Origin of the sequence: Acetitomaculum ruminis DSM 5522 (genome assembly GCF_900112085.1) — a bacterium.
GTDB lineage: Bacteria > Bacillota > Clostridia > Lachnospirales > Lachnospiraceae > Acetitomaculum > Acetitomaculum ruminis.
On sequence record NZ_FOJY01000008.1, the window covers coordinates 6,119 to 63,789 of the forward strand.

General features: G+C 35.2%; 42 protein-coding genes and 1 riboswitch (1 of these 43 cut by a window edge). Of the genes, 34 read left to right on the forward strand and 8 right to left on the reverse strand.

Annotation, left to right across the window (positions count from 1 at the left end; genetic code table 11):
* Positions 1–428: 428 nt before the first annotated feature.
* The 10 genes from rlmD to BM153_RS06535 all read left to right on the forward strand — a co-directional run bounded on the left by rlmD (position 429) and on the right by BM153_RS06535 (position 11,004).
* Entirely contained in the window at positions 429–1,793 is a 1,365-nt protein-coding gene (gene rlmD, locus BM153_RS06490; protein ID WP_092872131.1) for a 23S rRNA (uracil(1939)-C(5))-methyltransferase RlmD, read from the forward strand.
* 272 nt (positions 1,794–2,065) lie between these two features.
* Positions 2,066–3,004 (forward strand): nickel ABC transporter permease, encoded by a 939-nt coding sequence (nikB, locus tag BM153_RS06495; RefSeq protein WP_092871937.1) that lies wholly within the window; start codon positions 2,066–2,068, stop codon positions 3,002–3,004.
* A 66-nt stretch (positions 3,005–3,070) separates the two neighbouring features.
* Entirely contained in the window at positions 3,071–3,991 is a 921-nt protein-coding gene (gene nikC, locus BM153_RS06500) for a nickel transporter permease (protein WP_092871939.1), read from the forward strand.
* Positions 3,992–4,022: 31 nt separating this feature from the next.
* Positions 4,023–5,630, forward strand: a complete 1,608-nt coding sequence (locus tag BM153_RS06505) for an ABC transporter substrate-binding protein (protein WP_092871941.1) — start codon at positions 4,023–4,025, stop codon at positions 5,628–5,630.
* Positions 5,631–5,688: 58 nt separating this feature from the next.
* Positions 5,689–6,480, forward strand: coding sequence for an ABC transporter ATP-binding protein (locus BM153_RS06510; protein ID WP_092871943.1), 792 nt, complete (start codon positions 5,689–5,691; stop codon positions 6,478–6,480).
* Positions 6,481–6,569: 89 nt separating this feature from the next.
* Positions 6,570–7,316: an ABC transporter ATP-binding protein gene (locus BM153_RS06515; protein ID WP_092871945.1), complete on the forward strand. Its 747-nt coding sequence runs from the start codon at positions 6,570–6,572 to the stop codon at positions 7,314–7,316.
* Positions 7,317–7,356: 40 nt separating this feature from the next.
* The gene (locus BM153_RS06520; RefSeq protein ID WP_092871948.1) at positions 7,357–8,262 is read left to right on the forward strand and encodes a LysR family transcriptional regulator; all 906 of its coding nucleotides are present in this window, start codon (positions 7,357–7,359) and stop codon (positions 8,260–8,262) included.
* Positions 8,263–8,456: 194 nt separating this feature from the next.
* The gene (locus BM153_RS06525; RefSeq protein WP_092871950.1) at positions 8,457–9,383 is read left to right on the forward strand and encodes an ABC transporter ATP-binding protein; all 927 of its coding nucleotides are present in this window, start codon (positions 8,457–8,459) and stop codon (positions 9,381–9,383) included.
* Positions 9,380–10,294, forward strand: a complete 915-nt coding sequence (locus BM153_RS06530; RefSeq protein ID WP_092871952.1) for an ABC transporter permease — start codon at positions 9,380–9,382, stop codon at positions 10,292–10,294. The genes BM153_RS06525 and BM153_RS06530 overlap by 4 nt, the downstream gene beginning before the upstream one ends.
* Before the next feature lie 191 nt (positions 10,295–10,485).
* On the forward strand, positions 10,486–11,004 hold the full coding sequence (locus tag BM153_RS06535) for a hypothetical protein (RefSeq protein WP_092871954.1): 519 nt from the start codon (positions 10,486–10,488) through the stop codon (positions 11,002–11,004).
* An 80-nt stretch (positions 11,005–11,084) separates the two neighbouring features.
* On the opposite strand, the gene BM153_RS06540 is transcribed toward BM153_RS06535, so the two are convergent.
* Positions 11,085–16,790, reverse strand: coding sequence for an Ig-like domain-containing protein (locus tag BM153_RS06540; RefSeq protein WP_092871956.1), 5,706 nt, complete (start codon positions 16,788–16,790; stop codon positions 11,085–11,087).
* Positions 16,791–17,188: 398 nt separating this feature from the next.
* Between BM153_RS06540 and BM153_RS06545 the strand changes: the two genes are divergently transcribed.
* From BM153_RS06545 to BM153_RS06555, 3 genes are all read left to right on the forward strand, one after another.
* Positions 17,189–17,746: an SF0329 family protein gene (locus BM153_RS06545; RefSeq protein WP_092871958.1), complete on the forward strand. Its 558-nt coding sequence runs from the start codon at positions 17,189–17,191 to the stop codon at positions 17,744–17,746.
* Entirely contained in the window at positions 17,736–18,719 is a 984-nt protein-coding gene (locus BM153_RS06550) for a TolB family protein (protein ID WP_092871960.1), read from the forward strand. Before BM153_RS06545 ends, BM153_RS06550 begins: the two co-directional genes overlap by 11 nt.
* Positions 18,720–18,847: 128 nt before the next feature.
* Positions 18,848–19,387 (forward strand): hypothetical protein, encoded by a 540-nt coding sequence (locus BM153_RS06555; protein WP_092871962.1) that lies wholly within the window; start codon positions 18,848–18,850, stop codon positions 19,385–19,387.
* Positions 19,388–19,488: 101 nt separating this feature from the next.
* Here BM153_RS06555 and BM153_RS06560 read toward each other — a convergent pair whose 3' ends face one another.
* Together BM153_RS06560 and BM153_RS06565 are read right to left on the reverse strand one after the other, a co-directional pair.
* Positions 19,489–19,722 carry a 4Fe-4S dicluster domain-containing protein gene (locus tag BM153_RS06560; protein ID WP_092871964.1) on the reverse strand — a complete coding sequence of 78 codons (234 nt, stop codon included), beginning with the start codon at positions 19,720–19,722 and terminating at the stop codon, positions 19,489–19,491.
* 24 nt (positions 19,723–19,746) lie between these two features.
* Positions 19,747–22,563, reverse strand: coding sequence for a DMSO/selenate family reductase complex A subunit (locus tag BM153_RS06565; protein WP_092871966.1), 2,817 nt, complete (start codon positions 22,561–22,563; stop codon positions 19,747–19,749).
* Positions 22,564–23,043: 480 nt separating this feature from the next.
* On the opposite strand from BM153_RS06565, the gene BM153_RS06570 reads away from it, so the two are divergent.
* The 7 genes from BM153_RS06570 (at position 23,044) to ribH (ending at position 31,077) form a co-directional block, all read left to right on the forward strand.
* Complete coding sequence (locus tag BM153_RS06570) at positions 23,044–23,634, forward strand: TerD family protein (protein ID WP_092871968.1); 591 nt, start codon at positions 23,044–23,046, stop codon at positions 23,632–23,634.
* Between the two features lie 156 nt (positions 23,635–23,790).
* The gene (locus BM153_RS06575) at positions 23,791–26,346 is read left to right on the forward strand and encodes a leucine-rich repeat protein (protein WP_092871970.1); all 2,556 of its coding nucleotides are present in this window, start codon (positions 23,791–23,793) and stop codon (positions 26,344–26,346) included.
* Positions 26,347–26,571: 225 nt separating this feature from the next.
* Positions 26,572–27,159 (forward strand): biotin transporter BioY, encoded by a 588-nt coding sequence (locus BM153_RS06580; RefSeq protein WP_242949087.1) that lies wholly within the window; start codon positions 26,572–26,574, stop codon positions 27,157–27,159.
* Between the two features lie 134 nt (positions 27,160–27,293).
* Positions 27,294–27,419: riboswitch (FMN riboswitch) on the forward strand.
* Between the two features lie 131 nt (positions 27,420–27,550).
* On the forward strand, positions 27,551–28,642 hold the full coding sequence (gene ribD, locus BM153_RS06585; RefSeq protein WP_330392035.1) for a bifunctional diaminohydroxyphosphoribosylaminopyrimidine deaminase/5-amino-6-(5-phosphoribosylamino)uracil reductase RibD: 1,092 nt from the start codon (positions 27,551–27,553) through the stop codon (positions 28,640–28,642).
* A 2-nt stretch (positions 28,643–28,644) separates the two neighbouring features.
* Positions 28,645–29,301 (forward strand): riboflavin synthase, encoded by a 657-nt coding sequence (locus BM153_RS06590; protein ID WP_092871972.1) that lies wholly within the window; start codon positions 28,645–28,647, stop codon positions 29,299–29,301.
* A 47-nt stretch (positions 29,302–29,348) separates the two neighbouring features.
* Positions 29,349–30,551, forward strand: coding sequence for a bifunctional 3,4-dihydroxy-2-butanone-4-phosphate synthase/GTP cyclohydrolase II (locus tag BM153_RS06595; protein ID WP_092871974.1), 1,203 nt, complete (start codon positions 29,349–29,351; stop codon positions 30,549–30,551).
* Positions 30,552–30,612: 61 nt separating this feature from the next.
* Complete coding sequence (ribH, locus tag BM153_RS06600; RefSeq protein ID WP_092871976.1) at positions 30,613–31,077, forward strand: 6,7-dimethyl-8-ribityllumazine synthase; 465 nt, start codon at positions 30,613–30,615, stop codon at positions 31,075–31,077.
* A 100-nt stretch (positions 31,078–31,177) separates the two neighbouring features.
* Here the strand turns inward: ribH and BM153_RS06605 are convergent, their stop codons facing one another.
* The 3 genes from BM153_RS06605 to BM153_RS06615 form a co-directional block, all read right to left on the reverse strand.
* Complete coding sequence (locus tag BM153_RS06605; RefSeq protein ID WP_092871978.1) at positions 31,178–32,209, reverse strand: glycosyltransferase family 2 protein; 1,032 nt, start codon at positions 32,207–32,209, stop codon at positions 31,178–31,180.
* 286 nt (positions 32,210–32,495) lie between these two features.
* On the reverse strand, positions 32,496–33,164 hold the full coding sequence (locus BM153_RS06610) for a DUF4956 domain-containing protein (protein ID WP_092871980.1): 669 nt from the start codon (positions 33,162–33,164) through the stop codon (positions 32,496–32,498).
* Between the two features lie 119 nt (positions 33,165–33,283).
* A complete protein-coding gene (locus BM153_RS06615) occupies positions 33,284–34,021 on the reverse strand; it encodes a polyphosphate polymerase domain-containing protein (RefSeq protein WP_092871982.1) in 738 nt (245 codons plus the stop codon).
* A 466-nt stretch (positions 34,022–34,487) separates the two neighbouring features.
* Here BM153_RS06615 and BM153_RS06620 point away from each other — a divergent pair, with 466 nt between their 5' ends.
* The 4 genes from BM153_RS06620 (at position 34,488) to BM153_RS06635 (ending at position 38,618) form a co-directional block, all read left to right on the forward strand.
* A complete protein-coding gene (locus BM153_RS06620; protein WP_092871984.1) occupies positions 34,488–36,017 on the forward strand; it encodes a PucR family transcriptional regulator in 1,530 nt (509 codons plus the stop codon).
* A gap of 221 nt (positions 36,018–36,238) precedes the next feature.
* Positions 36,239–37,063 carry a transporter substrate-binding domain-containing protein gene (locus BM153_RS06625; protein ID WP_092871986.1) on the forward strand — a complete coding sequence of 275 codons (825 nt, stop codon included), beginning with the start codon at positions 36,239–36,241 and terminating at the stop codon, positions 37,061–37,063.
* Positions 37,064–37,228: 165 nt separating this feature from the next.
* Positions 37,229–37,885 (forward strand): amino acid ABC transporter permease, encoded by a 657-nt coding sequence (locus BM153_RS06630; RefSeq protein WP_092871988.1) that lies wholly within the window; start codon positions 37,229–37,231, stop codon positions 37,883–37,885.
* The gene (locus BM153_RS06635) at positions 37,875–38,618 is read left to right on the forward strand and encodes an amino acid ABC transporter ATP-binding protein (RefSeq protein ID WP_092871990.1); all 744 of its coding nucleotides are present in this window, start codon (positions 37,875–37,877) and stop codon (positions 38,616–38,618) included. Before BM153_RS06630 ends, BM153_RS06635 begins: the two co-directional genes overlap by 11 nt.
* 51 nt (positions 38,619–38,669) lie before the next feature.
* On the opposite strand, the gene BM153_RS06640 is transcribed toward BM153_RS06635, so the two are convergent.
* Entirely contained in the window at positions 38,670–40,280 is a 1,611-nt protein-coding gene (locus BM153_RS06640) for a CTP synthase (protein ID WP_092871992.1), read from the reverse strand.
* 315 nt (positions 40,281–40,595) lie between these two features.
* On the opposite strand from BM153_RS06640, the gene ftsH reads away from it, so the two are divergent.
* The 4 genes from ftsH (at position 40,596) to BM153_RS06660 (ending at position 46,736) form a co-directional block, all read left to right on the forward strand.
* Positions 40,596–42,689, forward strand: a complete 2,094-nt coding sequence (gene ftsH, locus BM153_RS06645) for an ATP-dependent zinc metalloprotease FtsH (RefSeq protein ID WP_092871994.1) — start codon at positions 40,596–40,598, stop codon at positions 42,687–42,689.
* 231 nt (positions 42,690–42,920) lie between these two features.
* Entirely contained in the window at positions 42,921–44,792 is a 1,872-nt protein-coding gene (gene uvrC / locus BM153_RS06650; RefSeq protein ID WP_092871996.1) for an excinuclease ABC subunit UvrC, read from the forward strand.
* A 55-nt stretch (positions 44,793–44,847) separates the two neighbouring features.
* On the forward strand, positions 44,848–45,774 hold the full coding sequence (hprK, locus tag BM153_RS06655) for an HPr(Ser) kinase/phosphatase (RefSeq protein ID WP_092871998.1): 927 nt from the start codon (positions 44,848–44,850) through the stop codon (positions 45,772–45,774).
* Between the two features lie 14 nt (positions 45,775–45,788).
* Complete coding sequence (locus BM153_RS06660; RefSeq protein ID WP_092872000.1) at positions 45,789–46,736, forward strand: ROK family glucokinase; 948 nt, start codon at positions 45,789–45,791, stop codon at positions 46,734–46,736.
* A gap of 127 nt (positions 46,737–46,863) precedes the next feature.
* Here the strand turns inward: BM153_RS06660 and BM153_RS06665 are convergent, their stop codons facing one another.
* Complete coding sequence (locus BM153_RS06665; RefSeq protein ID WP_092872003.1) at positions 46,864–47,403, reverse strand: DUF2115 family protein; 540 nt, start codon at positions 47,401–47,403, stop codon at positions 46,864–46,866.
* Positions 47,404–47,768: 365 nt separating this feature from the next.
* Here BM153_RS06665 and BM153_RS06670 point away from each other — a divergent pair, with 365 nt between their 5' ends.
* The 6 genes from BM153_RS06670 to BM153_RS06695 form a co-directional block, all read left to right on the forward strand.
* Positions 47,769–49,232, forward strand: a complete 1,464-nt coding sequence (locus BM153_RS06670; protein WP_092872005.1) for a sodium:proton antiporter — start codon at positions 47,769–47,771, stop codon at positions 49,230–49,232.
* Positions 49,233–49,403: 171 nt separating this feature from the next.
* Positions 49,404–52,679, forward strand: coding sequence for a hybrid sensor histidine kinase/response regulator (locus BM153_RS06675; RefSeq protein WP_177205600.1), 3,276 nt, complete (start codon positions 49,404–49,406; stop codon positions 52,677–52,679).
* 167 nt (positions 52,680–52,846) lie between these two features.
* Positions 52,847–54,292 (forward strand): efflux RND transporter periplasmic adaptor subunit, encoded by a 1,446-nt coding sequence (locus BM153_RS06680; RefSeq protein WP_092872009.1) that lies wholly within the window; start codon positions 52,847–52,849, stop codon positions 54,290–54,292.
* A 22-nt stretch (positions 54,293–54,314) separates the two neighbouring features.
* Positions 54,315–55,028: an ABC transporter ATP-binding protein gene (locus tag BM153_RS06685; protein ID WP_242949088.1), complete on the forward strand. Its 714-nt coding sequence runs from the start codon at positions 54,315–54,317 to the stop codon at positions 55,026–55,028.
* A complete protein-coding gene (locus tag BM153_RS06690) occupies positions 55,015–56,352 on the forward strand; it encodes an ABC transporter permease (protein WP_092872011.1) in 1,338 nt (445 codons plus the stop codon). The genes BM153_RS06685 and BM153_RS06690 overlap by 14 nt, the downstream gene beginning before the upstream one ends.
* 266 nt (positions 56,353–56,618) lie before the next feature.
* Positions 56,619–57,671 carry the 5' portion of a helix-turn-helix domain-containing protein gene (locus BM153_RS06695; RefSeq protein WP_092872013.1) on the forward strand. 663 nt of this gene lie beyond the right edge of the window, so the window shows 1,053 of its 1,716 coding nt (coding positions 1–1,053); it begins with the start codon at positions 56,619–56,621; its stop codon lies off the right edge, out of view.

Here is a 57,671-nt window from a genome sequence, read left to right on the forward strand (position 1 = left end):
TCCCCCGCTTCAAAAGCGTAAGCTTTAAGCGGGGGTATAAGCTTACTAGTGTCAGAAGGGGTTAAAGCCCCTTCTGACAGGTGGCACAAAGTGCCGCTGCGTTCATGAGGAAGTAGCGAAGCGGATTTAAGAATGTCCGCTTTACAAAACGTCTGGAAACTTAAATATCAAAACCACTTCCTTTAGGTGGTGGATAGTTTACAAAAGATGTATTAAGATAAATAGTTTATAGGAAATAATCTGTAAAGGTATAAAAAGAGATTTAAGGGGATTTATTGGAAAAATCTAAAAGACTTACAAAAATATTATTAATAATTACAGAGAAATAAAAGGTGAATGCATTGAATAATAAGGACAAGAAAAGAAATAAAAATTCAAAAAGAAGAAATTTTAAAGAAGAAGTAGTATATGTAGAGGATTTTGAGGATATGGATGATGAGTGGTATTTGGAAAGGGAGAAAAAGAAAAATAAAAGACCTTCAAATGCTACAAATTTAAAAAAACGTCCAAATTCAGGAATTGCATCTTTGGGATTTGGGAAAAAAACTTTAAAATCAAGGGATAAAGCTCCCAAATTTACAAAAGAAAAAAGCAATTTTCCAATGGAAATGCTTCTTGAGAGAAAAGATATATGTCCTGTTGCAAAAAAATGTGGATGTTGTAGTTTTATAAATTTAACTAATGAGGAACAGCTTAAATTTAAGCAAAAACAGTTGGAAAAACTGCTGTCTCCTTTTGGAAAGGTGCATATGATAAAGGGTATGAAAGAGCCTTATCATTACAGAAACAAAGTTCACGCGGTTTTTGACAGGGATGCCAAGGGAAGAATTATATCCGGAACCTATAAGAAGGGAAGTCATGATGTTGTGGCTGTAAAAAACTGCCTTATTGAAGATAAAGTAAGCAGTTTAATTATAAAAGATATTAAGGATATGCTAAAATCCTTTAAAATCAAGACTTATGACGAAGATACGGGATATGGGTTACTGCGTCATGTATTGGTTAGAAGAGGATTTGCCACGGGGGAAGTTATGGTGGTTTTGGTACTGGCAGACCCTATTATGCCTTCAAAAAATAATTTTGTAAAAGCATTACTAAAAAAACATCCGGAGATTACCACTATTGTTCTTAATGTAAACGGTGACAGAACCAGCATGATTCTGGGCGAAAAGGAGCATACCCTTTACGGAAAAGGCTATATTGAGGATGTTCTTTGTGGCATGAGATTTAAAATATCTCCAAAATCTTTTTATCAGGTAAATTCAGTTCAGGCAGAAATGTTATATAAAAAAGCCATTGATTTAGCCTGTATAGAGGGAGAAGAAACAGTTATTGATGCATATTGTGGCACAGGAACAATAGGAATAATCGCGGCACCATTTGCCAAAAGGGTAATCGGTGTGGAATTAAACAGGGATGCCTATAAAGATGCCATAAAAAATGCAAAGGTTAATGGCATAAAAAATATAGATTTTTATAATGAAGATGCCGGAGAGTTTATGCTCCAGGTGGCAGCCAGCAAAGACAGGGTTGATGTGGTAATTATGGATCCTCCTAGAAGTGGCAGCAGTGAATTGTTTATAGAACAGCTTTCTGTTCTTTCACCAAAGCGTGTAGTTTATATCTCCTGCAATCCTGAGACCTTAGCAAGGGACCTAAAACTCCTTAAGAAAAAGGGGTATAAGGCGAGGGAGTTCTGGCCTTATGACATGTTCCCGTTTACCGAGCATGTGGAGACCGCAGTTTTGCTGTCAAAGGTGAACCCACTTGAGAAGAAAATCGCAGATGAGTAAAGCGGACATTCGGAATCCGCTTTACTAAACGAATAAGGACGCGTAAACATATTAAATAAAAAAAGTATCATTTGCTATTCGAAATAGTAATCTAGATATTCTGAAAAGGAATGATAAAATATCCCCTGTGGGGGGTTACATGAAAAGTAATTAGTCTGTATGATGATTGTTGTGTAGAAGATGTGACTATAGTGGTGAAGTCATGTCTTTTTATTTTTGCAACCGGAGCGGATTTTTAATCCGCTTTAATTTAACTTGATGGATGGGAAAATATAATGAAATATGCGTTAAAAAGAATTCTACAATTAATCCCCATATTGTTTGCCATAACTTTTTTGTCTTTTGGCATGATGAGGCTGGCAGGCAGTGATGTGGTAGAACAAAAAATGTTAAACACAGGAGCGGCTGTCTCGCAGCAAGTCGTAGAAAATGCCAAAAAGGAACTGGGACTTGATAAACCCTTCCTTGTGCAGTATTTTACATGGCTTTCAAATCTCCTTAAAGGAGATATGGGAAACAGCTATCTGTCAGGAAAGAGTGTTTTTGACACTTTTATATCTAAACTTCCGGCCACTTTGTTATTGGCTTTGGTTTCAATTGTTTTGACAATTATTATTTCTATACCTTTGGGTATTGTATCTGCGGTATATCAAAATAAGGTAGTGGACTATATAATACGATTTTTTAGTTTCTTAGGAAACAGTATGCCAAACTTTTTCGTATCTCTGGTTTTGATATACATATTGGCAATAAAACTTAAACTTTTTCCGGTTTTATCAAATAGCATAAGTGTAAAAACTGTTGTCTTACCGGCTTTGACTTTGGCAATTGCCATGAGTGCCAAGTATTTAAGACAGGTAAGGGCTACGGTTTTGGATGAACTTAGCAAGGATTACATATTGGGAGCAAAGGCTAGAGGTGTTAAATATTCAACCACACTTTTTAAAAGTGTTTTAAGAGCCTGTATGGTGACGATTATTACACTTTTAGCTATTTCCATCGGAAGTCTTTTAGGTGGAACTGCCATTGTTGAGTCCATTTTTATATGGGACGGAGTTGGAAAATTGGCGGTAGATTCCATAAATATGAGGGACTATCCTATGATTCAGGCCTATGTAATGTGGATGGCTATTATATATGTTTTGGTGAATTTAATAGCGGATCTTTCCTACAGATTCTTAGATCCCCGTATCAGATTGGGAGTTAAATGATAAAGCAGACATGGGTAAACTTTGTAACAAATATAAAGAATTGGTTTAAATGAGAGGATAATAAATATGGATCTTAGTAACGAAAATACTGAAGAGTTATTGATTTCGTCTTCAGATATTAAAAAGAAGAAAAGAGAAATTTCCATTAGGATACAAAAGGTTAAGAAAAGTCATATAAAACTGCGTTTGGTCTTTTTTGCAAGCCTGGCAGTACTTTTAATAGTAATGACTGTTTTTGCTGCACAGATTTGTCCCCACGATCCATATAAACAGGATTTAAGTGTAGCTTTAAATGCACCAAGTGCAAGCCACCTTATGGGGACGGATACCTATGGAAGGGACATGCTTTCAAGGGTGATAATAGGGGCAAGAGCAAGTATATTATCCACCTTTGCTTTAGTAGCTATTATAACAGTATTTGGAACCGCTGTTGGTGTATTATGCGGTTACATTGGAGGAAAGTTTGATGGGATAGTAATGCGAATTTCCGACTTTTTCCTTGCTTTTCCGGGGCTGGTATTTGCTCTTGCGGTAGCAGCTTTATTAGGAGGAGGAATCTGGAATGCGGTTATTGCCCTGGCAGTTATAAGCTGGCCAAAATATTCCAGGGTGGCAAGAAGTCAGACCTTGTCAATTAGAAATTCAGAATTTATCAATGCTTCAATAATGGCAGGTGATAATGCATTACAGATTATCGTAAGACACATACTTCCTAACATTTTAGGTCCGATACTGGTTACTTCAGTATTGGATATAGGTACCATGATGATGGAATTAGCCGGTCTTTCATTTTTAGGACTGGGGGCTCAGCCACCTGTCGCTGAATGGGGAAGCATGATGAGTACTGGAAGAAGTATGCTTCAGACTTATCCATGGATTGTACTATCTCCGGGATTTGCTATTTTTATCTCGGTTGTAGTGTTTAACTTGCTTGGGGATACAGTAAGGGATTATCTGGACCCACGCAGGCAAAGTAAAACCATATAAATTAATTATTTTTTAGAAAGGGAACAATGATATGAGAAATTTTAAGAAAGGTCTAGCGGTTTTATTAACCCTATCAATCACAGCTATGACACTTATGACAGGCTGTGGTTCTAATGATTCTGGCAAGAAAGATGTCAGTACAAAAACCGAAACAAAGTCAGAAGATGATTCAACAGCAAGCACAGGCACAAAGGTTTTAACTTTTGGTGATACTACATTTAATTCAGAAAATGAAGAAGCTAACATTGACCCACATAATACTTATGCAGGATGGCCATGTGTTAGATATGGTGTTGGTGAAACTTTATTCAAGTTCAATGAAAGCATGGAACTTGAGCCATGGGTTGCATCAGAATATAAAAATGTAGATGAACTTACCTGGAAAATTACCATTAAAGACGGTGTAACTTTCTCTAACGGTAAAGCAGTAGATGCTGAGGCAGTTAAAGCATGTTTTGAAGACCTTGTAAAGGTTCATGAAAGAGCAGCAGGAGATCTTGCTATTGATACAATGGAGGCTGACGGACAGGTTCTTACCATTAAAACAACAGAGGCGAAACCTACTCTTATTAATTACCTTTGCGACCCTTATGGAGCAATCATTGATGTTTCAGAAGGAAATGCAGATGGAATAGTTGTTGGTACAGGTCCGTTTGTAGCAAAAGAACTTATTACAGATGATCATATTAATCTTGTTAAGAATGAAAATTACTGGGATGGCGATGTAAAACTTGATGAAGTAAAAGTTATTACAATTTCAGATGGTGATGCATTGGCTATGTCACTTCAAAATGGAGATATTGATGCTGCTTACGGTATGGCTTATGCAAGTTATCCATTATTTGAAAATGATGATTATACCTTCTCAAGTACAGCTACAAGCCGTGCATTCTACTGTCAGATGAATTACGAATCAAGCGTTATCAAAGATGATGCCGTAAGAAAAGCTATCGCTATGGGAATTGACAAAGAAAGCTTTGTAAATACACTTCTTTCCGGTTATGGATATACAGCAGTTGGAGCTTTCCCTGAAGGATTCAGCTTTGGTGGAGATAAAGTCAAAGCAGAAAAATTTGATGCTGAAGGCGCAAAGAAAGTTCTTGAGGAAGCAGGCTGGAAAGATTCAGATGGAGATGGAATCCGTGAAAAAGACGGAGAAAAATTAACAATTAAATGGCTTAGTTATCCAAGCCGTCAGGAATTACCATTACTTGCAGAGTCTGTTCAGGCTTCACTCAAAGAAATCGGTATTGATGTACAGCTTAATGTAACAGCTGACCACGGAACAGTTCTTGAAGATAAAACTGCATGGGATGTATATGCAGCAGCATTTGTTACCTGTGGTATCGGTGACCCAATGTACTTCTTCTCAACACATTGCTTACCAAGCTCAAGCAAAAACAGAGGAGCTTATAATAATGATGAATTAAATAAACTGGCTGAAAAGATGAATCAGACCTTTGATATTGATGAAAGAAGTGCAATTGCAGTAGACATGCAGCAAAAGATTTTAGATGACAATGCATTCGTATTTTGTTCATTCCTTAAAATGAGCATTATCAGCAAGTCTAATGTAAAAGGTCTTGAAGCTCATGCAAGTGATTACTATGAATTTACAGCAGATGTAGATATAGAGTAATAATTATAAAAAATCGAAAATTAGTAATTTAAAATTAAGAAATTTTAGAGGAAAAATCATGGAATTTAATGAAGCTATTTTAAGTTACGATTCGGTTGATATTTCATACAATGGGCAAAAAGTAGTTAAAGATGTTAGTTTTCAACTACATAAAGGAGAAATCCTTGGTCTTGTAGGAGAATCCGGTAGTGGAAAGAGTACTTTGATAAAAGCCTGCATGGGTATATTGGGAGATGGCGGAATGGTTACCAGAGGTGATATACATTTTGGCCAGAAGAATCTCATAGATTTACCTGAAAAAGAGCTTCGTCAAATAAGAGGCGCAGACATAGGTATGATTTTCCAGGATGCCGGAGCATCCCTTAGCCCAATCAGAACAGTTGGAGATCAAATTATAGAAAGCCAGATGGCTCACGGAAAAATCAGTAGAGAAAAGGCAAAAGAAAATGCCTTTTCTCTTTTTGAAAAACTGAACTTCAGAGAAGTGGATAGAGTCTGGAACAGTTATCCTTTTGAACTTTCAGGAGGAATGAACCAGAGAGTGGGAATTGCAATAGCACTTTTAATGAATCCACCTATACTGTTAGCTGATGAGCCTACCAGTGCACTTGATGTGTCGGTTCAAAGGCAGGTAGTTGAAGAAATGATCCGTTGTAGAGAATTGTTTGGAACATCAATCATTATTGTAACACATGATATAGGCGTGGTGTCAGCCATGGCTGATACAGTTTTGGTACTTAAAAACGGTGAAATGATGGAATACGGAAAAGCCAGCGAGGTTTTAAATAATCCTCAGAATGATTATACAAAACTTTTATTGTCCGCAGTTCCAAAATTAGTAAGAAAATAAAGATAGTAGAGACATTGGTTTAATTAATAAATCAAAAAAGACTATTGGATAGCAATATAAATTCAAGCTGACAGGTAAGAGGAGTGAATATGGATACTATCTTAAAAGCAGAACATGTTGTTAAAATATTTGATACTCAAAAAAAGAGTAGCACAAAAGCGGTAGATGATGTAAGCTTTGAATTAAGGAAAGGCGAAGTATTAGGAATTGTAGGTGAGTCCGGAAGTGGAAAAAGTACAATTGCCAGAATGATTACAGGGCTTATACCTATAACTTCCGGGGAAATAAGCGTTAAAGACGTTCAAAAAAAGAATAAGCGACAGTTATACGATAAAGTACAAATGGTTTTTCAAAATCCTGTAGGTTCTTTTAATCCAAGAAAAACTTTGGGTTATGGTATAGGAGAAAGCCTTAAGAACAAGGGTATAAATAAAGATGTTATTGACAAGCGTGTAGGTGAGTTGCTTAATCTTTGTGGACTTGAAAAGGAATACGCAAAAAAATACCCCCATGAAGTAAGTGGCGGACAATGTCAAAGAGCTGCCATAGCAAGAGCACTTGCAATAGAACCGGAAATCCTCATTTGTGATGAGGCTACCAGTGCTTTAGATGTTACTGTGCAAAAGCAGATTATGGAATTATTGATTAAATTAAAAAAAGAAAAAGAACTATCGGTAATTTTTATTTGTCATAATCTTGCTCTGGTACAAATGTTTTGTGACAGGGTAATAGTAATGTGTAATGGAAAAATGGTAGAAAGCGGAACTGCGGATGAAGTAATAAATAATCCTAAGGATGATTACACTAAGAATCTGATAGATTCCGTTTATTGCTAATACTTGTCCCCAAAAAATAAATAAGAAAAGGATAGGAACAATGTTAGAAACAAAACAACTGAAATACTTTGTGGTTTCTGCTGATTGTGAATCATTTAGTGAAGCTTCAAAGGTCTTGTATACAACTCAGTCTAATGTAAGTAAGGTTATAGCAGGTCTTGAAAAGCAGCTTGGTTATCAGCTGTTTCAAAGGGAAAAAAATGGAATAACCCTTACTTCAAGGGGTGCATCCTTTTATAATCATGCATCAGCTTTAGTATCACAATTAGAAGAATTGGAAGCAGAATCTGTAGATAATAAAAAAGGTGTAGTTAAAATATCCATAAACCCAAGTTCATGGTTTGCCAGACATTTCTCGGATTATTATGCAAAAAATGCAAAGTCAGGCATTTGTTATAATATTCATACAGATACAACGGAAAACATTGTTCAAAGATTGAGAAAGATGGAAGATGAAGTTGGTTTTATATATGTTTTTCCGGAAAGAAAGCTACAATTTGAGTATGCATTAAAAAGCTACCAATTGGAGTTTGAAAAGTTAGGAAGCGTATCCGGTATGCTGTATTTTGACATAGAGGATGATTATCCTTTCAAAAGGCCGGATATGGAAAAAATTCTTTCTTCAAACCTGGTTCAGGGAGAGCATGATGAATATATGGAATGCTCTAACTGGACATTAAATGGTAAGCTATTAAGCGACTATCCTTTAGAAGTGGCAGTTACCACCAATAGCGATTATATTATGAATATAATGATAAAAAATAATGGTTTAGGTAATATTACATCAGAAACTTTTACAGCCTATGAGGAAGGCAAAGGACCGGGGATAAAGCTTAAGAAAAGAGATGGAGACATTACCTACGGTATTATTTATAACAAAAATGAGACTATGAGCAAAGAGGCTAAAAAAATAGTAGCTTATATAAGAGATATAATAAATTCATAAATCAAATACCCTTACTTTAAGATATAAAAAGTAAGGGTTTTTTATTCTTTCTCATAAGCAAATAAGACATACTGCTTTTACCTGTAAGAAAAAGAAAGTCAGGGAATTTTCTTTACATTATACATATAAATGGTAAAATTTAAACATATCACAGCGATAACTTGATTATAAAAAAAGAGGAGAAATGAAAAACATTGAAGGTAATAGAAATCAATAATCTTGTAAAAAAATACAGGGGAAACCTTGCGGTGGATGATATTTCCTTTTCAGTAAATGAAGGTGAATTATTTGCATTTTTAGGGGAAAACGGTGCCGGAAAATCCACCACAATAAATATGCTTTGTACGATTTTGGAAAAAACCTCCGGGGAGGCAAAAATCTGTGGTCATGTTCTAGGAAAAGAAGATGATGAAATAAGAAAGAAAATCGGGATAGTTTTCCAAAATTCGGTTTTAGATAAAAAATTAACCGTAAGGGAAAATCTTTATACCAGGGGGTCTTACTATTCTTTAAGTAAAAAAGAAATAAAAGAAAGATTGGAAAAAATCTCAAATTTTTTTAAACTGGAGGAAATCGCAAAGCAAAAATACGGCACACTTTCCGGAGGACAAAGGCGAAGAGTGGATATAGCAAGAGCTCTTATAAATAATCCTAAAATATTATTTTTAGACGAGCCTACCACAGGTCTTGATCCAAAATCCAGAAGAATGGTCTGGGATTTTATTGATTATCTTAGAAAAGAAAAATCCATGACTATATTTTTAACAACCCACTACATGGAAGAAACCAGAAATGCAGATAAAGTCCTTATCCTTGACAAAGGAAAGGTAATGTGTCAGGGAACTCCTGCCGAGCTTAAAACAAAATATACCTCATCAAGACTTATTTGGTATGTTGAAAAGTCAGAGGAAAATAAAAAAATCCTTTCTAAAACTCCTGACAATTTAGAAATAGCTACAGGCAAAATTTCTTATGATGTGGATCACTATATAATTCCTTTTAAAGGCATAATTACCGATTTTTTGTATGAAAACAAAGAAGTTTTTACTGATTATGAAATAATTAAGGGAAGTATGGATGATGTATTTTTAAACATCACAGGAAAGGAGTTTATACAATGAGAGGATTTTTAGGATTAACAAAAAGAAATATATTAGTATATTTCAAGGACTTTCAGGCAGTGATATTTTCTCTTATGACATCTATCATAGTATTTGCCCTTTATTTACTCTTTTTAAAGGACAGCTATGTGGAATCCATAGAAAATTCCATGAAGGGACTTGAAGATTATATAACCTCGGGAAATGTTGAAATGCTGGTAAATCTAATACTCCTTACGGGAATTTTAGGTTCTGCCCTTATAACAGTTCCTTATAACTGTCTTACAACCATAGTATCAGATAAGGAAAAGAAGATAGATTATGATATATTGGCAACTCCTATAAAAAGGTGGAAAATCATAGTTTCTTATTTTTTATCAGCCACTATATCAGCTATTATAATGTCCTCAATAATTCTTACCACAGGTTTATTAATTCTTAAATCCATGGGAGATTTATATATTTCATCTCAGAGTGTGGCATATGCATATTTATTGATTGTGGTGGGAGCCTGTTCAACCACGGCACTTTTTATGATAGTAATAATGTTTTTCAAGACCGTATCCTCTGCAGGAGCCTTCTCTGGGTTATTGTCTGCGGCCAGTGGATTTGTAATCGGAGCATATATACCAACAAGCGAATTTTCCGAAGAGGTTCAGACTTTTTGTAATATTTTTCCTGGTACCCATACTACAGTAGTTTTTAGAAATCTGCTTATTAAGGGACTTTTAAAGCACATTGATAATGAAATTGGTGGAATTGATAAGGGGAATTTTGTAAAAGGAATGAAGGAGACCTTTGCCTTTAATATAAGCTTTTTGGGGGATAAGATAAAATTATCAGACTCTGTATTGTATGTGATTATAATGACCTTTGTCAGCGTTTTGGTGATGATATTTGTCTATAATAAAACCTATAAGAGAAAATCGTAAAAAATCATTCCTGATTAACAAGATAAGCTTGTTACAAGAAAATAGTTAGCTGACGATATGATTAGTAAGAAGGAAGTTGACATTATTTTTAAATTTGATGTCATGTTGGTTAAGATTAAATAAGCACTTTTAAGCTTTTTAAAAACGGGAATTACCATGGCATATTTAGTATAATACGAGGAGTGAGAAGTTTGAAAAAAGCTATCAGCATAATTGCCTCTTTTCTGGCCTTACTGCTTGTTTTGGCCGGTATGGCATATTATTCTTTTAATACTTCAAAATCAGAAATTGAAAAAGCGCTGGATTTAAACTTAAGTTCTGCCACGGAAAAATCCTATGTGGATAATCATGGTGGTTTTATGGGGGATGGTGTAAGCGTTGGCATTATTGATTGCGAGTCCACCAATGTAAAGAAACAGATTACAAATGCCAAACATTGGAAAAAGCTTCCGGCAGTTGAAGAATTTAATTCCCTTGTTTTTGGGAAAGCTTCGGATAGTTCCTATGAAAGCCCTATGATTGCAGATGAAGACGGATATGCTTATATTCCAACGGTTAAAAACGGTTATTATTATTTTAAAGACAGAAATTCAGATGCCAGGGATATTTACAATATAAGTGCAGCCTGTAAAAGGGCATCTTTTAATTTTGATATTGCTGTATATGACTGTGATACAAATACCTTATATTTTTTGTCATTAGATACATAAATAAAAAAGGGGCTCTTATGAGATAATCTCGTAAGAGCCGCCTTTTTTGCAAATTAATATATCTTAAGATAAAGACTAACTTATTTAACTACTTTTACGGTAATAACTTTTTGAACACCTGCTATGGTGACTGTAATCTTAACAGTACCAACCTTGCGGGCCTTTATTACACCGTTTGTTGTTACGGTAGCTATGGCTTTATTTTTTGAAGCCCATTTAAAACTTCCCTTGAAGTTGGAGGTAACAGTTATTTTAGCTGTTTTTCCAACTTTTAATTTTATGGTAGTTTTTGAAGGTTTAACAGTTACCTTTTTAACAGTAATAGTTGCTGTTTTTGTATAAGCTCCAACAGATGCTGTTATTTTTACTTTTCCAGCAGATTTTGCAACTACCACACCTTCACTTGATACGGTAGCAACCTTAGGATTTGAAGATTTCCAGGTTACTTTTTCGTCTGTTCCTTTTACAGTGGCTTTAAGAGTAATAGTCTTTTGAGTCGTAGTGTAAAGGGTTGCAGATTGTTTGTTAAGAGTAATAGCTATACCGTCTACATTACCTGAAACAAGTACGTTATATTTAAGTTTTGCAACATTAAGGCTGGTGTACTTAGTTACATAGGTCTTTGCCTCATCACTAAGGGCGTCATAAGCTTTAAATGCCTCATTTATTGCATTTTCGCTCTTAAGACTTACAGTTCCTATTGCCAAGATAAGGTCATCAACTTTTTTAGCCTCTTCCTTTAAGCCTGCAATTCTTTCTGCTTCCTTTTTAGCAGCCTCTTGAAGCTCTTTTTCTTTAGCGGCAGCTTCTTCATCTTCTTTGGCTTTCTTAGAAAGATAGCTTTCAGCATTAAGAAGTGAATTGTAGTTAACAACTAAAGCTTTAACCTCTGAAGAAACGGCATCATAAGCCTTTCTAGCAGCAGTAACGGAATCTGCATTTGTGTAATCAATAGTAGAAATAAGATTAATAATAACTTTAGCAGCTTCGTTAAGTTCTTTTTCCTTAGCAGCAGCCTCTTGTGCTTCTTTTTCCTTAGCGGCAGCTTCTTCATCTTCTTTGGCTTTTTTAGCAAGATAGCTTTCAGCATTAAGAAGAGTATTGTAGTTAATAACTAAGGCCTTAACCTCTGAAGAAGCGGCATCATAAGCCTTTCTAGCAGCAGTAACGGAATCTGCATTTGTGTAATCAATAGCAGAAATAAGATTAATAATAACTTTAGCAGCCTCGTTAAGTTCTTTTTCCTTTTTAGCAGCTTCCAAAGCCTCTTTTTCTTTAGCGGCAGCTTCTTCATCTTCTTTAGCTTTTTTAGCAAGATAGCTTTCAGCATTAACAAGAGTATTGTAGTTAACAACTAACTCCTTAACCTCTGAAGAAGCAGCATCATAAGCCTTTCTAGCAGCAGTAACGGAATCTGCATCTGTATAATCAATAGCGGAAATAAGTTTAATTATTTCCTTAGCAGCCTCGTTAAGCTCTTTTTCTTTAGTAAGTTTGGCAAATTCTTCCTCTGCCTCTTTTAAGATATCAAGTTTTTCTACGAATTCTTTAGCTGCCTCTGATAATTTTTCGTAAGCCTCTTTAGCAGCGTTAATCTTTTTCTCGCTCTTTAAGCTTACATCACCGATTTTTTCGATTAAGGCATCTACTTCTTTTGCTTCTTTAACAAGAAGTTCCTTATAATCTTCTTTTGCCTTAGAAAGCTTGGTCTCATTGGTAACTAAAGCTTTTTCATCTTCCGTAAGGGCATCATAAGCTGTCTGGGCTTTGTCAATGGCATCTTTTGATTCTAAGCTAACCTCACCGATTGCATCAATTAAGGTGGTTACATTTTGAACTGCCTTTAATGAATTATATTTGGCAAGTTTTTCCTCTAAGGAAGCCAGATTTTTAACTAAAGCTTTTGCATCGTCAGATAAATTATCATAGGCTTCTTTAACAGCTAAAACATCACTATCAAGGTTTATTTCATCCCCAAGTTTTGCGATTGCTTCATCTACCAGGGCAGCCTCTTCATTGTCTGAATATTTTTCAATGGTAAGAATAGGATAAATGTTATCGTAAATTATTGAGCCCTTTGTAAAGGAAGCACTTATGCTATTTGCACTTGCTTTAAGTTCATCACTTGAAAGAACTGTAGCAGAAACATAACTATAATTATTTCCGCTTACTCTTGATGCACAACCCTTAAGTACATAGGAATTAGAAATAAGTCCTTTTACAATATCCATATTAGTCTGGGCATTTTTGACAATAGGATCTCCATTAAATCTACCTACTACTGAACCAACATAACTACCTGATGTGGCAGTAACTTGTCCGCTGTTATAGGAATTGGATATTTTACCGATTACTCCAAGGAAGTTACCGTAAAATTTACCAACAAGCCCACCAACTTCTTCGGCACCTTTTATGGCACCTGTATTATAGCAGCTGTCAATATGTGGCATTCCTTCACCCATGATACCGCCGCATCCACCTTTTGAGCTGTGGGTACAGGTAATATTACCTTTGTTAAAGCAGTTTTTAATTTTAATACCAATATCAGTAGCTTTTCTTTCAATAAACTGTCCGTTTCCGATAATTCCACCGGCTGTGTAATTTGTGGTTGTAATATTTCCGTAGTTTCCACAGTTTTCTATAAGTAAATCTTTACTTGTGGTTTCTGTATCAAAAATAGTATGGGAAATAATACCTGCAAGAATTGAACCACCGGATACATTACCATAGTTAAAGCAGTTTTTAATTTCCTTAAGACATTTTGAGTCGCCTACGATACCTGCTGAATAAGAATTCTGGGCAGTTGATTCAATATTTCCGTAGTTTTTACAATTTCTAATGTAAACATTTGGATTAGTTATACTACCTACAATACCGGCATTATTTGCCTTTGATGAAGTAATATCAACTTTATTTACAAGATTTTCAAGATAAACAACGGAATCCTCCTCAGGGATGCACCCAACAATACCAGCTATGAAAAAGCCGGAGGTATGTGTACCTTTTCCTTCTACAGTTAAGTTTGAAATGGTAATTGGAAGTGATTTTTTCACATCTTTATCATCGATTTTTATAGTTGTCTTTGTGCCACGAACATAGCCAAAAAGACCGTCTGCATAATTATCAATGGTTAGGGAAATGTTTTTAATTGTATGTCCCTGACCGTCAAAGATACCGGCATATGAGAGATCATAGTCTGAACCGATGGGAGTCCATGGTTTATCTCCAAGGTCAATATCTGCATCTAAAACAATTTTTGCATTAGATGGAAATTCACCAGCATTAATTTTTGTAGCTATCCAGTATAACTGGCTTGGATAGGAAACAGTGTAAAGTTTGTAATCAACTTCATAGCTTGTTCCATCAATTGTCACCGGAACTTTAATATCACTTGGAGTAACAGGGGTTGCAGTCTGGCCATCCCAGATTAAATCCGGTAATTTAACCAGGTTAATATCAATAGTTCTTTCCACATTTTCTTTATCTACTTCAAAGCTTCCTTCTAAATCCTCGTAGCCTTCTTTGGTAGCCTTGTAGCTGTAGCTTCCGCAAGGAAGAGTATAGGTATTAGTTGTACCTTCCTTAGGCTCAATTACTGTACCTTCAGAGTTTTTAACAGTAATTAAAGCACCTTCAACAGTAGGATTTAAGGTAATATCATAGGATTTTTCCACACCTACTTCAAAACTTACATCAGGAAGCTGTCCGAAAAAGGCAGTTCTTACACCGGCTGTGAAATTAGGATTTTTACCTACAGTGTAGGAAATACCTCTGTGATCTCCATAAGGTGAACCAAAGCCGGATTCTAATATATAACCATTGGAAAGGGTAATGGTTCCGTCTTCTATATCTTCAGCAAGAGCTACCTCTACATAAGAATACTTTGAAGCAAAGGTATATTGATTTCCTTTACTTTTAACACTTGCCTTTTCATTAGAGGAAGTATATTTGACAGTTCCTGACATGTTATAAACCCCTGCAAGTTTGTTACAAGGTATATAATAGGTATCAAAATTAATTCTAAGAGTATCTCCGCCCTTAGGTCTTTCTCCCGGATGAGTTTCATTTTCAATGGTATAACTTACTTCTTTGGCAGAAAGAACCTGATAGGTGCTTTTTCCATCTTTGGTAAGTTTTACAATGTTTCTTCCCTTGGTAAGGTTAAGAGTGTAAGTTCCGTTATCATTTGTTACACCCTTTGTGGAAAATCCACCATTGTAGCTAAGAGCAGTGTCAGTAAGAGTAGGATTTAAAAGTTCTACTGTAGTTCCTTCACTTGGAGTAAAGCTGTATTTTGCCCCTTCCTCACCTTTAAGGTAATAAAATACATCTAATTCTGCGTCTACATTTACTCCGGCAAGTTTCATTGTAGTATTTTGGTTATTGGCATTATTTTCGTGAATTTTCATTCCGGTATCAATGTCTGCTTTTTCTGCACCAACTGTAACTACAAATACACCGGTATTTTCAGGCCAGATAGCGCCATATAAATCCTCAAAGCATTTAAAGGCGTCATAGGTAACCTTAACAATAGCTGTTCCATTTCCTACTGCTGTAATAAGTCCGTTTTCATCGACTTTTACAACGTTTGTGGAGGTATCACCATTTTCATCTATTACTTCATAATGATAATCAGGCTCCATGAAATAGTTGTTTGCCCATCCATCAATAGCTTCCCAGTTTCTGAGATTTACTATCTGGAAGGTATCACCAACCTTGTCCAGAGAAAGGTAGTTTTTCTCATTTATATTTAAAAACACATCTGCTACATTTGAGTTACTGTTATGAGTAAGATCTCTATCGATGGTTTTTGGATCTCCTGATAACATATCTTCTGTAACATTTAAAGGTTCAAGAGTATTACTCATTTTAAAATAATCACAATAAGTAAGTGCTCCTTTTTTACTTAATCTGTAATTATATTGAGTTGCATCTGCTAATTTAAAGATATATGTAGTAGTTCCATCACTTGTTGATTTAGAAACAGGTAAAATCTCTGTGAAATATTGATAATGATTAATTTTCTGACCAACAAAGACAGTGATATCTTCCGGAGCAGTGATTTTATAATCATATCCTTGTGGGATTTTTCCTGAGATAGATTGTGCAGCAGAAGAATAAGTTACTGTCACACTTGAAGTAAATGATAAATATCCTTCATCAGATAAAGTAGCGTTTGGGGCTAATTCATAAAAGAAAGTCTCCCCGCAAAGTCCCAGGCCATGGGCATAGCCGTCATTTGCAGCTGTGGAAAGATTCATGTAGTTGGTTTTTGAGGACATGCCAACCTTAACATTATACTCATTTCCTACAGTCCATCCGGAGTTTGTAGCTTTAAATTTCAGTTCTTTAAACTGATAGGTTTTTCCTTCGGATTTTTCGTCTACGGTAATGCTTGCACCACCTATGCTTTGTCCATCCTTGTTAAAACCTTCATAAGTGTAGGTTCCCTCTTTAAGACTTACATCATATGTGTTGATGTTGGAAGCAATCGTAGGCTCTGACAGTGTAACCTCCTTGTTTTTCGAGTCAAAAAGTTTAATAGTTGTGTTTGCCGGAGCTATCTGCAGTTTTACTGCATGGTTTTCTTCGGCATTTGTGTTTTGTAAAGCCGAGGCTTCACTTTGACCTGGAAGGGCTGATGTTTGAGAGTTAGCCTCATCCATTGTAACAATGCTTTCGTTTTCTTTAGCCAGTGCATTCAAGGTAGTAGTTGGTGCCATTGATGCAGCCATTACAGAAGCTAAAAAAAGCGATGTTAGTCGTTTTGTTACGTTCTTTTTCATTAATATCACTCCTATACATAAAAATTATATTCTTTTTTAAGCAAAAAACCCCCTTGAGTTGACCGGGGAAAGAGATTTTTCCCCGGTAGGTGAGATAAAACTCAAGATTTAATAAAATTTCGACATTCATAAAATAATTAAAGCTTTTTACTCAAAATCGAATACTTTTTAAATATATAATTTTTAAATGCCTGTGTCAATGGACTATATCTACTATTTTTAAGTGCAAAATATGGTAAAATTGACAAAAACCTTAGAAATAAAGCAAATAAAAGCCGATAAACAAAGGAGCAGTAAAGCTGATTTGTCCTAACAGGATTTTTTTTGTATAATATTTATTATTATTTTTAAAGTGGATTTGCACTGGCCGCCATACAAATCACCTTAAGGAGGAAAAATTGAGTTTAAGTTGGAGTAAAATAAGAAATATTTTGGAAAAAGATTTGCTTTGTGAAAAGCTTAGGGGTAGGGTTAAGTATTTTTTTACCATTTACAGAAAAGCAGATGATCAATACGGAAGATTTGCCCTGGAATTAGATGGAAAAGAGATATATAGGGGGAATCCCTATAATGAAGACCATTACCTGTATCCTAAATACTATGAGTTAAAAGAAGCGGAAGACAGGGAAAAAAATATTACAAATGAGGATGATTTCTACTGTGAGTGGGATGAAGAATGCGATATACGATATGAAAAAGCTAATCTTATAAGCATTGCAGAAGGTCATGGAGATTCCATGCTTATAATAAGAGACATTAAAGAATACATAAATATGCCTGTAAAAGAAGCATTGTACTCTGAAAATTATATTTATAAAATGATGGCCATGCTTGACCGTCGGGTGGGAAAACGAACCTTAGAAAACAGGGTAAAGGAATATCCCGGGTTACCTGACTGGCTTAAAAAGATATACCAGGCAAGATTTGAAGTGGAGGGAATAAAATATGAGAACTAAAAAAACTTGTTTATTGTTAGCATTTTTGCTGCTTTTTGTGAATATTTTTTCATTTAAAAATGTTATTACTACTGAGGCAGCCACCACAAAACCAAAACTTACGGGAAAAATTGTATTTCATAATTACAGTGACTATTATAAAGGTGACAGCAAGATGTATATCTACGATTTTGCTAAAAATAAGTTGTCTTGCATTAGTAAAAATTGGACAAATGTAATTAATCCAATGAATGCAATGTTTAGAAAAGACGGAAAAGCCATTGTATTTATGGGAGAGACCAAAGACGGTGAGTGGGATATTTTTGAATATAAATTTAATGGAAAAAATCCTACCAATCTGACTAAAGGAAACGGTTTGGATGATGAAGATCCGAAATATTCCCCAAATGGGAAAAGCATTGTTTATAAAAGGTCAAATTCTTCCGGAAAGGGAACCAGCATCATAGAATACAATACCGTTAGTAAAAAAAGAACTGTTCTTATTAAAGGAAATACAGAAAAGTCAATGCCTTATTACAGTGGGGACGGGAAGAAGCTTTTTTACATTGAAGGAAGCGAAAGTAATATGTATGTGAGGGTGGCAGACATTTCCAACAGGAAAAATATTAAAACAAAAAAATTATACAAAAAAAGCGGATGCCATTCCTATTATCCTATTGCTGATAAAAGCGGAAGATATGTATATTTTTCAAGAGCCTACAGTAAAGATAATGACTCAGACCAGATAGTAAGATATGACTTAAAAAATAATAAGGCAAAGATGATGCCTTTTAACAAAAAAGACAGCGACTTTTCAGATACCTGCATTGTTTCTTCAAAATATCTTATAGTCAGCAGCACTGTGGGAGGCCATGGAGCATATGACTTGTATTTGGTGGACACCAGTGGAAAAGTAAGAATTAATTTAGATAAATATAATAAAAAGATTAATACAAAAATGAACGAGTTAGGTTGCGATTATTACCCTGACTAGAAAACATTTAGCCAAAGATTCCCAAAAATTCAAGGGATTTTTGGCTAATTTTTTTTGAGGCAGCTATCGATATATAGATTAGGACGATTGTAGCTAAATTGACCTAAGAAAGTGAGGTGAAAGAAGATATGATAGGAAATATTAATGCCAATACTAAAAACATTTATTATTTAAATCAGCATAATAAGTCCGATACATGTAGCGAAGAAGGCAATGATATTAAGATGTCAAAATCAGCCATAAAAACGGAAAAAGAGGCAAAGGATGCTGATTTGTCAGATAGCCAGATAAGGGGGCTTAAGCGTTCCGGTCAGATTGAATGCGAGACCTGTAAAAACAGGAAGTACCAGGACGGCTCTGATGAGAATGTTTCTTTTAAAGCAGCGGCACATATTTCTCCAAATGCCTCGGCAAGTGCTGTCCGTGCCCATGAACAAGAGCATGTGGCAAATGCCTATGAAAAGGCAAAACAGCATGAAAATGCCAAGGTTATTTCCGCAAATGTAAAAATAATTACTTCGGTTTGTCCTGAGTGTGGACGCACCTATGTATCCGGAGGAGAAACTACCACCCAGATAAAATACAATGAGGATAATCCTTATTCAAAAGCTGCAAAGACTCAGGATTATATTAATTATGGCGGCTCGGTGGTTGATATGGCGGTTTGATTTTTAAAAGGGAGTTATTGATGTATATTTATTTGAATATGAAAAATAAAAGGATATACAAGGCATTTTGATAAGAAAATGGTTGGTATATCCTTTTTAATTTAATTATCTTTAATACTCAAAGCCTTTACCGGGCAGGCTTTTATACAATATTGATTTTTACATCCTTTACAATTACTTTTTAGAATAAAAGTAAGGCTAATTTTCCCGGAAATTTCTTCTTCTTCTTCTGTTATTTTAAGCCTGGATTTTTGAAGGGGGAGATTATAGGCATCCATACAGGCTATCTGGCAGCATTTACATCCCAAGCATAAATCTTTATTATGAATAAGCAAGAAAAATCAGCTCCTTTATAAATATTATATTAATGTTACCTCTACCAGGCAGGAATGTTGGGAATTTCCCTTGGCAAGGGGAGTGGCCTCGTGGGTGGTAAGAGTATTTACACAACCTCTTGTATCAATGCCTTTTTCATCAGGGTTAAACCAGGCACCCTGGGGAATACAAACCACACCCTCCATGATTTTTTTTGTAAGGTGGGCTTTCATACAAACTTTTCCTCTGTCATTATAAATCAGGGCAAAATCTCCTTCCTTAATGGCTCTTTTTTTGGCATCTTTTTCATTAATCCAAAGTCTGTGGGGCTCAATTTCTTCCATCCATTCATTGTTATCGTGAATGGAATGACACCGTCTTTTAGTGTGCCATCCAATAAGTTGTAAAGGATATTGTTTGATTTTTTCATCCAAAACCCCTTCAAAATCAGACTGGAATTTTGGAATTGCCGGAATTTTCGGGTCATTAAAATTATGTAATGCCAAAGAAAAAAGCTCTATTTTTCCGCTGGGAGTGGGGAATTTATTATTTTCAAAATCTTCTATAATTTCTTTAAAGGCAACTTTAGAAGGATTATTCTTATACTTGTAACCTCCGTTTTTCTTAAAGGTATCAAAATCCGGAAGTTCAGCTTCTGTTTTTCTTAAGTTCTCATAAATATCTTTATTCCAGTCATTTTCATTATCAAAACCACAGGCGAATTCCTTTTGAATGCCAAATCTTTTTGCCAGTTCATAAAGCCAGTCAAATTCAAAACGGCATTCAAAAAGCGGGTCAATGCACTTATTTCCATAAAGGAGAAAGTTTCCAAAATGCCAGGGAGCGGTTATAAATTCCCTTTCAAAAAGAGAAGGTGCGGGCAGGAGTAAATCAGCATATTTGGCAGAAGAGGTCATAAATAAATCAGAGCAGACTATAAATTCGCAAAGGCTTTCATCTGCAAGGATTTCTCTGGTTCTATTGACATTTCCATGTTGATTAATAAGGGTATTTCCTGCAAGGTTAAAAAGAATTTTTATATTACTTTCTAATACTTCGCCTCCTTTTATGTGGTCTTTTTTACTTGTCATTTCCTTTCCCCTAAAGACTGCATCAGTCCATAAAAAGCTGGGGATGGATAGGCCGTAAGGGTTTTTAACCATTGGAAAGGAGGGAGTTTTATGTCCGGCACCGTAGCCTCTTGTGGCAGCAGAGCCCCCTCTTATACCTATATTTCCTGTCATGGCAGAAAGAGCTTGTATGCATCTTAAGGAGGACTCTCCGTTGGAGGTTCTTTGAAGGCCGTTTCCCGGAAGAATGGCACAAGGCTTTGCTTTAGCTATTTTTAAAGCAAGGTCATAAATATCCTCAGGGGAAATTCCCGTAAGTTTAGAAGCCCAGGCAGGATTTTTTTCTATGCCGTCACGAATTCCCATTACATATTCTTCAAAGCTTTCTTCGTTTTCAAATCCTTTTGGCATTAAAGTTTTATCAAAACCTTGGCAGTATTTGGTAAGAAAAGCCTTATTATAAAGCTTTTTGCTTATTAAAACATAGGCTATGGAAAGGGCTAAAGCGGCATCAGTTCCCGGTTTTATGGGAATCCATTTAGCGGCAAAGACGGCAGCAGTATCTGAAAACTGGGGGTCAATTACCACAATTGGAATATTTTTTTCTTTTATTTTTTTTAGGGAGCTTAAATATTCACTTCCCCACATGGTAACTAAAGGATTATGCCCCCATAAAACCAGTAATTTTGTATCCAGGTAGGTATCGGGAGAAGATTCGCTTTGATCAGTTCCATAGATAAAAGGGGTGGTATATTCAAAACATGCCCCGCTGTAGGAGTTAAAATAGTCTAGATAACCACCCGTCAGGGCGAAAAATCTTTTGGCAAGCCTGTCTCCTCGTATTTTTGAAGTGACTCCCGTGGAATAGTTGACATATCTGCATCCGTAGCCGTATTTTGCAGTGATACTTTTTATTTTTTCTTCCATTATGTCAAGAGCCTCTTCCCAGCTTATTCGTTCAAAAAGTCCCTGACCTCTTTTTCCAACTCTTTTTAAAGGGTATCTTAGTCTTTGAGAAGATAAAAAGGTTCTTCTATAGCCTCGACCTCTGACACAAGCTTTAATATTACCCCTTTCATCCTCTAAATCAGTGGAAAGTTTTGTAATGCAGCCGGAAGTAACCCTTGCATTAATACGGCATTTTCCGCCACAATTATTTATTCCACAGGTGATTACTTCTTTTTCCTCTAATTCCCTTTCAATATCTTTTAGACTTATTTTTTCAAAATGAGAGGCTTTAAAGGACTTAATTTTATCCATTAAAAGCTCATTACTTTTATTTTCCATGGAAAAATCTAAGAGAAGGTCATTATCTAAAATTTTTTTTGTGTTTAATTGTGAAAATTCTGTCTGAAAGTCTTGATTATAAAGAATTTCAAGAAACTCTTTGGATTTTTTTTCGTAATGGCTCTCTAAAGGGTAAAATTCCAGGATTTTTTTAAGAAAAGCAGCTAAAAAATCTCTATAATGCCTGTTAAAAAAGCTTATAAAAAGTTCCCAATCCCTTGATTTTAAAGAAAGATAGAGTAGAAATTCGGTTTCCTTAAAAATATCATCACAGGGATTATTTTTATCCTTTGGGCAAAGACCTGCTTTGAAATAGGCTTTCTTTACTGATAAGCTTGTAGAATCTAGAATAATATTCATATTGTTTTTGTAGGCAGACTCCCAAAGAGGGATATTTATATTGGCATTTGTGCCTTCAAAAATAGCAGAAAATGCCCTTGGGTCACTTTCACAATCCTGTAAAAAATCATATATATCAAATAAAAACTTTATTGTTTTTTCCATTGTTTTATCTTTCCTTATGTTAAAGTATTACATCCCGAAGAAAAAGCCTTTTTAGCCTTATCACAGGGATTTCTTAAATTGGGTAAAATCTTTTTTAATTATAAAACGCTAAAAAATTCCTGTAAAGAGGATTTGTTATTAAGGGAAAAGTCGGAAATAGCCAAACAGTCAGCATTTACATCATAAGAATTAAAGCAGTTTAAAAATTTTTTTCGGACAGTCTTGTAAAATAAGAAAATATGGATATAATTAAGAATAATTCGCTAAAATAAGGACGAAAAAGATGGTTTGTTTTATGTATCAGTAAAAATCTTCCGATATCATTTAAGAAGGAAATAAACAAACCTGAAACAATAAAAGCATAAGAAGCTTTTATAAAATGGCGATGGTGAGAATCCTCTGACTTTAGTGTGGGGAGTGTCAAGAAGGATCTTTATATCTTTATACTAAAAAATGCGGTAATTCAGGAGGAAATTTAAGATGGCAGTTAGTTTACAAAAGGGACAAAAAATAAGTCTGTCAAAAGATCATCCAGGTTTGTCCAAGGTAATAGTTGGATTAGGCTGGGATGCGGCAACTACAACCCATAAGGGCTTGTTTTTCAAAAAGAATGAAACAATAGATTGTGATGCGTCTGCAATCTTATTGCAAAACGGTAAAATGACTCAGGGACACGACCTTGTTTATTATGGAAATCTTAAACATAAGTCGGGGGCAGTGGTACATCTTGGTGATAACCTTACAGGAGCCGGTGAAGGCGATGATGAACAAATAGTTGTGGAACTTTCAAAAATACCAGCAGAATACGACAGAATAGTTATAGTCGTTAATATTTATAAGGCACAGAAAAAAGACCAGCACTTTGGTATGATTCAAAATGCTTTTATAAGACTTGTTGATGCCAGAAATAATAATGAAATGTGCAAATACAATCTAACAGATGATTATTCAAACATGACTGCAATGATTTTTGGAGAACTTTATAAACATAACGGTGAATGGAAATTCTCTGCTGTAGGCCAGGGAACTACTGACGCTTCCATAAAGGATTTGTGTGGCAGATACATTTAAAAATTATTAATAAAAAATATCGGGGAATCCGCTTTAATAGTTGATTCCCTTTTTTCATGTTGATAAAATTCGTAAAAAACCTTATAATTGTCGGGTAAAAAACTTTTTTTTCAGAATAACATGTAAATAACAAAAACAGGGATAAGAGGTGGAAAAATGAAAAAAATGAAACAATTTATGGTTATGGCACTTGCAGTGTCCATGATGGTTTCACAGCCTGCTACAGCAGTATTGGCAGCATCTGTGGATTGTACAAATGAAGTGTTGTCGGAAAATGAAAATGAAGAGACAAAAGCTTCGGAAGTTACAGAGTCAGATGAATATGAATTATTAAATGACGAAGCAAATAAAACTGATTCTGATTCTGACATTAAAGAAGGCAGTGACGATGTGGCCGTGGTAGAAGTTGAAGATACGGATTCTACTGAGGATACAGATGTCACTCCTGCAAAAGAAGTGCCTTCTACACAAGATGAGGAAAATGTTGAAGATAAAAAAGAAACAGAGATTTATGATGAAGATGTAAATCCTGTCAGCCAGGATGAAGATGAGGATAAGGATAAAGAAAAAGAAGCTGATTTGGATAACGAAACCTCAGTCGTTAATGATATTATTATTTCTAATGAAGAAGAGGAAGTTATATCTGCTAAGGCTTCTAAAATATCGGGTACCAATGTATCCTGGAAGGTAAGTGGAAGTACACTGGTTCTTTCAGGAAAAGGTGCAATACCTGATTATTGGTGGTCTGGTGGTGTTCCATGGTATTCTCGAAAGGATAATATTACATCTATTTCCATAGGAAGTGGTATTACAAAAATAGGAAGTGGTGCTTTTAAAGACTTTTCTAATCTTGTATCAGTTAGAATTCCTAAAAATATTACAGCTATTGGTGATAATGCTTTTAATAATTGTCCAAATCTTATTACTGTAACCTTTAATTCAGGAAGCAGACTTAAGACCATAGGTAGCGGTGCATTTAGATATTGTGTAAATATTCTTTCAATATCTATTCCAAATAGCGTTGTTTCTTTAGATACCAGTTGCTTTGATGGATGTATAAATTTAACAAAAGTAGTTATTGGAAAGAAAGTTAAATCAATTCCATACTGTGCATTTGATGGCTGTACAAACCTTACAAAACTGACTTTGGGAGCATCTGTTACATCTATTGAAGCATATGCTTTTCGTGGAAATGGAAATTTAACAGGAGTAACCATTCCTGCCAAATGTACTAAAATTGAAGATGGTGCATTTGTAAATGACAGATCCTTAAGAAGTCTTGTTTTTGCAAAAGGAAGCAAATTAACATATATTGGAACAAACGCTTTTTATAATTGCACAGCTCTTAAAACAGTTACATTTCCTGCAAGACTTTCAAAAATTGACGGAAATGCATTTAGAGAGTGTACAGCCTTAAAAAACATTAGTTTTCAAAGTGGAAGCAAACTTACGGAAATGGGAGGCTATGTATTTGCATATTGTAACAGTCTTGTTTCTATAAATCTTCCTGCAAAGTTGTCAGCAGTTTCATATGCATGTTTTTACAATTGTAAAAACTTAAAGAAAGTAACCCTTGGAAAAAGAATTACTTCGATTGACAGCAATGCATTTGAAGAATGCCCAAGCTTAACTGGCATTACTATACCGGCTTCATGTACCGTTATCGGATATGAGGCATTTAAAGATGATACATCTTTAACTACATTAAAATTTGCAGGTGGAAGTAAGCTTACCAAAATTGATACCAGAGCATTTCAATATACTGCCCTTACCGGAAAGCTGGCTTTACCTTCAAAAGTTGTATCTGTGGAAGATGGCGCTTTTTACAAAACAAATCTTAGTGGAGTAACTTTTAATAAAAACTGTAACACTATTGGAAGCTATGCATTTGCTGATTGTTTAAATCTTAGTTATGTAAAATTTGGAAGTAGCTTAAATAAAATAGAAGCTTATGCTTTTGAAAATACTTCACTGACAAGCCTTGTTATTCCAAATTCTGTATTGACAATAGGAAGTGGAGCATTTAACAATATCAAATCACTGTATACAGTAAAAATTGGTACAGGAGTACAATATATTAATTATCATGCATTTGGTAACTGTACAGGTCTTAATAAAGTATATATTTATAGCAGAACAGTAAGTTTTGATAACGCGGCATTTTACGATGTTCCGGGATTTACCTTATATGGATTTTCCGGTTCAACAGTACAAAAATTTGCTAATAACAATGGAATCAGTTTTGTTGCCATAACACAAAAGAATATTTCTAAAACAGGATTTTCTCTTGTAAAAACAAGCTATACTTTCAGTGGTAGAAGCTTTGCGCCGGAGGTTAGAAATACTAAAGGTCTTGTAGAGGGACTTGATTATACAGTAATTTATGATTCTTCTTCAAGGACAGGAAAACATACAGTTAGTATATATGGTAGAAGTGGTTATAAGGGAGCTTTTACATTAAGCTATAATGTTTCCGCCAGAAATATTAAAGATACAAAAGTATCACTTTCATATTCTAAAAAAACCTATACCGGAAAAGCCTTGAAACCTTCAGTTATTATTAAAGTAGGTTCAAGAAGAATCTCCTCTTATAACTATACTGTTAAATATTCAAACAATGTAAAGGTTGGTAAAGCTACAGTTACCATAACCGGAAGAAGAGGATTAAAGGGAACAATAAAAAAGACATTTGATATTGTCAAGAAGAAATAGAAATAGTATAATTAAAATTGGTTAGTAAGTTTTCTTTTCATAAGCCCCTTAAGTAAGGAAGTCGACACCTTAGTTAAGGGGCTCCCTTAATGTCCAAATTAAAATGTTAACTGATATGTTAACTAAAAGATAACAAATAGGTTGACAATAATATTTATATTTGCTATGGTAATATTAGAAAATGATTATGCATAATCCAATAATTCTGGAGGAAAAAAATTTATTATGGAAAAGAAAAAAATATCAACTCAGTCATTGGTCATTATGGCAATGTTTGCCGCTGTTTTGGCAGTTTCAGCTTATTTAAGCATACCTTTGCCATTTCCGGGAGCCCCACATATCACCATGCAAAACTTTATGATAATTCTTATTGCACTGCTGTTTCCTATAGAGCAGTCTGTGATGATAGTTGCAGTCTGGATGCTTCTTGGAATTTGCGGTGTACCTGTTTTTATCGGGGGAAAGGCCGGACTTGCATACCTCTTACAGCCTTGGGGCGGATATACCATAGTTTACATTTTAACAGCAGCTTTGATTCCGCTTATAAAGGGAAAAAGCTACAATCGTATCAGATATACACTTTCAGCAGTTTTTGGAGCAATTTTTATTGATATAATAGGAATGTTATATCTTCATTTTTATCCGGGTTCAGGCTATGAAAACTGGACTTTGGCTATAACAGCCGGCTTTTTGGCATTTATTCCTTTGGATATGTGTAAATGTGTAGTCGCTGCTCAAATTGTTCCGGCTTTTACAAGGGTAATGAAAATGAATGATAATATTAGAGAAAGTAAAAGTCAAACCGTTAACTAAAATTCCTGTAAAAACAGACATTTTTTTAGAGGAAATGTCATGGAAAAAATCTTATTTATGAAAAAATGCACAAATTTATGGTTTACAAATAAATTTTTTTGTGTTAGAGTAATAACAACTTAATAAATTATTTATATTTTCTTCGGGGCAGGGTGCGATTCCCTACCGGCGGTTATAGCCCGCGAATGTCTGATTTTATCAGATACCGATTTGGTGAAATTCCAAAGCCGACAGTATAGTCTGGATGAGAGAAGAATGGCAGATTTGTAAATTACCTGTTGTTTGTTCATGAAGAAGAAACAACAGGTTTCTTTTTGTGAATATGTATAAAATATCATTTTAAGCCCCCGTAAAAAACGGAGGCTTATTTTTGTATAGGAGGATAGATTAATTGGATGAAAAATATATGAAAAAAGCTTTAGAGCTGGCTCTTTTGGGGGAAGGCCACACATCTCCCAATCCCTTGGTGGGGGCGGTTATTGTTAAGGATGGAAAGATAATAGCACAAGGTTATCATGAAAAATACGGTAGGGAACATGCAGAAAGAAATGCTTTAAAAAACTGCCTGGAAGACCCTGAGGGAGCTGAAATGTATGTTACTTTGGAGCCTTGTTGTCATTATGGAAAACAGCCTCCTTGCACAGATGCTATTATTCGGGCCGGGATTAAAAAAGTTTATGTAGGCAGTGATGATCCAAATCCCAAAGTTTCGGGAGGGGGAATTAAAATCCTGAAAAATCATGGGATAAGTGTAGAAACCGGGGTTTTAAAAGATGAATGTGACAAAATAAATGAAATATTTATGCATTATATCAAAGAAAAGCAGCCCTTTATAGCATTAAAGTATGCTATGACTCTGGATGGAAAAATATCTACAAAAAGTGGTGATTCCAAGTGGATAAGTAATGAAAAATCAAGGGAGCATGTGCATAAGTTAAGAAAAAAATATTCTTCGATTTTAGTGGGAATAAATACGGTAATTGCTGATGATCCCATGTTAAACTGCCGCATTGAAAAGGGAGTTGACCCGGTAAGGATAATTTGTGACAGCAGTTTAAAAATATCTCCCTATACAAATATTGTTAAAAGTGCAAAAGATATTCCCACAATTATTGCTTATTGCAATGAAAATGAAGAAAAAGCAAATCTTCTTAAAGAATCAGGTATAGAGCTTATAAAGGTTGGAAAAACAAAAAATGGTATAGATTTAAAGGAACTTTTTACTGAAATAGGACAAACAGGTATCGATTCGGTTTTGGTGGAAGGGGGAGCTATGATACACGCCAGCCTTTTGGAAGGAAATCTTGTGGACAGGGTTTATGCCTACATTGCACCCAAAATTATAGGTGGCAGAAAGGCAGCAGGGCCAATAGGAGGAAGTGGCATTGAAAAAATGTCCCGGGCTCTTGTTTTATCCGACACGGAAAGAAAAGAATTTGATGGAGATATTTTTATCAGCGGAAGGGTAAAAAGAAAGGAATAGAAATGTTTACAGGAATTGTTGAAGAAATGGGAACTTATCTTAAAAAAACATCAACGGGGGAGGATTACACCATAAGAATCGGGGCAAAGCTGGTGCTTGAAGGAAGTAAAATAGGCGACAGCATTGCTGTAAACGGCATCTGTCTTACGGTTGTAAATATGGGAAATGATTATTTTGAAGCAGATGTAATGCCTGAAACCTTACAAAAAAGTTCTTTAGGTCAGTTGTCTGTTGGAGATAAGGTAAATCTTGAAAGGGCAATGCCTTTAAATGGCAGATTTGGAGGACATATTGTTTCGGGACATATTGATTCCACCGGAAATATATTATCCATAAAAGAAGATAAAAACGCCGTCTGGTTTGAAATTGGATGTGAAAAGAAAGTTCTTAAATACATTGTTGAAAAGGGAAGCGTAACCTTAGACGGGATTAGCCTTACCGTTGCCAAAGTATTAGATGACAGTTTCAAGGTTTCCATTATTCCTCACACTCTTTCTCAAACAGTTTTGGGTGAGAAAAAAAGGGGAAGCTTAATAAATATAGAAAATGATATTTTAGGAAAATATGTGGAAAGACTTATTAATTTAAAAAATGATGATGAAAGAGAAAGTAAAAGCACATTAAGCGAAAGTTTTCTTTTGGAAAACGGTTTTTTATAAAAGGAAAGGAGGATTCTGGTTTAGTATTTATAATCAGAAAGAGAAAAATGAATAATTTTAACACTGTTGAAGAAGCCTTAGAGGACATGAAAAAGGGCAAAATAATTATGGTAATTGATGATCCTGACAGGGAAAATGAAGGAGATTTGATTTGTGCATCACAATTTGCCACAACAGAAAATGTAAATTTCATGGCAAAGTACGGAAGAGGACTGATTTGCATGCCAATGAGTGGCAAGCTGATTGACAGATTGGAATTAGGCCAAATGGTAAAAAATAATACCGATAATCACGAAACAGCATTTACGGTTTCAATAGACTATATTGATACCACTACAGGTATATCAGCTGTGGAAAGAGGCCTTACAGCCAGAATGACCATTGATGAAAATGTGAGTCCAAAGGACTTTAGACAACCGGGGCACATGTTTCCTTTAAGAGCTAAAGAGGGTGGAATTTTAGTAAGAAACGGCCATACTGAAGCCACAGTGGATCTTTGCAGACTGGCTGGGTTAAAAGAAAGCGGACTTTGTTGTGAAATAATGGATGATGATGGAGAAATGATGAGAACAACTAAGCTTATTGCCTTTGCAAAAAAGCACGGTTTAAGCATTATTACCATAGCAGATTTAATTGAATATCGTCTTAAAAAAGAAAGCCTTGTTAAGTGTGCCGCAAAGACCACCCTACCTACAAAATATGGTGATTTTACCATTCGTGGTTATATTAATAAAGTAAATGGAGAGCATCATGTGGTCCTTACCATGGGGGATATTTCCGATGGAAAACCTGTTCTTTGCAGAGTACATTCAGAGTGCCTTACCGGGGATACATTAGGCTCCCTTCGCTGTGACTGCGGCGAGCAATATGAAGCTGCAATGAAGGCTATTGCAAAAGAAGGCCGGGGAGTAATGGTTTATATGAGACAGGAAGGCAGAGGAATCGGACTTATTAATAAGTTAAAAGCCTATGAATTACAGGAAAAAGGCTATGACACAGTACAGGCCAATGAAATGCTGGGATTTGCTCCGGATTTAAGAAATTATGGAATCGGTGCTCAGATTTTAAGAGATTTAGGGGTGCAAAAATTAAGATTATTAACCAATAATCCTACTAAAATCACCGGACTTAGCGGATATGGAATAGAAATAGTAGAAAGAGTTCCTATCCAGATGCCAATGAATAAAATTGATGCTTTTTATCTTTTAACCAAACAAAAAAAGATGGAGCATATGACACAATATCAGTAGAAATTATAATAAAAAGGAAGGAGAAGCTTCTAAAGAATAATTTAAAGGAGCGATAATAAAAATGAAAACATTTGAAGGAAATTTAATTGCAAAGGGATTAAAAGTAGCAGTAATTGCAGCAAGATTTAATGAATTTATAGTTTCAAAACTGATTTCCGGCTGTGAGGACGGACTTTTAAGACATGGAATGGAGCCTGATGACATGGAACTCTACTGGGTTCCAGGAGCTTTTGAGATACCGATACTTGCTAAAAAACTTGCAGATACAAAAAAATATGATGCCGTAATCTGCCTTGGAGCAGTAATTAAGGGAAGCACAGACCATTATACCTTTGTGGCATCTGAAGTATCTAAAGGAATTGCCTCCGCAGGAATGTCCAGCGGGGTTCCGGTTATTTTCGGGGTACTTACCACAGATAATATCGAACAGGCTATAGAAAGAGCTGGTACAAAGGCTGGAAATAAGGGATATGAGTGTGCTTGCACTGCAATAGAAATGGGAAATCTTTATAAACAATTACACTAAAAAAGCCCGGGGATTTGGGTAGGGATTTTGCCTATACCAAATCCCCGGCAAAATTTTCATAAAATGAAAAAATGTTTTTTATGACAGGCGTTATTTATTTTTAAGAATAGTCATCTTTAGGCGGGCTCCACATATCTGCCTCATTTTTATAAAAGTCGGATAAGTCTTCGTTATTTAAGGCTTCATAGCATTTAGAAAGTCCCAAAAGTCCCGCTTTTCCACCAGTTAATGCGTTTAGTATGGCTTTGGTTTCATATACAGCATTATAAAACCAGATGGCGGCTTCATTATAATCATTAATGGAGAAAAAATATTCTCCCAGTTCATAACAAACCTCGGAACAGCCATTAGCTGTTATGCTTTTTAGGGCATATTTAAAAAAGTTTGAAATATCATTTTTTAGCCTGAAATATCTGCTTAAAATACAGGCACATTGCATAATTTCATCTTCCCCTCTGCCTGTATCATTAATCATTTCTATAAAATAAGGGGCAACTTCAAACAATTCCTCAGTACCGGCAGATATTAAAAGTTCCCTGGAAAACATGGACAAAAGCCTTGGGGAAAGCCTTTTATTTTTTTTACATAAATTAATAAAAATACCAATATCCCGCCTTGAATGAAGACCGGAGGGCAGATGCAAAATTTCTATATCACTGTTAAAAACCAGGGGTTCAAGTCGAACGGTTTCATGGATTTCGTCTATCCAGGTAAAGGTGCGAAGCCTTTTAAAAAGTTTAGGACGAAGTTCAGAATTGAAATTCTGGGTAGTATTAAAATCTTCGGATATTTTATAGGACATTTGAACAATGTCAATTTCTTTAAGTAAAACCTTCTTTAAATCAAGGAATTTTTTTTGGTTTATTTCATCTAAAACCTCATCAGCATCAGCGGAATAAATATAATCCATAGTTGCCTTGGAAAATGCGAAATTTCTGGCAGCGCTAAAGTCATCACACCAGTCAAAATCATAGATTTTTTCTGTGTAATTTTTTGCAATTTCTTTTGTTTTATCTGTAGAACCGGTATCTACGATAATAATTTCCTCGCAAAGCCCATAAAGGCTATCAAGGCAGCGTTTCAGGTTTATTTCTTCATTTTTAACAATCATACACAAACTTATACTTATCATAAACTTCACTCCTGTAGAATTAATTAGCCCAGCTAATATTTATTTAAAGACATATAAAGGAAGATTTTTACTTATACAAATAATTATACATATCTTTTATCGGAAAATATCTCCTAAAAAGAATAAACATGCCCCCAAAAATATAATTATTTTATCAAGTTTGCCATAAATTTTCAAAAAAACATTTATAAAGTAGAAACACCCCGAAAGTATTTTCAGGGTTTCTCTTATAAAGATTTGTAAAAAATAGGGTATATGGGTAGGCTTTTTAATAAAACAGGAAGAATTAGAGTTCTTCTCTGATATCGAAATCCTTTTTACCGCATATTACGGTGAGATTTCCGTTTCTACAGCGGATTTCATCAATAAATTCTTTTGTTTTACTTAAATCATTAAGGGCAATATCGTAATATAATTCATACATACTACCCAAATTTGTGGTTTTTACTCTGGTTAAATTACTGCTTTTTAAATACTTTTCAAATACATCATCGAAAATATTACTATAATCAAGATTTTCCGGGATTGTAATTCTCAGCTCGTTATAAAGGGTTTTGGCATTTCCAAAACGGATAAAATAAAGTATGAAGTAAACTGCAGCTACAAAAAGTACAAATACAAAACCGAAGGCTACATAGCCCATGCTAGCTGTAAGACCAGAAGCCATGGCAAAAAATATATAGGCTATATCTCTGGAATTTCCCTGAAGACTTCTGAAGCGAATAAGGCTGAAGGCTCCAAGAATCGCTACTGAGGTTCCAAGATTTCCGTTTACTAAAGTCACTACCACACAGACAATTATAGGCAGTACCACCAAAGTATTAACGAAATTTTTTGTATATTTTCCTGTGAAAATGTAGGTTAATGATATTATAAGGCCGTATGCCAGGGCACATGCCAGACAAATTAAAGTAATATTTATATTAAAAGTAGTTGATAAGATTGAATCAAACATCATATTCCTCCTATTATCAGATTAAAGAGTATTTTTTCGACCGGATGCGTATTTTTCTTATTATGTATATTAATAAAATATATGAACAAGCCCCAGGCTTATTACCTATATCTTATTCCTTAAGCTGTAAGAGTATTTTCTTTGTCAGAATATCTGTTAAAGGAATCATAGAATAAATAATCCTGATAAACTCTTCCGTATTTTGAAAAGGAAGTGGGATAAATTTCATATTCATTAAGAAGTTGCACAAACCACAAAGGTATACTTTGGTTTATTTTGATTTCCATTAATTTTTCCTCGTTTTTAAGGATAGTTTTTCCATAATCCCCTTTATCAAGACAAAGGTCATAATTTCTAAAACGGATATTTGAATCAAAGGTTACTCTAAACTTTGAATCTTCTTTTCCTGCAAATGCTAGTCTGTCATATGCCAGAAATGTTTTTGCTTCAAGTTTGTCAAATCTGTTTAGAAAATAATCTATTTCCTTTAAAATCTGAGGTGATACATTCTCAGGTCTGCCCCCCTGACTTAAATAGGAACAGGCATCTTTGTAGGGAAGAACAATTCTTCTTTTATTAACAACTTTTTTGTATTTTTTCTTTATTTCAAGAAATACATTATCAGTATTATTGATGGTTTTATAGCTTCTAAGTCTTAATTTTTCCTTATAAACCGGCTTTTCCAGGGAATTTCTTATTAAATCGAAATTGTCTGTATCATAATATAAGTTACATACTGTGTATTTGCCAAATTTATCAGGAACCATATATTTATCTAAATCTTCCAATAAAGCCTTGTATTGACATAGGCTTATTTTGTATTTTTTTTCATATCTGTTAAAAACCAAATCTGCCATAATTTCTACCTCCGGTAATACTGTTATTTCATAAAGCAATATTTCAAACTGTTTATGAAAGAGGGGTTTTGTTTAAAAGTAACTTTTGACTTATTGTACATACCCTTTTTGTGATGTAAATGGAAGTAAAAAAAAGAATGTCTGAATTAAATGTGATAAGTGGGTGAAATGGAAAAGCAAAAATTTTAGAAAGAAAAAGGATGAACTTTCCGTAAGTTCATCCATAGGGGGGTTAAATTAAAAGCAAAAAAATCGGTACGTAAATACCAGGGGTCGATTCTTTTGCACACCATATGTATAAATATGGTTAGATAAAAAATATGATGAAAGAGTTACCAAATACTCTCAAGTAGTATTATATGTTGTTTTTTTTATATCGTAAACCATTGAAATAATTGACTTTTGTATTGCCAAAATATACAATGTGTAGTGTGTTGTTTTATGGTTTATAAAATGGAGAATAAAAATGGATTTAAGTTTGGGAATTATCTATGAAAAATTAAAAGACGAATTTGAATGCAGAAATATTATGGAATTTTCGGATCGGATTTATAAGCCACCGAGATATTTTAATTCCAAAAATTATTCAGATAGTAATCTTTTAATTGCAGATAGTGAATCAGTGCAGGAAGAAAAGGAAATTTTAAAACATAGCGGTGCACTGATTTTTATCGGGGAGATAGATGATGAGATTATGAAAAAATACGGGAAAGACATTTTTACAATAAGGGGGGGAGATAAGGTAGATGCCCGTATCATATTCAACAAAGTGTTGGATATATATGAACACTTTGACCGCTGGTATGTGGAGACGGAAAATATTATTCATGAAAACAAGGGATTGCGCCAGCTTTTAGAGGCTTCGTCAGAATATCTGGATAATCCTTTTGTAATTGTGGACTCGGAATTTACTTATGTGGCGGTAAATGATATTTATTCACGAGCACACTTTAATGACGAAGATGAAAAGGATCCTCATACAAAAGTTCCATATAATGAAGTAAATGAACTTATAACTGATCCGGAGTTTACAAGAGCCGAAAAGAAAATGGATATTTTCAGTTATGCCACCAGTGTGGATTTGTTGTGTTACAACATATGGAAACAAGGTAAATTTACCGGACGAGTGATTATGTCTAATGAAAAGCGCCCCTTTAATTATACGGATAGATTTGTTTTGCGCTATTTAGGACAGTGCACCCAGAGAATTTTTAATATAATGAATGGATTTTATTTCTATGTAAGGGAATATAATGACCTTCGTTCTCTGGTTAGTAAATATCTGGAATCCGGTTATGTGGTATTTGATTCCACGGAAAGAGTTTTAAATGAAATCGGCTGGAGAAGAGACGACCCTTATATGGTTATAAATTTAAGATTTATGACTCCTGAAGGCAATACCCTTCACGCCAGATATCTTTGCAGTGAATTAGAGAAGAAATGTAAAGGTTCTTGCGCATTAAAACATTTAAACGGAGTGGTATGGCTTATTAATTGCAATATCTGTAAAAAGGCTTTGAGTACGGAGTTTTACAGTGAAATAGCCCTAGTTTTAAGGGAAGGACTTTTAAAAGCCGGAATCAGCCGGGTTTATAATGACTTTACCAGTTTAAAATCACTATATGAACAGGCAGTCGGGGCTTTTGATATCGGCTTTGAAGAAGACGAAATGTTTTGGTATTACAAATATGAAACTTACGCTCTAGATTATTTTATGAAATTTGGAACCAGCAGACTTGCAAAAGAGTTTGTGGTTTCTCCTAAATTGGAAATTTTAAAGGAACATGATAAAAAATCCAACAGTGGATACTATGATACTTTAAAAATGTACTTCGATAAAAAATATAATGCCGCCGCCGCCGCTGCAGCTTTGTTTATTCACAGAAGTACATTTATCAACAGAATGGAGAAAATAAGGGAAATTGCCCAGATTGATCTGGAGGACTGGGGGGAAAGAATTTATCTTGAAATATCTTTCTGGCTTATGAGTAATTGACCGTTTTGTATAATTATGATATATTTATTAAAGCTGTAAAGAGAATATAAACAAAACATTGATTTTTTCTGAAAAAATATACAGCTAAAAATTGTGAATTTTTTTACTTCACAATATTCATATTACTAATTTGAAGGTCTGTGGGATAAAAAGATTTAATTTTGTTTCTATCATTAAAATCAGACCGGTAAAAATGTATTAGACAGGGAGGACAAAAACAGATGAAAAAAAGATTTTTGGCAATAGCAATGGCAGCTGTATTAGCAGTTTCGGCTTTGGGATGTGGTGCACAGGATTCATCCAAAAAAGATACATCCACTAAGGCAAACAAAGAAGAAACAACTTCCACCAATGAAACAGATACAAAGGATGGTTCGAAGGTTTACACTATCGCAACAGATACAACTTTTGCACCTTTTGAATTCCAGAACGCAGACGGAGATTATGTTGGAATAGACATGGACATCCTTGAAGCAGTTGCAAAAGATCAGGGATTTGAATATGAAGTAAATGCAGTTGGATTTGATGCAGCTTTACTTGCAGTAGAAGTTGGACAGGCTGATGGTGTAATTGCCGGAATGAGTATTACAGAAGAAAGAAAAAATAAATTTGATTTCTCGGATTCCTATTACAGTGCAGATGTATGTATGGCTGTAGCCGAGGATTCGGATATTACAAAATATGAAGACCTTAAAGGTAAAAATGTAGCTATTAAGACAGGTACAAACGGAGCTGACTTCGCTAATTCAATTAAAGATGAATATGGATTTACTACAACAGAGTTTGCTGATTCTTCCAATATGTATCAGGATGTACAAGTTGGAAATTCAGTAGCATGCTTTGAAGATTATCCGGTTATGGCTTATGCTGTACAGCAGGGACTTAATATTAAGATTACAGACTACAGAGAAGCAGGAAGTGATTATGGATTTGCTGTAAGCAAGGGTGAAAATGCTGAACTTCTTAAGATGTTCAACGAAGGACTTGCTAACATAAAAGCCAACGGAAAATTTGATGAAATTGTTGATAAATACACTAAGAAATAGATTAAAATGACCTCATAAGGGTTAAATGTATTTATTCTCAGATATTTAACCGCATGCGAAAGTACTGCATGCGGTTTTATAGTATAAGCGGTTTTTACAAATATTTCAAAAAAAAGAAAGGAGAAACGGTAATTTCCCCTATGAGGGTCATACCTAAATAATAAGATGAAAATTTTGAGCTTATTACAGGAAAATTATCTAGTGTTACTGATTGCCATGGGACGAACCCTGGAGCTAACCTTTTTATCACTTTTCTTTGCAACAGTAATTGGTCTGATCTTTGGATTATTTAATGTTTCAAGGATAAAATTTCTTCATGCAATAGCATATATCTATATTGATATTGCAAGAGGTGTACCACTTATTGTATTGGGATTTTTTACTTATTTCGGTATCCCGGGAATTACCGGTGTAAAACTGAGCGCTTTGGTAGCCGGTATGATAGCCTTAAGTTTAAATGCCGGAGCCTACATGGCAGAAATCATAAGAGCAGGTATTCAGTCTGTTGATAAGGGACAGATGGAGGCCGCAAGAAGTCTGGGACTGCCTTACAGGAAAGCCATGAGCAAGGTTGTTATGCCTCAGGCCATAAAAACCATGGTGCCTTCTATTATTAACCAATATATAATTACCTTAAAAGATACATCTATTCTTTCTGTTATAGGTTTTCCGGAACTGGTAAAGACAGGTCAGATAATTATAGCAAGAACCTATGAAACTGCACTTATGTGGGTTATTGTGGGTGTTATGTATCTTATAGTAATAACGATTCTTTCAGCAATCGCAAAACGCCTTGAAAGGAGAGTATCATATGCAGGTTAGTAGCGAAACAGCAATTAAAATAAAGGGACTGAAAAAATCCTTTGGCAGTCTTGAAGTTCTTAAGGGAATGGATCTTGAAATTAAAAAAGGTGAAGTGGTATGTCTTATAGGCCCTTCAGGCTCAGGAAAAAGTACCTTCCTTAGATGTATGAACCGATTAGAGGAAATAACTGCAGGTCAGATACTGGTAAACGGAAATGATATCACTGCCTCAGGAACTAATATAAATAAGGTCAGGGAAAATATTGGAATGGTATTTCAGCATTTTAATCTTTTCCCTCATCTTACGGTAAAGAAAAACATAACCCTTGCTCCTGTAGAGCTTAAACTTATGAGCAAGGAGGAGGCTGATAAAAAAGCCATAGAATTATTGAAAATGGTGGGACTTGAGCAAAAGGCAAATGTTCATCCGGCACAGCTTTCCGGTGGTCAAAAACAGCGTGTAGCTATTGCCAGAGCCCTTGCCATGAATCCGGATATTATGCTTTTTGATGAGCCAACCAGTGCCCTTGACCCGGAAATGGTAGGAGAAGTTTTAAATGTTATGAAGGAGCTTGCCAAAAAGGGAATGACCATGGTGGTTGTAACCCATGAAATGGGATTTGCCAGAGAAGTATCAGACAGGGTACTTTTCTTAGATGGCGGTTACATTTTAGAAGAGGGAAGTCCGGAAGAACTTTTATCAAATCCTAAAAATCCAAGAACCATAGATTTCTTAAATAAAGTGCTATAAAATTTTACATAAAGATAGCCAGGGAATTATTTTCCCTGGCTTATTTAATTCTTATTTATTTTCCATATAATTAATGGAAGCTTGAACAAATCCTTTAAATAACGGATGCGGTCTGTTTGGACGGGATTTTAATTCCGGATGAGCCTGTGTGGCTACAAACCAAGGATGTTGTGTGATTTCAATCATTTCAACGATTCGTCCGTCCGGTGAAATACCTGAAAGAGTCATACCTGCATCTGTAAGAGCTTTTCTGTAGTCATTATTAACCTCGTAACGGTGACGATGGCGTTCATGAATAGTTTTTTCTCCATAAGCTTCGTAAGCTTTTGTGCCCTCTTTAAGATTACAAGGATAAGAACCAAGTCTTAAAGTTCCACCAATATTTTCGATATCCTCCTGTTCCGGCATAAGGGAAATTACAGGATGGGTAGTATTTGGAGCAAGCTCAATACTTTGGGCATCCTTATAGCCTACAACATTTCTTGCAAATTCTACTATGGCAAGCTGCATTCCAAGGCAGAGTCCCAAAAACGGAACATTGTTTTCACGGGCATATTGTATAGCAGTAATCTTTCCTTCGATACCACGGCTTCCAAAACCTCCAGGAACCAGGATTCCGCTTACATCACCTAAAATTTCTTTGACATTTTCAGGTGTGACAGTTTCTGAATCAACCCATTTTATGCTAACGGTGGAAGCTGAGGAGATACCTCCGTGTTTAAGGGCTTCCACAACACTAATATAGGCATCGTGTAATGAGATGTATTTTCCAACAAGGGCAATCTTTACATCCTTTACTGGATTTCTAAGCTGATTTACCATGGCTGTCCATTCTTCAAGGTCAGGCTTAGGACAATCAAGTTTTAAACATTCACAGGCAACCTGAGCCAGATGCTCTTTTTCCATGGCAAGAGGTGCCTCGTAAAGATATTCAACATCAAGATTTTGTAATACATTTGAGCTTGGAATATTACAAAACAGAGAAATTTTATCTTTAATAGAATCATCAAGAGGATGCTCTGTACGACAAACAATAATATCAGGCTGGATACCCATTCCCTGGAGTTCTTTTACGCTAGCCTGGGTAGGCTTTGTTTTCATCTCTCCTGATGCTTTTAAATATGGAATAAGTGTTACATGAATAAGGATGGCATTGTCGTGTCCTACATCATGCTGGAATTGTCTGATGGCTTCAAGGAAAGGCTGGCTTTCCATATCACCTACGGTTCCTCCTACTTCTATGATGGCAATGCTTACATCATCTGAGGAATAGTCCCTGTAAAAACGGCTTTTAATTTCGTTGGTGATGTGAGGGATAACCTGTACTGTTCCTCCGCCAAAATCTCCACGGCGTTCCTTTTGAAGAACTGACCAGTAGATTTTCCCGGTGGTAACATTTGAGTTTTTATTAAGACTTTCGTCAATGAAACGCTCATAGTGACCAAGGTCAAGGTCGGTTTCGGCACCGTCATCAGTAACGAAAACTTCACCGTGTTGGATCGGGTTCATGGTACCCGGGTCAATATTTATATATGGATCAAATTTCTGCATAGTTACTCTGTAGCCTCTGGCTTTTAACAGACGGCCAAGAGAAGCTGCAGTGATTCCTTTTCCTAATCCTGACACAACTCCGCCAGTGACAAATACATATTTTACAGCCATAGAATAATCCTCCTAATATAATGTAAGCTTTATATCTTCTTTTAGAAATTGCTGATTTTTTAAGACATTAAAATGTTACATAGATATAACCAAAACAGTATACTCTAATTATCGGAATAATTCTAGTTTTTTTTTCAAAAAAATAATAAAGAAATAATGGGCAAATAATTCTAAAATTTATAAATTTTTTATAAATTGGTCAAAAAAAGTTCATGTGTAAAATGTTGATTTATGAATACATAAAAATTATAATTAGAATTGACTATCTGTAACAATAGGAAAATGTACCAATCAGGTATTTAAGGAGGTTAATAAATGGCAGGGAACGATGGAAACAAAAACGGAAAGAATTCTCAAAACGGCCAGATGATAATGATGCTGGTGATTTTGGGACTGATTTCTCTTCTTATAGTGACGTTCTTTATGAATAGAATGACAGACATGTCAAGCCAGGAGATTTCATACACCAAATTCTTGGAAATGGTTGAAAAAGGTGAAGTTGAAAGCGTAACAATAGAGAGCAGTCAGATTAATATTACACCGGTAAAATCATCCAACACTCTTGTGGAGATGAACTACTATACAGGTCTTATTAATGACCCGGATCTTATCGGGATATTAAAAAAGGCCGGAGTTGAAATAACCGGAAAGGTGCCTGATAACAGTGCAGCACTTATTTACAACATATTAAGTATTATTCTTCCTGTTGTACTTATCTGGGTTCTTTTGGGATATCTCATGAGGCGTATGCAGGGTGGAAATGGAATGATGGGCGTTGGAAAAAGCAATGCCAAAGTATATGTACAAAAAGAGACAGGTGTTACCTTTAAAGATGTTGCCGGACAGGATGAAGCTAAAGAATCTCTTCAGGAGGTTGTGGATTTCCTACATAATCCGGGAAAATATACCCGAATCGGAGCAAAGCTTCCTAAAGGAGCCTTATTGGTAGGACCTCCGGGAACAGGAAAAACCCTTCTTGCAAAGGCAGTTGCAGGAGAGGCCAAGGTGCCGTTTTTCTCCCTTGCAGGTTCGGATTTTGTGGAGATGTTCGTAGGTGTAGGTGCATCAAGGGTAAGAGATTTGTTTAAGGAAGCTCAAAAGGCAGCGCCTTGTATTATCTTTATAGATGAGATTGATGCTATTGGTAAAAGCCGTGACAGTCGTTACGGAAGCGGTGGAAATGATGAGCGTGAGCAGACATTAAACCAGCTTCTTGCGGAAATGGACGGATTTGATACTTCAAAGGGACTTCTTATACTGGCGGCCACCAACAGACCGGAGGTTCTTGATAAAGCCCTTCTTCGTCCGGGTCGTTTTGACAGAAGAATAATTGTAGACAAACCGGATCTTAAAGGAAGGATTGAAACTTTAAAAGTTCATTCCAAAGATGTATTAATGGATGACAGCGTTGATTTGGAAGCCATAGCATTGGCAACCTCTGGTGCCGTAGGTTCAGACCTTGCAAATATGATTAATGAAGCGGCTTTAAATGCTGTTAAAAATGGAAGAAGTGTGGTTTCCCAGGAAGACTTATTTGAATCTGTGGAAGTTGTAATAGCCGGAAAAGAAAAGAAAGACCGTATTCTTGGAAAAGAAGAAAAAAGAATCGTTGCATACCACGAGGTGGGACATGCCTTGGTTACAGCTCTTCAAAAAGATGCAGAGCCTGTACAAAAAATTACAATTGTACCTAGAACCATGGGGGCTTTAGGATATGTAATGCAGGTACCGGAAGAAGAAAAATATCTTATGTCAAAGGACGAATTAATAAGCAGAATTGTTACCTATATGGGTGGAAGAGCTGCCGAGGAAATTGTCTTTGATACAATTACAACCGGTGCTTCAAATGACTTTGAAAATGCAACAAAGACGGCCAGAGCCATGATTACTCAATACGGTATGTCAGAGCGTTTTGGACAGATTACTTTAGAGTCTATTGAATCAAGATATCTTGACGGAAGACCGGTTTTAAATTGTGGAGAAAGAACAGCAGCTTTGATAGATGAAGAAGTAATGGCATTGCTTAAAAATTGTTATGAAAAAGCTAAAAAGATGCTTGAAGAAAATCGCGACATTTTAGATGAGATTGCCAAATTCCTTTTTGAAAAAGAAACAATCACCGGAGCAGAGTTTATGAAGATTTTCAGGGGGCTTAGAGGGGAAGAAGTAGTAGACCTTAAAAAAGAAGATGCTCCTTCAGATGAAAAGACTGATTCGGAAGAAACAAATCTGGGATTTAAAAAGCTTGAACCTATACACATCATAAAAGATGAGGCTGTAAAGGTTGAAAAAAAGGAAAAGACTTTTGAAAATCCGGAGGTTGTTATAACAAAAGATTTTGTGGAAGTTCTTGTAGAAGACTCTGACAAAGATGCTTCTTTAGAAAATACAAAAGATAATAATGAATAATAAAAAATGCAGGTTAAGTGATAGTCTTACCTGCATTTTTTATTAGGTTATCAGTAAGAATATAGGTTTTTTTATGGAATAAAAGCCTTGAAAATGGTATAATTATATAGTGTATCCCCAAAATAAAAGGATAAATCTGATGTTAATAATAGTGTCTTTCGGTCAGGATAAGAGTCCTGATTTATCAGGAAGGCTGTTAAACTAAAGAGTAATAAGAAGAGATGGTTAAATATGTTTAATATAGAATTGGAGTTAAAAAAGCTTCCTTCAAAACCGGGAGTTTATATTATGCATGATTCAAAGGATGCTATTATCTATGTTGGAAAAGCTGTAAACCTTACAAACAGGGTACATCAATACTTTCAAAAGGGATACAAAAAAAGCCCTAAAATAGAGCAGATGGTATCAAAAATCAAAAGATTTGAATACATTGTCACTGATTCCGAACTGGAAGCTCTTGTTTTAGAATGTAACCTTATAAAGGAACACCGTCCAAAATATAACACCATGTTAAAGGACGATAAGACTTATCCCTACATAAAGGTGACTGTCAAAGACGACTTTCCTTTGGTAGTTTTATCCAGAAAAATGAAAAAAGACGGCAGTAAATATTACGGCCCTTACACCAGTGCGGCAGCTGTGAAGGATACCATTGAACTTATCCGGAAATTATATAAAATCAGAAGTTGTAATAAGTCCCTTCCAAAGGACATAGGAAAAAGTAGACCTTGTCTCAACTATCATATAGGACAATGTGACGCTCCCTGCATAGGAAGGATTTCCAAGGAAGAATACGCTAAAAAGATAGAAAAAGCTTTGGATTTCTTAAACGGTGAACATGGAGAGATTATAAAAAGTCTTGAGGAAAAAATGTATGAAGCTTCAGAACGCCTTGAATTTGAAAAGGCAATGGAATACAAGGAACTTTTAAACAGCGTAAAATTCATTGCCCAAAAACAAAGAATAAGCAATCAGGATTTGGATGATAAGGATGTGGTGGCAATGGCATGTGATGACAGAGATGCAGTGGTTCAGGTGTTTTTCATAAGATCCGGAAAGGTCATTGGAAGAGAACATTTTTTTGTGAAAATAAATGCCGATGAAGGAAAGGAAACAATTCTGAATACTTTTGTAAAACAGTTTTACTCCGGAACTCCTTATATTCCAAAGGAATTGATACTGCAATATGAAATCGAGGACAGGGAAGTAATAGAAAAATGGTTGGAAAACCGCAGAAAATCCAAGGTATACATAAAGGTACCAAAAAAAGGAATGAAGGAAAAACTGGTAAGCCTTGCCCAAGAAAATGCCAAAATGGTTCTTTATAATGACAAAGAAAGAATAAAAAGAGAAGAAGGAAGAACCATAGGTGCAATGAAAGATATAGCATCAAGACTTTCCTTAGAGGGCATAAAAAGAGTGGAAGCCTTTGATATTTCCCATATCAGCGGTTTTGAAACTGTAGCTTCCATGGTAGTTTTTGAAAACGGAAAGCCCATGAAAAATGACTATAGAAGGTTTAAAATTCAAAATGTTACTAATGATGATTATGCCAGTATGGAGGAAGTCTTAAATCGAAGATTCAGTCATGGTATTGAGGAAATGAAAGAGCTTGAAGAAAAGAAGCTTGGCAAGGAAGTTGGAAGTTTTACCAGATTCCCGGATCTTATAATGATGGATGGTGGAAAAGGTCAGGTTAATGTGGCTTTAAAAGTATTAGAGGATTTAAAAATGGACATTCCCGTTTGTGGAATGGTAAAGGACGATCATCATAATACCAGAGGACTTCTTTTTAAAAACGAGGAAATCCCTTTGGAAAAAAATACAGAAGCTTTTAAATTAATTACAAGAATTCAGGATGAGGCACACAGATTTGCTATAGAATATCATCGTTTTCTTAGAAGTAAAGAACAGGTTCATTCCATTCTTGACGATATAAAAGGTATAGGACCTACCAGAAGAAAGGCCTTACTCAGGCATTTTAAGTCTACAGATGAAATAGCAAAGGCATCTTTAGAGGAAATAGAGGCAACTGATTCCATGGATGCAAAAAGTGCAAAAGCTGTATATGAATTTTTCCGAAACAAAATAGAGAACAATTGAGAAATGTTAGTAAGTGTGTATTATATTGGAAAAAATGAAGATAAGGGGGAAAACAATGGCGAATACGACAATTTTACTTAAAGAGATAGCAGATAAATTAAAACTTGTAAATCTTACACCGGAGCTGGATCTTACAGAAGTTAAAATCCAGGAAGCAGAGGTAAACAGAACAGCTTTACAGCTTACAGGTTATTTTGGACATTTTGATGCCAATAGATTACAAATTATTGGAAATGTTGAATTTTCATACCTTTCACATCTTACTCAACCGGAAAGACTTGAAACCTATATAAGACTTTTTGAACAGGGAATTCCATGTCTGGTATTTGCCAGAGGCTTAAAACCCTGTGATCCGGTAATCGAAAAAGCTACAGAATTTAAAATTCCTATTTTGCAGTCAAAAAGGGGAACTTCAGAACTTATGGCAGAAGTAATAAGATTTCTGGGAGAGAGGCTTGCCCCTTGTATAACAATACATGGTGTACTTGTGGATGTTTACGGAGTGGGAGTTTTAATAACAGGAGAAAGCGGAGTAGGAAAAAGCGAGGCCGCTTTGGAGTTAATCAGAAGGGGACACAGACTTGTAACGGATGATGTGGTTGAAATAAGAAAGATTTCAGACGATAAACTGGTTGGAAAGTCTCCGGAGATAACCAAAAGTTTTATAGAATTAAGAGGAATCGGAATAATAAATGTTCAAATGCTCTTTGGTGTTGAATGTATAAAACAGACAAAGAACATTGATATGGAGATAAAACTTGTTGAATGGGAAAAGAGACATAACTATGACAGACTTGGTTCAGAAGAAGAATATTCTGAATATCTTGGAAATAAAATACTTTGTCAGTCCATTCCTATTCGTCCGGGGAGAAACCTGGCAGTAATTTGTGAAACGGCAGCAGCAAATTATCGTCAGAAAAAAATGGGTTATAATTCCACAAAGGAGTTTTACAAAAGAGTACAGCAAAGCTTTAAAAACTAAACGGAGGGAGTTAGATGAAATACTATTTTGGCATTGATGTAGGGGGAACCACGGTAAAACAAGGGTTATTTGACGAAGATTACAATCTTTTGGAAAGATGGGAAATACGGACAGATAAGACACGGGGCGGAAGAAATATCATACCCAAAATAGCCGGCTCATTGGAAGATTGTCTTGAAAGAAATAAAATTTCAAAAAAGGATATCATCGCAACCGGAATGGGAGTTCCGGGGCCTGTTACCAAAGATGGATTTATAAATAAGGCTGTTAATCTAGGTTGGGGGCGTTTTAATTTAAAAAAAGAAGCTAAAAAAAGCCTGGGAGTCCCTGTATTTTGTGGGAATGATGCTAATCTTGCAGGCTACGGAGAATTTCATTTTGGAAGCGGAAAGGAATTTGACAATATAATTTTTATAACCATTGGTACCGGAATAGGCGGATGTATCATTAATGAAGGAAAGATTTTGATAGGAACCGATGGTAGTGGTGCCGAAATAGGGCATATTCATGTAAAAGATGATGAAGAAGACAGCTGCGGATGTGGAAATAAGGGGTGTCTTGAACAATATACCTCAGCAAAGGGTATTGGAAGAACAGCAAGAAGGATGCTAGCTACAACAGATGAGCCTTCAGTTTTAAGGGATTCTGTTATAAATGCCAAAATAATATTTGATGCCATTAAAGAAGGTGACAAATTAGCCATAAAAGTGGGAGAAGAATTTGGCAGATATCTGGGATGTGCCATGGCGAATCTGGCCAATATAACCAATCCCCAGGCAATAATATTAGGGGGTGGGGTATCAAAAGCCGGAGATATTTTATTGACATTTTTGGAAGAACCCTTTAAGAAAAATGTATTTCATGCCTGTAAAAATGTAAAGCTTTTATGCGCCAGCATAAAAAATGACGCAGGAATTTACGGAGCTGCAAAACTTGCAGGAGACAGTATAAATAATAAATAAAAAAAGCTCATGTTACGGATTGTATCGACCTTAAATCGTTAGAAATTTGGTCTGACTTTTGGGGGTTACCTCAGATATCAGTCTGTAACATGAACTTTTTTATTATTAAATGAATGAATTAAAGTCATTATTTATTTGGTAAATAGTGACAAGGACAGAATTTACATACGCTGTCTTGACCTTCTTCTCTTGAAGGACAGTAGTATTCGTTGATTTCAGTTATTCTGTTAGTGTTGTTGGAAGGAATTTTCCTTTTTTTGATAACATATCTGACTACCTTTTGCGGATGCATAGGCTGTTCTAAAATAAATGCACGATATGCACAAACTATCCATATAATACTTTTATAATAATCTGTTCCCGGCAAAAACTGATCCAGATAAAGCTTAATGGTATCGGTATATTCCTTGAATAACTTCATTGGAAATTCCGCCTTAAGATCGATACTTCTAAGGACATGGTCAGAAGGAAGATTATCCGGAAAATTTCTATTGATTTCCAATTCTCTAATCTTTACTATATGTTCAAGATTGAAAAACTTAACGCTTTTATTGGCGCTTTCCGTATCCAGTTTTTCGCTTAAATCATAGTATTCACTGACTAATTCCTCGATAGGAAGTTTATCAACATCTGCACGAAGCATGCAAAGAAGTTCTAATTTGGTCATTTTTTTCTCCCTTTAAAAACTTCTAAGAAAATTAAACACACAAATTGTGTAATTCTTAAAATTTATATTTTTGTACGATTATTTATTGGGTAATGATATACACCAGATAATGTTAGTATAACATATTAAGAATGTCCTTTCATTAAAAAAATACAAAATCCCTAACAAAAAAAAAACAGCAACCGACATAAATTAGTGAAAATCATTGATTGCTTTATATTTGGAAAAGTGCTATATTCAAAAAATGAGTTAAAAGACGATCGAAAACGACTAAAAAAGTCCATAAAAGTTCGTTAGAGGACCGCCTGTTATTCAATAGATTTCTGGATTTACAGAATCGAAAAAATGATTTGAGGTGTGCGCTTATGTATAATGTAGGAAAAAGATGGTTAGGAATTTTTACATTCCTTGTTTTTATTATGACCTCACCGGTTAATGTTTATGCAGCACAAAAGATTGATGAGTCCGATTTGGGAAACATTCTTCCCCTTTATAGTTGTGTACCTTTTATAGGAATGCTTCTTAGTCTTGCATTAATTTCTTTAATAGCAGGTGAATGGTGGGAAAAGAACAAACAATATGTGGTTATTTTCTGGTGTCTTTTGTTTATTATTCCATTCGGAATAAAATACGGAGCAGGTCTTGCCATTGAACAGGTTTTGGAAAGTATTATTGGTGATTATATTACCTTTATAGTGCTCTTGTTTGGATTGTTTTGTGTGGCTGGAAACATTGAACTGGCGGGTGATTTAAAGGGAAATCCCAAGATGAATACTTTAATTATATTTCTTGGAGCTGCTCTTTCAAGCTGGATAGGAACTACCGGTTCAAGTATGATTCTTATTCGTCCCCTGATAAAGTCCAACCGTTGGAGGGGAAGAAGAAAGCACATAATAATATTCTTTATATTTTTAGTATCAAATATCGGAGGATGTCTTACCCCGGTTGGAGATCCGCCGCTTTTAATGGGATTTATGAGAGGTGTACCTTTCTTTTGGAGCCTTGAATTATTCCCGGTATGGGCAACAAATGTAGCCTTGTTGTTATTGATATTCTATGTAATAGATTCAATTATGTACAAAAAGGATATGAAGGATGGAATAAAACCTCCCCATGAACAGGGAAAGGTATTTAAACCAATCCGCCTTGTGGGTGCCCATAACATAATCTTTTTGGTAGTAATAGTTACAGCAGTTATTTTAAGCGGCGTACTTCCGTCTCTTCCTGCTTTTATTGATGACCAGGGAGCAGTAAAGGGAATACATATATTTGGAGAGGTGACATTTACCTATCCGGCCATTATTGAAATAGCAATTATCTTAACAGTTGCTTTTCTTTCCTTTAAAACTACAAAGAAAGAAATAAGAGAGGCAAACAACTTTACCTGGGGAGCTATTGAGGAAGTAGCCATATTATTTGTGGGAATATTTATTACCATGATTCCGGCTTTGCTTATTTTAAAATCTCATGGAGCTGCTCTGGGACTTGACAAACCGGCAGAACTGTTTTGGATAACGGGAGCTCTTTCAAGCTTTCTTGATAATACGCCGACATATCTTGTGTTTATGACAGCTGCCAGCACTTTAGGTGCCAAGGTGGGGATAGACACAACTCTTGGAATAATAGCTCAAAAGATGCTTATGGCAGTATCTTGCGGAGCTGTATTTATGGGAGCCAATACCTATATTGGAAATGCACCAAATTTAATGGTGCGTTCCATTGCTGAAGAAAATGGAATAAAAATGCCATCATTTTTCGGATATCTGTTGTGGTCCGTGGCTTGTTTAATACCGGTATTTTTAATAGATATGTTAGTTTTCTTTATGTAATATTAGATAAGATAGAGAATTTTTGAATATAATTCAGATAAAAAATAGACCAAATGACAAAAAAGTCCTTTGGTCTTCCTTTTTTTGTGTTAAACTAAGAGGAAAAGAGAGTCTATATATAAAAAATTTCTTAAATATATATAATTGTAAGAAACTCGGGGGTAAATGTTGATGACTGATGGTATATTAGGGCGTAATGATTATCAGCTATACAAAAAAATGCTCAAATCCATGATTGATGGAAATGGTTTTGTATGTCTTATAGATGTAGAAAACGATAGCTTTATCGTAATGGCAAAAGATGACCAATATAATAATCTGGATTTGACAGTAGATAAAAGTTATGAAAACTATTCAAAAATTAATATTGAAATAAGCAAAAAATATATATCCCAGGACTATGTAGAAGAAAAGATAAAGAAAAGTTCCCTGGATTATTTGAAGTCTGCTCTTAAAGAAAAACCGGAATTTTATCAGGAATATAAAACCGGGAAAAATCAGTGGAAAAGAGAAAAATTCAGCCTTGTTGAATGTGACAGTAATGGGCAGCCCTCTAAAATTCTCTATTATTTAAAGGACATTACTTATGAAAAAAGAGAAGAAGAAAAGCAGATACATGCATCCTTAATTGATGTTTTTTGTGCGGAATACAGCACTATCTTTAAATTTAATGTAGAAGATGATTCTTATGACTGTATAAGAATTAATAACAGGGCAAGATCCTTATTCCCAAAAAGAGTTGAAAATTGCAAAACATGTTCGGAACTTATAGGAAATTTTAATCTTGATATTATTTTTAGGAATGATAAAGAGGAATTTTCGGAATTTCTTAATCCAAAAGGCCTGATAGATAAATTAAAGTATAAGGACTTCATTATTTCCAATTTCAGAATTAAAATCAATGAGGAGCTTATGTTTTATCAGGTGAAGGCAGTTCCTTTAAGGACAAACTGGAATATAAAAGAGGTTATTGTAGGCTTTGCCTGTGTGGATGATTCCGTTAGAAAGGAAGTTTACAACAGAAAAAATGCCGAGGTGATTTTAGCCCATGAAAGGCAGTACAAGCAGGCCATTACCTCAGATGTACTTGGTATGTTTGAATATAATCTTACAAAGGGTGAAGTTTTAAAAGCCAGCTGGGGAAATGCAAAAGACAGTCAGAAGATATTGTTTACGGCTTTAGATATTCATAAAATACATGATTATGATGAATATATGAAAAAATGGACAGATTATTTTGTGGAATCAAAAGTAGCAGTAATCCCTGACAGAAAGGAAATGATAAAGCAATATCACGAAAATACCAGGGAGTTACAATATGAAATCTGGTCCCATGATTCAACCGGCAGAAGAATGTATTTAAGACTGGCATTTTTCCTTACAAAGGATAATTTTACCGAGGATATTATGGCATTGGAAACCTTAAGGGATATTACAAGAGAAAAAGTAGCCAGTGACAGAAACCTTTATCAAATGGACATAATAGAAGGTCTGGCAGATGATTATGACTCTGTTCATATGGTAGATGCAAATACAGACTCCTTTCATACTGTTCGTATGGGAAAAGAAATCAGCGATTTTTTTAAGAAATTTTTGAATCCAAATACTACTTATACACAGGCTATAGGTTATTATACCCAAAACAGAGTACATCCGGAAGACAGGGAGTATTTCAGAAGAAATACCGTTTTGGAACATGTTAAGGAAGAAATGGCAAAGGAGCAGAATTTTAGCTTTAGATACAGAGCCTTAATTAATGGAAATGTACGGTATTTTACGGTAAAAATAGCCAGACTTGGTAAGAATTTTTCCGCTGATAAATTCATAGTGGGCTTTGCCCTTGTGGATGAAAGCGTCAGAAAAGAAATGCAGCAAAAACAGCTTTTAATGGATGCCCTTTCTCAGGCGGAACATGCCAACCGGGCAAAAACTGAATTTTTATCCAATATGTCCCATGACATCAGGACACCTATGAACGCTATTATAGGATTTACCACCATTGCAAGGGATAATATTAAAGATATGGTAAAGGTAAGGGACAGCTTAAACAAGATAAAGGTATCATCGAATCACCTTATGAGTCTGATAAATGATGTCCTTGATATGAGCAGGATTGAAAGCGGAAGGCTTAGAATAGAAGAAAAGGAAAACAGTCTGGTGGATATCGTCGGAGGAGTAATGACGGTATTGAAAAGCCAGATAGAAGACAGACAACATAATTTTCATATAGATATTGATAAAGTTAAGGATGACAGAATTTTATGTGATAAAGTAAGACTAAACCAGGTATTGGTGAATTTACTGGGAAATGCCATAAAATTCACTCCAAAAAATGGAAATATATTATTAAAGGTAGAGCAAAAACCTTCTGAATTAAAGGCCTATGGAAAGTATGAATTTGTGGTAAAAGATGATGGTATAGGCATGAGTCAGAGCTTTGTTGAAAAGATATACACTCCTTTTGAAAGGGAAAATAATACCACCGTAAGTGGAATACCAGGAACGGGTCTTGGGATGTCCATAACCAAAAGTATTGTAGAAACAATGGGAGGAAGTATTGCCGTAAAAAGCAAAAAGGGTGAAGGAACAGAATTTCGTGTCACCCTTGAATTTAAGGTGGCTCAGACTCAGGAAAAAGAAGATTTTTATGCCCAATTAAGGGGTAAAAAAGTTCTTCTTGTGGAAAATAACAAGATTGCCTTGGAAAGACTTGAGGCCATGCTTATAAGTATGAGTTTAAAGGTGGACATTGTGGAAAATTCACAAAACGCATTGGAATATATAGAGCATTCTATTGACATTGATGAGAGTTATTATGCCATTATCTCCGAATATGCTATTGTCAAAGATAATAATTATAAACTTGTGGATGATGTAATAGAAAAGGCCGGGGAGGAAGTAAAGATAATTCTTCTTACGGATTATGAAGTTGATAAAGAAACAATTTCTGCAGTTTTGGATAAGGTAACGGGAGTTTGTTCAAAACCGGTATTTATATCTGATTTGAGAAGCAAGCTATTAAACAGCAAATCCGAAAAGGATGACAAGAAAGGTGTAATGTTCCTTGACGGAAAGAAAATTCTTGTGGTGGAAGATAATGAATTGAATCAGGAAATCGCCTATGAGATTCTTCACAGTGCCGGTGCCAGGGTAGATGTGGCTGAAAACGGTGCTGTGGCAATAAATATGATAAGTCGTAAAGGCTGCAGTTATTATGACATTGTTTTAATGGATATTCAGATGCCGGTAATGGATGGATATGAAGCTACGAGATGTATAAGACAGTTAGAAGGAAGGGCAAAAAGGAAGCTTCCTATTATTGTCATGAGTGCCAATGTTTTCGAAGATGCCAGAATAAAGGCCAGAGAAGCAGGGGTTACGGGATATATTACAAAGCCAATAAATGTAAATAATCTTATCAGGGCTTTACAGCAGGTTAGCTCCTGAAAAAACAGAAAGATTAGATTTAATTTAATGTTATTTTAATGTAAGTCTAATCTTTTTAATATATAATAAACTAAAAATAATTAGCGTGTTGAAAGGATAAAAGGCGGATTTTAGCTTTTTTAATTAAGCTGCAATTAAGAAATTTTATTTAGAAAGACAGGAGAAAAATGGAGAAAAAGAAAAAATCAAAGAAAAAATTTATAGTAATCGGAATAATAATTGTTGTTTTATTGCTGCTTTTTGTAGCACTCCCGAGGATAATGGGATTTGGGAATTTTTCAGGGCCAATGGGAGAAACTACCGAAACCCAGACCTTTGAAAAGCAGGATTTATCCACCAGTATTACTGCCAGTGGAACCGTTGAAAGCCAGAATACAGTATCGGTGACCACAGAGCTTACAAGCAAATGTACTCAGTTAAATGTTTCCCTTGGAGACAGTGTTAAAAAGGGAGATGTCCTTTGCGTATTTGATGATACTGATATTAAATCAGAAATCAGTAACTTAGAGTCTCAGGTATCAAACTCTGAAAAGCTTGCTGCAAAGCAAAATGAAATTGCACAAAGACAATTAAATCAGGCAAAATCAGAAAGGGAAACCTCCCTGGCAAATCAGCAAAATGTTATTAATGATTTAAACGCAAAAATAAGTACAGCTAATAGCACCCTTGAAACTTTAAGGGCTCAGGCGGCTACTGTCGGAAATGATGAAAAGGTACAAAAAGAACTGGAAAGTCAGATTTCAGAGCTTACAAAGGAGATTGCCACTTTGGAATCTTCTTTGGCAGAGGCAAACAATCAGTATTCCTCTCTGGATTCTTCGACACAAAAAGCCATTGAAAGTGCTCAGGATACAGTTGAAACAAATCAGTATTCAAACCAGACTGATTCAAGCATAACTTCACAGCTTTCAAAGCTTTACAGTCAGTTAAATTCCGTTACGGTCACTGCGGAGCAAGACGGTATTATTACCTCTTTGAATATTTCAAAAGGTGGAGTTGCAAACGGAACCTTAATGACTATTTCTGATGATAAAAATCTACAGATAAGCATTTCTTTAAGCGAAAGTGATGTTATAAAGGTTGAAAAGGGTATGACTGCAAGTATCAGTTCAGATGCTATTCATGATGATAGTATTACGGGAACTGTTTCTAGAGTTATTAATTTTACTTCAAAAAGCAGTAGTTCTTCAAGCCTTACAGGGGAAAGCTCAGATAGCGGCTACAGTGCGGACATCAGTGTAAATGGAGAAACCAAGCTTCTTTTGGGAATGAATGCCAAGGTTGAGATAGTAGTTAATGAAGTGGGAGAAAGATGCGCAGTGGCATATGACGCTGTTGCAGAAGATGAAAATGGACAAAAATATGTTTATAAGGTAGAGCAGGGTAAAGATAACACATTTAAAGCCAAAAAAGTGGAAGTAACCACAGGGGAATCGAATGATTATTATGTTGAAATATCTTCGGATTCGTTGTCAGAAGGTGATTTGATAGTAAGTTATCCGGAAAAAGTTCAAGACGGCCAGGAAATATTTGTAGAAGATATGGCAAGTGTTTTTAAAGCTGAATTTAAACCTAATGGTCCCACCTTTTCAAAAGAGATAAATAAGTTATAAGTGGTTAATACAGGAGAAACCAATGGAAAAAAATGTAGTTATTGATATGAGAAATATCATAAAAAAATATTATATTGGCCAGCCTAATGAATTGCAGATATTAAATGGGATTTCCCTTAAAGTAAACGAGGGTGAGTTTGTTTCAATAGTGGGGGAATCCGGCTCGGGAAAAAGTACCCTTATGAATATAATTGGAGCTTTAGACAGACCTACTGAGGGAGAGTACTTTTTAAACGGAAGAGATATCAGTCAGTTGGATGATGAAGAATTAAGCAATATCAGAAATAAAAGTATTGGCTTTGTTTTTCAGAATTTTTGTCTGATTCCAAGAACCAATGCTTTGGAAAATGTAGAACTTCCAATGCTTTATGCAGGAGTTTCCAAAAAACAAAGGCGACAAAAAGCCATGGAACTTCTTAATCTTGTAGGTATGGGAGAGCGTTACACTCACAATCCCAACGAATTATCAGGAGGACAAAAACAGCGTGTGGCAATAGCCAGGGCAATGATTAATGATCCTTCCATAATTCTTGCAGATGAGCCTACAGGAGCATTGGATTCCAAGACGGGACATCTGGTTATGGATATATTTCATAAACTTCATAAAGAACAGAAAAAGACCATTGTTCTTATTACTCACAGCAAGGAACTGGCCAAGGAAACAGAACGAATAATTACCATAAGTGACGGACAGGTCATAGGAGAAAGTGCAGGTGAGATAAATGTCAATTCTTGAATGCATTAAACTTGCCTACAGAAGCATAAAAATAAACAGATTAAGGTCTTTTTTAACAATGCTTGGAATCATAATAGGAATTAGTTCTGTTATAACCATAACAACCATAGGAAATTCCCTTCAGGAGACAATTTCAGCTACTATGAATGACCTGGGAGGAACAAATATTATATATGGAACTGTTTCAATAAAACAAAATGAGGATGAGCAGATAGATAATGGTTTTGTATATCCTGATATGGGAGATAAGGATCTTATTTCAGATTCCATGATAGAAAATCTCAAGACGGATTTGTCAGATACAGTCCAGGGAGTTTCCGTTACAAACTCTCTTGGAAATGCTACGGTTTCAATGAATGATAATAATCTTAATCTTTCAGTAACCGGTGTAACCTCCGGATATATGAAGGCCAATTCAAAAGACATGATGTTGGGAAGAGAGATATCCGAAGAAGATGTTTCCCAGAAAAAGCATACCATAGTGGTTTCTGACAGATTTGTAAAATATGCTTTTAAAGATGGTGTAAATCCCATCGGTAAAAAAATAACGGTTTCCATTACCGGGGGAATGACCTTTAGTGCCTATATTGTAGGTGTTTATGAATACGAAGAGGCAACAGACAGTTTAGCCATGACAAATTCAAGTAAATCCGAAAAGGATTCTACTACCGAGGCTATGATTCCGGTTAGTTACGCAAACCAGATAAATTCCAGCGTATCAAATGGATACAGCTTTATTTCCATAATTACCAAAAACGGTGTAGATGCAACCAAAGCTTCAGAGGAAATAACAAATTATTTTAATGATAATTATTATAAGAATAATAAAAATTTTGAATTTAAATGTTTTGATTTAGCCTCATCTCTTAGTGTTATTGACGGAGTACTTTCTGCAATAACCATTGCGGTTTCCGTCATAGCCGGAATATCCCTTATAGTTGGGGGTGTGGGGGTTATGAACATAATGCTAGTAAGCGTTATGGAAAGAACCAGCGAAATAGGAATAAGAAAGGCTTTAGGAGCCAAAGGAAAGAGTATAAAATTACAGTTTTTGATTGAATCCATAGTGATATGCCTTATTGGGGGTATAATCGGAATAATAATAGGAATTGTAAACGGATTTCTTCTGGCAAAGGTAGCAACCACATTGGTATCCACAATGGAATCTTCCATAGCCGACTATCTTGTGGTGACAGTGAGTCCGTCAATTACAGCTATTATAGTTTCAGTGGTTTTTTCTATGGTCACAGGAATGATTTTTGGATATTATCCTGCTAAAAGGGCTGCCAATATGTCGCCTATTGACGCATTAAGATATGAATAAAATAAAAAACAATCAGGATTTCTCCGGGGAAGGATACTGCCTCGGGGAATCTTTTACTGTAAAAATACGCATATTTTGTGAAAAAAATTCAGATAATAAAAAAAATATTGAAATTTTATTAAAAACTGCCCTGAAAATCTTTTAGTTTTTGTGAAGATATGCTATAATCGGGCATAAATAATGTGAATTGAACTTAAAATCAAAGGAAATTTAAGAATAAATATTTCATATAAAAACAAATATGAAATAAAGAAAGTGAATGAAAAATGAGTAAAAAAATTGCTAAAATGGAAGAAATTTTGGATTATATCCTTAATCATCTGGAAACCAAACTTAGTATAGAAGATATTGCAAAAGAGTTTGGTTATAATCATGTTTATTTGGCCCAGTCCTTCAAGGAATATTTCGAAATGCCCTTCCACAGATTTGTTACAAAGCTGCAGTTGCGCAGGGCAGCCCAGATTGTTTATGACACCAAGAAAACCTCGGAAGTTATAGGAAACAGCCTTTATGTTTATTCTGAAGGTTTTTCTAATGCATTTAAAAAGGAATTTGGAGTATCTTGTAATGCATTTAAGAAAATGAACATACAGGTTCCGGATATGCCTATGAGAAAGAAGATAGACGGCATTCCGGTACATATGGAATACAAGATAATCGAGCCTTTTAAAATAGCAGGATATGCTTTCAGACACAAACAAGGTGACCAGGTTGACATGATGGAAAATGTTGCTTTCCCATTAAAATATAAAAGAATGATGGAAAAGATAGACACCAGCAGAGAGCTTATTGGAGTATGGTGGAATGACAAAGGGGGACATGTTATCTATGTTCTTGGCCATGTTTTAAAGGATGGAGAACTGCCTGAAAAAGATCAGATAGTTATCAATGTTCCTGAAGAAAAATGTGCCATCTTTACTGTAAAAAAACAGGCGGATACTTCAAAAACCGTAAAAGCTCAGGCAAATCTTACCCGTTTTATTTTCAGGGAATGGTTAAAAATGAATGAAAAGGTTACAGATAAGATGGGTATCACCTTTGAATTTTTCAATGATGAAAATATGGGTGTGGTTCTTCCTTTGGTTAAGGGAATGAATGGCTATGAAAGCATCGAAAAAACCGGAAACGGCAGTAATCAATGGATAGATTATATTAATTCTCATATTAAAGACAATATAACCGTTGTGGAGCTTGCAAAATATTTTGGCTATTCTGAAAAAATGCTTGGTGATATATTTAAACTGCGCTATGAAATGAGCCTTGAAGAATATATAAGAAAGCAGCGCCTATACATGGTTGCTCACGAGATTTCTCAAAAA

Coding starts and splice junctions, on each gene's coding strand:
- BM153_RS06635 (WP_092871990.1), top strand. CDS start 37,875: ATGCAGGTTAGTAGCGAAACAGCAATTAAAATAAAGGGACTGAAAAAA.
- BM153_RS06620 (WP_092871984.1), top strand. CDS start 34,488: ATGGATTTAAGTTTGGGAATTATCTATGAAAAATTAAAAGACGAATTT.
- BM153_RS06565 (WP_092871966.1), bottom strand. CDS start 22,563: ATGGAAAAAACAATAAAGTTTTTATTTGATATATATGATTTTTTACAG.
- BM153_RS06570 (WP_092871968.1), top strand. CDS start 23,044: ATGGCAGTTAGTTTACAAAAGGGACAAAAAATAAGTCTGTCAAAAGAT.
- BM153_RS06685 (WP_242949088.1), top strand. CDS start 54,315: ATGGAAAAAAATGTAGTTATTGATATGAGAAATATCATAAAAAAATAT.
- BM153_RS06690 (WP_092872011.1), top strand. CDS start 55,015: ATGTCAATTCTTGAATGCATTAAACTTGCCTACAGAAGCATAAAAATA.
- BM153_RS06660 (WP_092872000.1), top strand. CDS start 45,789: ATGAAATACTATTTTGGCATTGATGTAGGGGGAACCACGGTAAAACAA.
- BM153_RS06665 (WP_092872003.1), bottom strand. CDS start 47,403: ATGACCAAATTAGAACTTCTTTGCATGCTTCGTGCAGATGTTGATAAA.
- BM153_RS06630 (WP_092871988.1), top strand. CDS start 37,229: ATGAAAATTTTGAGCTTATTACAGGAAAATTATCTAGTGTTACTGATT.
- BM153_RS06550 (WP_092871960.1), top strand. CDS start 17,736: ATGAGAACTAAAAAAACTTGTTTATTGTTAGCATTTTTGCTGCTTTTT.
- hprK (WP_092871998.1), top strand. CDS start 44,848: ATGGCGAATACGACAATTTTACTTAAAGAGATAGCAGATAAATTAAAA.
- BM153_RS06515 (WP_092871945.1), top strand. CDS start 6,570: ATGGATACTATCTTAAAAGCAGAACATGTTGTTAAAATATTTGATACT.
- BM153_RS06640 (WP_092871992.1), bottom strand. CDS start 40,280: ATGGCTGTAAAATATGTATTTGTCACTGGCGGAGTTGTGTCAGGATTA.
- BM153_RS06590 (WP_092871972.1), top strand. CDS start 28,645: ATGTTTACAGGAATTGTTGAAGAAATGGGAACTTATCTTAAAAAAACA.
- BM153_RS06510 (WP_092871943.1), top strand. CDS start 5,689: ATGGAATTTAATGAAGCTATTTTAAGTTACGATTCGGTTGATATTTCA.
- BM153_RS06610 (WP_092871980.1), bottom strand. CDS start 33,164: ATGTTTGATTCAATCTTATCAACTACTTTTAATATAAATATTACTTTA.
- BM153_RS06540 (WP_092871956.1), bottom strand. CDS start 16,790: ATGAAAAAGAACGTAACAAAACGACTAACATCGCTTTTTTTAGCTTCT.
- BM153_RS06615 (WP_092871982.1), bottom strand. CDS start 34,021: ATGGCAGATTTGGTTTTTAACAGATATGAAAAAAAATACAAAATAAGC.
- BM153_RS06680 (WP_092872009.1), top strand. CDS start 52,847: ATGGAGAAAAAGAAAAAATCAAAGAAAAAATTTATAGTAATCGGAATA.
- BM153_RS06580 (WP_242949087.1), top strand. CDS start 26,572: ATGGAAAAGAAAAAAATATCAACTCAGTCATTGGTCATTATGGCAATG.
- nikC (WP_092871939.1), top strand. CDS start 3,071: ATGGATCTTAGTAACGAAAATACTGAAGAGTTATTGATTTCGTCTTCA.
- BM153_RS06520 (WP_092871948.1), top strand. CDS start 7,357: ATGTTAGAAACAAAACAACTGAAATACTTTGTGGTTTCTGCTGATTGT.
- BM153_RS06675 (WP_177205600.1), top strand. CDS start 49,404: ATGACTGATGGTATATTAGGGCGTAATGATTATCAGCTATACAAAAAA.
- BM153_RS06605 (WP_092871978.1), bottom strand. CDS start 32,209: ATGATAAGTATAAGTTTGTGTATGATTGTTAAAAATGAAGAAATAAAC.
- BM153_RS06575 (WP_092871970.1), top strand. CDS start 23,791: ATGAAAAAAATGAAACAATTTATGGTTATGGCACTTGCAGTGTCCATG.
- BM153_RS06530 (WP_092871952.1), top strand. CDS start 9,380: ATGAGAGGATTTTTAGGATTAACAAAAAGAAATATATTAGTATATTTC.
- BM153_RS06625 (WP_092871986.1), top strand. CDS start 36,239: ATGAAAAAAAGATTTTTGGCAATAGCAATGGCAGCTGTATTAGCAGTT.
- BM153_RS06595 (WP_092871974.1), top strand. CDS start 29,349: ATGAATAATTTTAACACTGTTGAAGAAGCCTTAGAGGACATGAAAAAG.
- ribH (WP_092871976.1), top strand. CDS start 30,613: ATGAAAACATTTGAAGGAAATTTAATTGCAAAGGGATTAAAAGTAGCA.
- uvrC (WP_092871996.1), top strand. CDS start 42,921: ATGTTTAATATAGAATTGGAGTTAAAAAAGCTTCCTTCAAAACCGGGA.
- BM153_RS06670 (WP_092872005.1), top strand. CDS start 47,769: ATGTATAATGTAGGAAAAAGATGGTTAGGAATTTTTACATTCCTTGTT.
- rlmD (WP_092872131.1), top strand. CDS start 429: ATGGATGATGAGTGGTATTTGGAAAGGGAGAAAAAGAAAAATAAAAGA.
- BM153_RS06555 (WP_092871962.1), top strand. CDS start 18,848: ATGATAGGAAATATTAATGCCAATACTAAAAACATTTATTATTTAAAT.
- BM153_RS06505 (WP_092871941.1), top strand. CDS start 4,023: ATGAGAAATTTTAAGAAAGGTCTAGCGGTTTTATTAACCCTATCAATC.
- ftsH (WP_092871994.1), top strand. CDS start 40,596: ATGGCAGGGAACGATGGAAACAAAAACGGAAAGAATTCTCAAAACGGC.